This is a genomic window from Rhodanobacter sp. 7MK24 (genome assembly GCF_014842995.1).
In the GTDB taxonomy this organism is placed as follows: domain Bacteria; phylum Pseudomonadota; class Gammaproteobacteria; order Xanthomonadales; family Rhodanobacteraceae; genus Rhodanobacter_A.
Genome location: NZ_JACYXL010000003.1, coordinates 1 through 57,671, shown reverse-complemented (window position 1 = coordinate 57,671; position 57,671 = coordinate 1). Strand labels below are relative to the sequence as shown.

The following is a 57,671-nucleotide window of genomic DNA, read 5'->3' as shown; positions in this document are numbered from 1 at the left end:
CGAACTGCTGCGCCACCATGTAGGCGAAGCCGCGCGAGGACTGCAGCGCGGTGTACATGTCGGCCACCTTGGCCTGCATCATGCCGAAAGTGCCGATCGGCGCATTGAACTGCTTGCGTTCCCGCACGTAGGGCAGGGTGAGGTCCAGCGCCGCCTGCATCAGGCCGATCGGGCCGCCGGAGAGCACCAGGCGTTCGGTGTCTAGTCCGCTCATCAGCACGCGCACGCCTTCGTTCACCTCGCCCACGATGTTCTCTACGGGGATCGCGCAATCCTCGAACACGAGTTCGCAGGTGTTGGAGCCGCGCATGCCGAGCTTGTCCAGCTTTTGCGCGGTGCTGAAACCCTTCATGCCTTTCTCGACGATGAAGGCGGTCATGCAACGGCTGCCGGCCGCACGCGGCGCGGTGCGCATGTAGACCAGCAACACGTCGGCGTCGGGGCCGTTGGTGATCCACATCTTCGAACCGTTGGCGACCCACACGCCGTCCTTCAGCTCGGCCTTGCAGCTCATCGAGCCCACCACGTCGGAGCCGGCGCCCGGTTCGCTCATTGCCAGCGCGCCCACGTACTCGCCCGAGCACAGCTTGGGGATGTACTTCCTGCGCTGCGCCTCGTTGCCGTTGTGGAAGATGTTGTTGACGCACAGGTTCGAGTGCGCGCCGTAGGACAAACCCACCGAGCCCGATGCGCGCGAGATCTCCTCCATCGCCACCATGTGCGCGAGGTAGCCCATGCCGGTGCCGCCGTACTCGGTCGGGATGGTCACGCCGAGCAGCCCCAGCTCGCCGAATTTGCGCCACAGGTCGGCGGGGAACAGGTTGTCGTGGTCGATCTGCGTGGCGCGCGGCGCGATCTCCTTCTCCGCGAAGGCGTGCACGGTGTCGCGCAGCAGATCGATTTCTTCACCGAGCGGGAAGGGGCGCATGGACGGCATTCCAGGGGGATCGGGATGTGAATGATAACGTGGCGGCGACGCTGCAGGCTTGGTGGCGAAGACAGCCGGGGCGCGAAACGGAAACGCCGGCGCATGGCCGGCGTTTCCGTTCATCGGGTTTTGGGCAGCGCGACGCTCAGGGCAGCTTGACGAGCTTGGCTTTCAGCGCGACGCCGGACATCAGGAAGCCCCGGTGGCATTCGTAGTTCTGGCCGTCGCGGTATTCGGTGTCGTTGTAGTTGCTGACGATGTCCGTCACGGCATTGGCGCCCGCCTGCTTGGCCAGGTTGTGCAGGTAGATGAGGTCGGTGGCGAGCACGTGGTTGCAGGTTTCCTCGTCGCTCTTGCCGAAGGCATTGGTCTTGCGGTTGATCGTGACATTGTCGTTGACCACGGTGCCATGCGGGCCGGTGCCGGCCAGGTAGAACTTCACGCTGTCGTCGATCAGGCCGGCCTTCTGGGCTGCCGCGACGCCGCTTTCGAACGACAGGTGGACCACCTTGTCGCTGGCCATGGCGGCAGCCGGAGCGGCCAGGAGCAATGCGGCAAGACCGAGGGTGAGTGCTTTCATGCGTTTCTGTCTCCTTGGGATGGACGGGCTGGATGGACTTGCTGGATCAATCCGGGTGGACAACGGCCATGCCGGGGCTTTGAACAATGCACGGGCCCGGCATGCAGCCATGGGCCGCCGCGTCAGCACAGGCCGCCATTGACGGCGAGTACCTGACGGGTGATGTAGCCGGCTTCCGGACTCACCAGGAAGGCCACCGCGGCGGCGACCTCCTCCGGCGTGCCGGCGCGTTGCGCTGGGATGGCCTTGAGGATTTCCTCCACCGGCACGTCGGCGTCGAGCATGTCGGTGTCGATCAGGCCCGGCGCCACGCAATTCACGGTGATCTTCCGCTTGGCCAGTTCCACGGCCAGCGCCTTGGCTGCGCCGATCACGCCGGCCTTGGACGCGCTGTAGTTGACCTGGCCGCGGTTGCCGATCAGGCCAGACACCGAGGTGATACAGACGATGCGGCCCGGCGCGCGGCGACGGATCATCGGCATCACCAGCGGGTGCAATACGTTGTAGAAGCCGTCGAGGTTGGTGCGCAGCACGCGGTCCCAGTCTTCGTCGGTGAGCGCGGGAAACGCGCCGTCGCGGGTGAGTCCGGCGTTGCACACCACGCCGTAGGGCGCCCCGTGCCGTTCCGCGTCCGCTTCCAGGGCGGCACGGCAGCCCGCGCGATCAGCGATGTCGAACTGCAGCACGCGCGCGGAGCGCCCCATGCGTTCGATTTCCGCGCGCACCGCTTCTGCCTCGTCGCGCTTTGCGCGGCAATGCAGGACGAGGTCGTGGCCGGTCTGCGCCAGCCGCAGCGCGATCGCACGGCCGATGCCGCGGCTGGAGCCGGTGACCAGGATGCTGTCAGCCATGGCTTGGTTCCGATGCAGGGGGTGGGGACTTGCCGTCTTGAAATGTGCCGTCTTGGAACAGGGCGCTGGCGTCGGGCGGGCTGAACACGGTGAGCCGTGCCTCGGCCAGCACGCCGGGCGCTTCGATGCGGCAGGCGAACACGCCCATGCCGCCGTCGTCATGGAAGTCGCGGCGCGCCTCGATGCGCAGCTCGCTGTCCGGCTCGAACGCGACGACGTTGCAGGTGTAGTGACGGGTCCCGAGCAGGAAGCCCAGGCGCACCGGTTCGGCCGCCGCCTTGGCCTGGCAGCCGGCCCAGGCGGCGATGGCCTGCGCCATCAGCTCCACGCCCATCCACGCCGGCAGCTTGCCGTCGGCGTCGTGGAACAGGCCGCCCGTGGGCACCCGGCGGATGCACAGCGCGTGCTCGGGGCCATGCTCCAGCACCGCGTCGAGCAGGATCATCTCGCCCGCGTGCGGCAGCAGTTCGGCGATGGGCCACGCTGTCATGCGGCGTCTCCCAGGATCAGGCAGGCATTATTGCCGCCGAAGGCGAAGGAGCTGCTCATCAGGCGGCGAGGCTTGTCGTCCGGCAGTCGCGCCCCGGTCTCGACGAAGCGCAGCGCGGGCAGCGCGGGATCGGTCATGCCGTCCCACAACTGCGGCGGCAACCGGCCGTCGCGCAGGCTGAGCCAGCAGAACGCGGCTTCCAGCGCACCGGCGGCGGCCAGCGTGTGGCCGGTGAGCGGCTTGGTCGACGAGCAGGGCACGCCGTGCGGAAACAGTGCAGCTACCGCCTGCGCCTCCATCGCGTCGTTATGCATGGTGGCGGTGCCGTGCAGGTTGAGGTAATCGATGTGCGCCGGTTCCAGCCCGGCCTGCGCCAATGCAGCGCCCATCGCCTGTCGGGCGCCCAGGCCATCGGGGTCGGGTGAGGACATGTGGTACGCATCCGAGCTCGCCCCCGCACCGAGCAACTGCACGGGGCCATGTTCGCGCGTCATCAGGAACAGCGCCGCGCCCTCGCCGATATGGATGCCGCGACGCTCGCGCGAGAACGGATTGCAGCGCGCGGAATCCATCGCGCCCAGCGCATGGAAGCCGTTCAAGGGCAGCCGCGCCAGCGTGTCCACGCCGCCGCAGATCACCGCATCGCAGAGATCGGCCCGCAGCAGCCGCTGCGCACTGACGAGGGCACGCGCCCCGGCGGTGCAGGCGGTGGAGATCGCATAGCAGGGGCCGGCCAGATCCAGCCATTCGGCGAGGAACTCGGCGGGGCCGGCCAGCTCCTGGTGCGCGTAGCGGTAGTCCGCTGGCCACGTGCCGTCCTGCCGACACGCGGCCAGGCCGTGCGTGGCTTCCTCGATGCCGCCGGTGCTGGTGCCCAGCACCACGCCGACGCGCGCGCTGCCGTGGGCCGCGACAGCCGCGCGGATCTCCGTTTCGATTTCCCGGGCCGCGGCCAGCAGCAAGCGATTGCAGCGATTGTCGCGCGTGGCCGTCAGCGGTTCGGGGATGGTGGGCAACGGTGCGCGCACCGCACCCAGCGGCGGCACATGGCCGGGAATCCAGCCGTCCTCCCTGTGCAGGCCGTGCTCCGCGCCGGCGAACAGCGCCTCGGCCACCGCAGGCTTGCCCGTGCCCAGGGAGCAGACCACGCCCAGCGCGTTCAGGAAGCTCGCGTTCATGCCTGCGCCGGCTTGCGGGCAGCCACGTTCACCAGGGTTTCCTCGCGCTGGCCCGGCGGTGGCGGGGCGCGCAGGCCCCAGCGTTCGAGCAGGCCGAAGTCCTTGGCGCGGCTCCACCACAGGTAGGGCAGGGAGACGTTTGCGTCGTCGAACACGAAGCCCTGCGCGCGCAGCATCGCAAGGTAGCCGTCCGCGCTCTTCTGCACGTGCATCGGGTGGCGGAAGAACCAGCGGATCACCCAGCTATCGATGTAGGCCTTGGTGGACTCGGCGAATAACAACCAGCCACCGGGTTTCAGCACGCGCCAGAATTCGCCCAAGGCGCATTCCTGCTCGACCAGGTGGTGGAAGGTCTGGTGGCAGAACAGCACGTCCACACTGGCGTCCGGCAGGTCGATGCGCGCGCAGTCGGAAACGATCAGCTCCGCGGCTATGTCTTCGCGCTCCGCCTCGGCGCGCGACAGCGCCAGGCTGTGCGGATCGGCATCCAGTCCGATCATCCGGTCCGGCGCGAAGGCCGCCTGCAGCAGCCGGAACGACTTGCCCTGGCCGCAGCCGGCGTCGAGCAGCACGCCGCCGCGCGGCAGCGGCTCGCCGAGCAGGCGTTTCAGGTCGTTGATCGCCACGCGCAGCACGTGGTGCTGCCAGGTATGGGTGGCGAGAAAGCGGAAACCCAGGCGGGTCTCTTCGACGTAGGTAGGACTGGCGTAGGTCATAAGCTTCATTGATCTTCGCGATCACGGATGATCGATGGAATTGGAACAGTGCAGCCCACGATGGCCGTCCGTTTGATCCCTGCGATCATGGAACACCCGAAATACACTGCTCGACTGCGTCGACGAAGACGGACGGCGAGACCAACTGCATCGCGCCGTCGGCAAGCCGCACCGCCACCTGCACGGTGCTGGCGCGGGTGAGGCGCTCGCCGCTGGCGGCGTCGCTGAGTAGGTAATGGATCTTCAGGCGGTTCTGCCATTCGACCAGGTCGGCGCGCAGCACGAGGCGCTGACCGAAGCGCGCGGCGCGGGCGTAGCGCAGCTGCAGGTCGATCACCGGCCACGCATAGCCGGATGCCTTCATCTGCGCGTAGTTGTGGCCGATGCGGTCGAGCAGGGCGCAGCGGGCGACTTCCAGGTATTTCACGTAGTGGCCGTGCCACACCACGTCCATCGAGTCGATGTCGAAGAACGGCACGGTGATCTCGGTGTCCACATGCAGCGCGCCGCGGCTACGCATCGGTACTTTCCCAGTACGGATAAAAATTGAACCACTGCTGCGGCGCCAGCAGGCACCACTGTGCGAGGCGGTCGGCGTAGCGCTGTGCCCAGCCGGCGATGGTGGCGTCGCGCTGGCCGCGCTGCCAGGCCGGTGTGTCGAGGAAGCGCTCCAGCCGGATCTCGTAGCGGCTGTCGATCTTCAGGCAGCACATCAGGTTCACCGGGCAGCCGAGCAGGCCGGCCAGCAGCCACGGTCCCTGTGCGAACGCAGCGGGTCGGCCGAGGAAGTCCACCGTGACGCGGCGGCCGTCGTGCAGCGGCACGCGGTCGCCGGCCATCGCCAGCCACTCGCCGCGTTCGAGGCGCTGCGACAGGTCGAGCATCAGCGCGGCGTCCAGCTCGCTCACCTGGATCAGCCGCATGCGCTGCTCGCCCGCCTCGCCAAGCAGGCGATTGAGGTGCGCCACATGGTGCGTGTGCACCAGCACGTTCAGCGGCACCTGTTCGCCGAGTTCGGCCAGTGCGCGGCAAACGTCGAGGTTGCCCAGGTGCGTGCCGACCAGCAACTGGCCGCGGCCGCCGTGGCGGGTCGCCAGCAGCTGCGCGCGCAGTCCGTCGGAATCGAGCAGGCGCACCTGCTCCAGCCGCAGCGCGCCGCGCCACACGTCGAGGCGGTCCAGCAGGCAGTCGGCGAAGGCCATGAACTGTGCGAACACGCGGCGCGGGGTGGGTCGCAGATCGGAGCGGCCGCTCCACGCGGCGAGGCGCTCCAGGTACTCGCTGATGCTGTGCCGTGCGCGGCGTCCGGTGAGGAAGAAGTACAGCACGATCAGGTGCAGCAGCGGCGACAGCAGGCGCCGGCCGCAGTTGCGGGCCACGAAGGCGGTGAAGCGCATCAGCAGCAGGTTGCCGCGCTCGCGCTGGGCGGACCAGTGTCGCCGCGTGGCCAGTTGCGCCTCGCTCATACGCGCGGTTCCAGCACGAGGCGGCCGGAGGAGTACGTCACTTCGCCCTCGCGGTAGGCGAAGTGCAGCTTGCCGCGTACGCGGTCGTGGCGCAGCGTGAGCGTCGCCCGGTCGCCCGGCCGCAGCAGGCGCTGGAACTTCAGCGCTTCCATCTCGCGGCATTGCGGCGAGGTGCCCAGATGCGACGCGGCCAGCTGGAGCGCCCAAGCGACTTGCGCTGCACCGGGCAGCACCGGCGCCTGCGGGAAGTGGCCGGGGAAGTAATCGAGATCCATGGGTACCACGAGCTGGAGCGTGCATCCGTCGTCGTCGCGACGCTCGTCGAGGATCATCGGGGCGGTGCGTGTGTTCACGCGTTCACCCGCAGCCGTTTACGCAACAGCCATTCGCCCACGAACAATGGACCCATGATGAAGTACACCAGCAGACCGTTGTACAGCGTCCACCACTTCAGCGGTGCCCACAACGTGAGCGCGGCCGACACCGCGGCGTTGAACACGAAGAAACCCACCCACACCCAGGTGACCTTGCGCGTGTAGGGAATCGCCGCGTCAGGCAGCTCCGGTTCGCGCACGCGGGCGATGCGCTCCACCACCGGCGGCCCATAGACCAGGCTCAGGCCGAAGGTGAGCAGCAGGAACAGGCTGATGAGCGTGGGATACCAGCGCAGCAGCGAGGATTCGCCGCTGACGCCCAGCAGGGCGCAATAGGCCAGCGCCACGATCAGCATCCAGCGGCCGCCGGGCTCGCGCAGCAGGAACGGTGCGCGCAGCAGCCACGCCGCCGCCAGCACCAGCGCGAACACGTGCGGCGGTATCGTTTCCATGCCGAAGTAGACAAGAAACGGATACAGCACGCCGATCAGCGGCAGCAGGATCTTGATCAGTCTGCGCATACGGCCCGCTGGCTGGCGACGAAGGCGGCAAGGCTGGCCACGCTGGCGAAGTGGTGGCGGGCGTCCTTGTCGTCCGAGGCGATGCGGATGTCGTAGTGCTTCTGCAGCGCCAGCGCCAGTTCCAGTGCGTCCACCGAATCCAGCCCCAGCCCGTCGCCGAACAACGGCTGCGACGGCGGGATGTCCGCGGCGGCGAGGTCTTCCAGATTCAATGTGTCGATGACGAGCTGGGCGATCTCCAGCTCCAGTGCGCTGTGGGCAGGTGCATTCACGAGGCGGCGAGCTCCCTGAGGAAGAGGTGGTGCAGATGGTCGTTGAGCTGGCGTGAGGCGATGGGTGCGGGGGCGTCGGTGCCGAACAGGGCAGGGTCGATGTCGGCGCCCACGCGCAGGCGCGCGCGGAAGCGGCAAACCGGGATGTGGTACCAGGGCGTGCCCTTGGTCAGCGTGGGCGGGTCAACCGTGATGAATACCGGCGTCACCGTGCGCGCGCCGCGCAGTGCGATGGCCGCCGCGCCGCGGTGGAACCGTGGTGGCCGCCCCGGCACGGTGCGTGTGCCTTCGGGAAACACGATCAGGCACTGTCCCTCGCGCAGTACGTCGGCGGCGCGCTCGAGCATGTCCATGCTGCCGTCGTTGCCGATGTACTGCGCGGTACGCACCGGGCCGCGCGTGCAGGGGTTGTCGAACAGGCTCTGCTTCACCACGCAGTTCGCATCGCGGATCTGCGAGACCAGGAACACCACGTCGATCAGCGAGGGATGGTTCGCCACCACCAATTGGCCGGGGCGGCCCAGCCGTTCGGCGCCCTCGATCTCGAAATCCAGCACGCGGGTGCGGTACATGAATTGCACATGCAGGTGGAAGGCACGGCTGATCGCAGCCCGTGCACGCCGCCGCCGCGTGATGACGTCGCCGGGCAGACAGGCCAGCAGCGGCAGGATCAGCACACGCAGCAGCAGACCGCCGAGGCCGAACAGCACGAAGCTGGCGCCGGTGGCGACCAGGCGCCAGGCCCAGGCGTCGCGGCGTTGGTTCAGCGGATACGTTGCCAGTTCCATCGGCGTGCCTTCCAGGTGTGTTGAAACGTGTTTTCGCCAGCAAGCAGAGCGCGCACGAAATCCAGCGCATGCGGCCAGGCGCAGGGTGTCGCGCCGTCGCCGCGTGCCTGTTCCAGCCGCCAGTCGCTGCCTGCGGATGTTGTCGCGTCGGTTTTCCCCAGTCGCAGCGCCACAGCATAGGAGAACGGCACATCCGCAATCCACTGCGCGTAGGCAGGCGGCGGCAGCTCCTCGGCCACCACCACCAGTGCCGACGGCGCGCCGGCGGCCAGTTGCAGCACACCCTCCAGCAGCGCGTGCTCGAAGGTGTCGGCCTCGCCGGCGATCGCCGCGGACTCGCCGCGCTGGCCGCGCAGGATCGACCACTGGCCCGCGATCGCGTTGTGTACCGAGAGGCCGAACTGGGTGGGTGAGAGCGGCTGCCCGTCGACGATGTCGGAGAGCAGGGTCAGCGTCTGTGGTGTTTCGCCGTGGCGCGAGCCGAACACGAAGGGCAACTGTTCGCCCTCGCCACAGAGCGGCCACGCGGTCTCCAGCGTCATCCGCGCCAGCCGGCCCAGCCGGCGTCGCTGCAGGGCGGGCAGGAAGCCGCAGGCCGGCTGCGCCTGTGCATCGTCGGGCATGGCGTGCGGCGCACGCGCCCAGTCCTGCCAGTCCGCCGTGCTTTCCAGCCCCGGCGCCCAGGCACGCCAGTCTTCGACTCGAAAAGCGATCATGCGGCGACCTCCGCGTGGCGGCGGAACAATAGCGTCGCGCAACTGCCGCCGAAGCCGAAGTTGTTGCTGAGCGCAGCATCGATGCGCTGCACGCGGTTCGCGGCGAGCAGCGGCGCGTCGGCGAAGACAGGATCAGGATCGTCCAGTGGCGCGCCGGCGGCGAGGAAGTCGTGCTCCAGCATCAGCAAGCAGGCGATGGCATCCAGCGCACCGGCGGCGCTGGGCGCGTGGCCGAGCAGGCCCTTGATCGAGGAGAGCGGCGGCACCGCCGCACCGCGTTCGGCGAACACGCCGGCAATGGCCTGCCATTCGGCAAGGTCGCCCTGCGTGCCGCAGGCGTGCGCATTGATGTAGTCGGGCAGTGTGCCGGCCCGCTCCAGCGCCTGGCGCAGCGCGCGGGCGATGCCGTCGGCGCCGGTGACGACCATGTTGGCTGCATCGGTGCTGCTGCCGTAGCCGGCCAGTTCCGCGAGCACGCGTGCGCCGCGTGCGTGCGCATGCTCCAGCGATTCCAGCACCAGCACGCCGGCTCCTGCTGCGAGCGCGAAGCCGTCGCGCCCGCGATGGAACGGGCGCAGGGCGTCCATCGGCTCGGCCTGTGGCGACAGCGCGCCCATCGCATCGAACCACATCGCGGTGCTGGGGTGCAGTTCCTCGGCGCCGCCGGCGATCACCACGCTCTGGCGCCCGAGCTGGATCAACTCCATCGCATGGCCAATCGCATGGGCCGAACTGGTGCAGGCCGAGCTGATCGTGTAACTGCTGCCGCCGACGCCGAAGGCCTGGGCGAGGCCGGCCGACAACGCGCTGCTCATACCGCGGGGCACGAGGAAGGGCGACAGTTTCGCGATGCCATGGACGCGATGGTTCTGCAGCGCCTCCTCATGTTCGCTGAGCGCCGCACCGCCGCCCAGCACCAGGCCGCAATCGGCCTCGGCGAGGCGCGCGACTGGCAGGCGGGCCTGCGCCAGCGCTTCGTTCGCCGCGTGCCAGGCATACAGCGCCGGGGATGGAAGGAAGCGGCGCAGCTTGCGCGGCGGCTCCGGTGGTAGTGCAGCCTCGTCCACCGGGCCGCCCACGCTGCCGCGCATGCCGAGCGCGGTAAAGGCCTCCATGCGACGCAGGCCGTGGCGGCGCGTGCGCAGCGCATCGAGCAGGGCGGAAGTGCCGGCACCCACGCAGCTCACCGCACCCATGCCGGTGACCGCCACGCGTGGCAGGCCATTGGCGTCGCGCCACCGCATCAAGCAACCGCCTTGAAGATCAGCGAGGTGTTGATGCCGCCGAAGGCGAAGTTGTTGTTCATCACCACGTCGGTGGCGATGCTGCGGCCCGTGCCGGTGAGATAGTCCAGCTCGGCGCAGTCGGATGCGCGTTCATCGAGGTTGAGCGTGGGCGCGAACCAGCCATCGCGCATCATCGCGATCGCCCACCACGATTCCAGCGCCCCGCAGGCGCCCAGGGTATGGCCCACGTAGCTTTTCATCGCGCCGACCGGTACGCGCGTGCCCAGTACCTCGGCGGTGGCGTGGCTTTCGGCGACGTCGCCGCGATCGGTGGCGGTGCCGTGGGCGCTGACGTAGCCGATGGCGCCGGCCGGCAGCTGCGCGTCATCCAGCGCCAGGCGCATCGCCACCGCCATCGTTTCGGTGGTGGGCTGGGTGATGTGGGCACCGTCGGAGTTGCAGCCGAAGCCGACCACCTCCGCGTAGATCGTGGCACCGCGCGCCTTGGCGTGTTCGTATTCCTCCAGCACCAGGGTGGTGGCGCCTTCGCCGACGACGAGGCCGTCGCGCTTCGCGTCGAACGGGCGCGGCGTGAGCTGCGGCTCGTCGTTGCGCGTGCTGGTGGCGAACAGCGTGTCGAACACCGCGGCGCCGGGGCCGGAGAGTTCCTCGGCGCCGCCGCACAGCATCAGCTGCTGCTTGCCGTAGCGGATCGCCTCGTAGCCGTAGCCGATCGCCTGGCTGCCCGAGGTGCAGGCGCTGGATGTGGGAATGACGCGGCCCCGCAGGCCGAAGAACACGCCCACGTTCACCGCCGTGGTATGCGCCATGGTCTGGATGTAGCTGGTAGCGGTGATGCCCTGCATCGAGCCGGTCTCCAGCATGCGTCCCACCACGCGCACCGGTTCCACGCTGCCGCCGGAGGAGCCGTAGGCCACGCCCATGCGGCCGTCCCGGACCGACGCGTCGTCGAGCAGGCCGGCGTCACGCAGTGCGTGTTCGCTGGCGGCCACCGCGAGCTGCGAGACGCGGCCCATCGAACGGGTCTTCTGACGCGGCCACGGCGGCGGCACGAAATCGTCCACCGGGCAGCCGAGGCGGCCGTTCAGCGCATCGAAATAATCCCATTCGTGCATGCGCCGCACCGCGTTGCGGCGTTGGCGCAGGCGTTCTGAAATCGTGGTCCAGTCGTGGCCCAGCGGCGTGATGCCGCCCATGCCGGTGACGACGACGCGTTTCATGCGTGCGACATCCTTGTGGTGGAACGTGTGGTCGTGGCGGCTGCCCGGCTCGCCGGCACCAGCAGCGCGGTGAAGCCGATGCCCAGGAGCAGGGTGAGACCGAAGTCGCGCAGCGCGGGCAACGAGCTCAGCGACAGCAAGCCGAAGGAAAGCAGGGCGGTGAGCGCGGAAAGCAGCACGCTGGCGTATATCGCGCCGGGCCGGTCGGCGCTGTGTGGTTCGCCCTCGTGCAGGAACACTGCATAGTTCGCGCCCACGCCCAGCACCAGCATCAATGCCATCCAGTGGAACAAGGTCAGCGGCTGCCCGAGGTAGCCGAGCGCGGCCAGCGTGAGTGCGATGCCCAGCACCGGTGGCGCCAGCACGCGCGGCGCGCGCGCCCAGCCGTAGCGCCAGCCGAACACCGGCACGATCAGCAGCACTGCTGCGAGCAGCCACACGCTGGCATAGCCGCGATAGCGGCCGAACAGGGCGGATACGCTGGCCGGCTTGTCCACCAGTTGCACGCCGGGCAGGCCGTCGGCGACATGCGCGAGCAACGCATCGTTGTCGCTGCCCTGCGGCAGCACGAGCGCGGCGCAGCCCTGCGGGTTGCAGCCCATCCACAACTGGCGGAACGGGCTGGACAATGGGGTCTGCATCCACTTGTCCAATTGCAGCGGCGCACCGGGCCACGCGGCGAGATAGGCATCGATGGCGGCCGGGCGGAAGCCGGCATCGGCCAGGGCGTGACGCAGGCGTGCGGGATCGTCGAACAGGCGGCCAAGCAGCGCGTGATCCCGCGCCTGCCGTGCCTGCGAAGGCACCATGCCGGCCAGTCCCAGCCAGCCTTCCAGTTTGCCGTCGTCGACCAGTTTCTGCAGGCGCGTCTCCAGCGCTTCCTCGCGCTGCAGGGTCTGCTCGCCGTCCTTGCCCTGCACCAGATAGAACTGGCTGCCGTTGCCCAGCCCGGTGATCTCGCGGATCTGCGTTTCCTGTGCGATGAGCGCGGCCGGCTGGGCGATCAGGCGATGCACGTCGTCGTCGTGGCGCAGCCGCATCCAGCCGGGCAGCGCGACCAGCAGCAACAGCAGCGCCATCAATGCGCCCCGCCAGCCGTGCGCCGGTTTGGCCAGCATTTGTTGCAAGGCCCGTGCGCCACGCACCAGCACGCCCGTCATCGGCTTCGAGGGACGTTGCAGCAGGGCAGGCAGCAGCCAGAACACGCTCAGGCAGGCGGCGCTCATGCCGCTGATCGCGAATACCGCCATCTGCCGCAGCGCGGGGAACGGCACCAGCCCCAGCAGCGCATAGCCCAGCAGCGAGGTGGCCAGTGCCAGCAGCAGGGCAGGGCGTACCTGGCGCAGGCCGGTGCCGGCCTGCCAACGCGTGCCGGCGTTGGCCCGCGCACTCAGGTACTGGATCGAATAGTCCACCGCTTCGCCCAGCAGCGCTGCGCCGAACACCAGGGTGAGCAGGTAGATCTTGCCGAACACCAGCAACGCGACGGTGGTGGCAGCCGTCACGCCCACTGCGGTGGAAAGGAAGGCGAGCAGCAGCGGCCCGGGCGAGCGGAACACGCCGAGCAGGAGCAGGGCGATGCCTAGCGAGGAGATCCAGCCCACCATGTGCACGTCGTGTTCGGCGCCGCTGCGTGCGGCGGCGGCGTAGAACACCGCGCCGGTATGCAGCATCCGGGTGCCGGGATAGTCGCGTTCGATCTGCGTTTCCGCCTGATGCAAGGCGCCCAAGGCGCGGTGCTGCACGCCGTCGTCGTAGGACGAACCGTCCAGCGTGGCGGTGACCAGCACATACGTGGCCTTGTCGCGATGGGCCACCAGCAGGTCGTCTTCCGGAAGCAATGGCGAGCGGCTCCACGGCTGCTGCGCCAGCCAGTGCTGCAGCCAGCCGAAGGGATCGTCGGCGAGCGGCACGCCCACGCCGGTGAGGAAGGGCTCGTTGAGCCGTTGCGCCAGCGCCTGGTCGGGGGCGTATCCCGGCTGCGCGAGTGCGTCGCGGTCGGCGTCAGCGAGCAGCCACGCGCGATGCGCCAGGTAAGGCGCGAGCATCTGCTGCAGATCGAACGGCGGCAGTTCGGCGGTCACCGAGCCGAACACCTTGTGCGCGGCCAACGCCTTGCCCAGCGCACGGGCGGCATCCTTGGCACGTACGTCGTCGTCGTTTTCGAGCAGCAGCACCATGCGATCGCCGTTGGCGTGGGCCAGCCGCTCCACCGCGGCCTCGGCCAGCGGGTTCTGCTCGGTGGTCGGCAGCATTGCCAGCAGGTCGGTCTGGATCGGCAACGGACCACGACCGAACAGCAGGTAGGCCCCCAGTGCGGCGAACAGCAGGGTGGCGACGGCGAACAGGCCGGCGCGCAGCTTGAGCGTTTGCGGCGTCATGGCAGGCCGAGCGCGTGCTTTTCCAGCGCGTCGGTCGCGCCGGCATCGCGGGTATGGGCGAAACGGATCTCGGTGCGGGAGCCGTCCTGCATGGCGATGGTGATGCCTTGCAGATAGTCGTTGCCTTCCAGGCTGATGCTGTCCAGCACGTGCGCCACGCGCTCCTGTTTGGGCACGAAGCGCAATGTCCACTGCGCGGGCGTGCCGTTGGCCTCGACGCGGAACTGGCGCAGCGCTTCGTCCATCTTGCCGCCCAGCATGCCTTGCAGCATCTGCGAGACCTGGCTGACGCCGCGTTCGCTGCGCATGGGTTGTGCCGTGCCGTCCGCGTCGATGCGCGCCGTGCGGCTGCCGGTGAGCGCCAGGGTTTCCTGGTAGGGCGAAACGGTCTGCCACAGCATGCCGTGGCCCAGCACGAACAGCAGGCGCCCTTCGCTCACCTGCGGCTTGTCCAGCGCGGGATTGCTGCGGGTCTGGGTGAAATCGGCGCGTACCGCGGCGTGCCGGCCCAGCTCGGTCAGCACGTCCTGCAGCAGAGGGGCGTCCGCCTGGGCATGGGCGAACGGTGCGAGGCAGCAAAGCAGCAACAGGGCGATCAGTCGACGCATGCGTTTTCTCTGCGGAAACGGCGCCACAACAATTGCGGTGCCCGGGGTAGCATGCCAAGCAAGAGCCGGGTATGCATCGCCGAGATGCGCAGGTTGTCGCGAAACATCCGGAAGTGGGACAACCCGTTGGCCGGATAGATCACCCGGGTCGGCACGTTGACGACCGGCATGCCGCGCCAGACCAGACGCACCGCGGTCTCGGTGTCGAAATCCATGCGTGCGGGCAGCGGCTTGCGCGCTATCTCGGCGCAGGTGGCTGCGAGCGGGTACAGGCGGTAGCCGCACATCGAATCGCGGATCGCCAGCGACAGGGTTTCCAGCCACACGCAGACATGGGTGACATAACGTCCGTACAGCCGTGCCCGCGGCACGCTGGCGTCATAGACCGGCGCGCCGCAGACCAGGGCCCGCGGTCGGGCACGGCCGGCGTCGAGGAAGCGCGGCACGTCGGCGGTGTCGTGCTGGCCGTCGGCGTCGATCTGCAGTGCGTGGGTATGACCGGCCTCGCGCGCGGCGAGCAGCCCCGTGCTGAGCGCGCGACCCTTGCCCTGGTTGTGCGGCAGCCGCAGCAGGCGCACGCCGTCGGTGTCCTGCGCCAGCGCATCGAGCACCCTGCGCGTGGCATCGTCGCTGCCGTCGTCGACGATCAGCACGGGCAGGCCGTGCGCGCGCAACGCCCGCACGGTGCCCGCGATGGTGCCGCCGTGGTTGTAGATGGGGATCAGCGCACAGGGGGCGAAGCAGTCGTGGGCGTCGTCCGGCATGACCGGGCTCAGCGTTCGAGCAGGCCGCGCACGGTACCTACCACGTCGCCCACGGTACGCACGCTCTTGAAATCCTCCGGCTTGATGCGCATGCCGGTCATTTCCTGCACCTGGATCGCCAGATCCACCGCGTCGATGCTGTCCAGGCCGAGGTCGGTGAACAGGTGGGCGGACGGCGTGACGCGCGCCGGATCGATCTCGAAGGTGCCGTGCAGCACGTCGCGCAGACGCTCGAGGATGTCCGTATCGCTGATGTCGGCTGCCAGGATGGTGCTCATATCGCGTTCTGCTCTTGTTGTTCCGTATGTGTCGTGACGCCTTCCGGGGCGGTTGTTCCGCGTGAGATGGTCGTGCGTCGGTACAATGCTCGGCTGGCCGGCATCGTAGATGCCAGTCTTCCCTGCGAGGCGGTTCCCCTGTTGCGCATGCCGCAGGACCGGCACGCCACTGTCGCAAGATAGTGTAGCAAACCCCTGCGGTGGGCCGGATATGAAGGAAGGCAGGGCGGCAGCAAAGAGGCCGCCTTGCGGCGGCCTCTCGCGGGAACCGGAACCGGCCCGGAATCCGTGCAGGTTTACTGGCCGCGCATGCGACCCTGGAAGCGGGTGCCGCCGTTGCCCATGTGCGGCAGCTTGATCTTGCCGATCGAGTTGATGCGCTCCTCGGCGAGACGATCGGCAGCCTTGTAGGTGGGCACGCCCTGGGTCTTGCTGATCTCGAAGATGCGGCCCAGGTTGTAGTAGATCGTGCGCATCATGCGCATGGCGCGCTCGCGGTTGTAGCCGTCGATTTCCAGCGACACGTTCATCACGCCGCCGGCGTTGACCGCGTAATCCGGCGCATACAGCACGCCGCGGCGCTGCAGCTCGTCGCCGATGGCGTCGGTGGCCAGCTGGTTGTTGGCCGCGCCGCAGATGATCTTGGCCTTGATGCGGTCGATGGTCTGCTCGTTGACGGTGCCGCCCAGCGCGCAGGGCGAGTAGACGTCGGCGTCCACGTCGTAGATCTCGTCCAGGCCCACGGCCTCGCAGCCCAATTCGTCGACGCAGCGCTGTACGGCTTCCTTGTTGATGTCGGTGACGAACACCTTGGCGCCTTGCTCGCGCAGCAGCTTGATGAACTCGCTGCCGACGTGGCCGCAGCCCTGCACGGCGAAGCTGTACTTGCCCACGTCCTCGTTGCCGTGCTTGAAGTTCAGCGCGGCCATCAGGCCCTGCAGCGTGCCGAAGGCGGTGAACGGCGACGGGTCGCCCGAGCCGCCGTGCACCTGATGCACGCCGGTCACGTATTCGGTCTCGCGGAACACGTATTCCATGTCGTTGACGTCGATGCCCACGTCCTCGGCCGTGATGTAGCGGCCGTTGAGCGAGTTGACGAAGCGGCCGAACGCGCGGAACAGCGCCTCGGACTTGTCCTTGCTGGGATCGCCGATGATGACGGCCTTGCCGCCGCCCAGGTTCAGGCCGGCCACGGCGTTCTTGAAGGTCATGCCGCGCGACAGGCGCAGCACGTCGTTCACCGCTTCCTGCTCGGTCTTGTACGGCCACATGCGCAGGCCGCCGAGCGCGGGGCCCAGCACCGTGTTGTGGATCGCGATGATGGCCTTCAGGCCGGCGTCCTTGTTGTGGCAGAAGACGACTTCTTCGTGACCCGTGTTGGCGATGGTTTCGAAAATCATTGGTACGGCGACTCCATGGAGAGGTGCCCGGAGGCATCCAGGAATGGCGGCATCTGGCGATGGCCGCCGGGGGACTGCAACGACACGGCCTCATCGCCCCGAACGAATCGGCGCGACGAACCAAGTCGAACATTCTAATACGCCGATCCGCACGCGCCGTGCGGCGACGCAGCACGACAGGTTTGCGGCCGCGCACAAATTCTGAATGCCAAATGAATGATTCCGGTCGGGATGAATGTCTTTCAGGCGCGGTTGCGCATTGGACCAGTGAGGGGAATTCCCGGCGGCGCCATTCCGGCCGCGCAGGGGGCCAGGCTCGACCGGAATCCGGGTGCATGCGAGGCCATCGCGCGCGTCCGTCTTCCCGCGGCAATCGCGTGCAGGGAAAGCCGACACCTCAGCATCCAGGCAGTACCTACGGTCCCGGGAGACTACGCATGGCCAAGCAGAGCAGTCAGAAGTTCATTGCGCGCAACCGCGCGCCGCGTGTGCAGATCGAGTACGACGTCGAGGTTTACGGCGCGCAGAAGAAGGTGCAGGTGCCGTTCGTGATGGGCGTGATGTCCGACCTGTCCGGGACGAACAACGCGGAGTTGCCGCCGATCGAAGATCGCAAGGCGCTTGAGATCGATGTGGACAACTTCGACAACCGCCTGCAGTCGATGAAGCCGCGCGTTTCCTTCGCCGTGCCGAACACGCTCACCGGCGAAGGCAACCTCAACGTCGACATCAGCTTCGAAAGCATGGACGACTTTTCGCCCGCCGCGGTGGCCCGCAAGGTGGGCGCGGTAGCCAAGCTGCTGGAAGCGCGTACCCAGCTCGCCAACCTTGGCACCTACATGGACGGCAAGGCCGGCGCGGAGAAGCTGATCGCGCAGGCCATCAACGACCCGGCGCTGCTGCAGTCGCTGGTGTCCGCAGCCAAACCCGGCGACGCCGGCAAGGACGGGGAATAAACCATGGCAACCGAGAAACTGGCCGAACAGGGCGGCGAAGTCCAGACCCTGGTACCCGACGATTTTGCAGCGCTGCTCAGCAAGGAATTCAAGCCGAAAAGCGATCGCGCCAAGGAAGAGGTGGAGTCGGCCGTCCGCACGCTTGCGGAGCAGGTGCTGAACAAGGCCGACATCGTCTCCGACGACGTCACCCAGACCATCAACGCCTATGTGGCCGAGCTGGATCGCAAGATCAGCGAGCAGCTCAACCTCATCATGCACCATGCGGATTTCCAGAAGCTGGAAAGCGCCTGGCGTGGCCTGCACTATCTGGTCAACAACACCGAGACCGATACGCAGCTCAAAATCCGCGTGATGAACATCTCCAAGAAGGAGCTGGGCAAGACGCTGAAGCGCTACAAGGGCACGGCGTGGGACCAGAGCCCGATCTTCAAGAAGATGTACGAGGAAGAGTACGGCCAGCTCGGCGGCGAGCCCTATGGCTGCCTGATCGGCGACTACTACTTCGACCACAGCCCGCCGGACGTGGAGCTGCTGGGCGGTATCGCGCAGGTGGCAGCGGCCGCGCACGCGCCCTTCATCGCCTCGGCCAACCACACCCTGATGGGCATGGACAGCTGGAGCGAGCTGGCGAACCCGCGCGACCTGGCCAAGATCTTCTCCACGCCCGAGTACGCCGCGTGGCGCTCGCTGCGTGAATCGGACGACGCCAAGTACCTTGGGCTGGCCATGCCGCGCACGCTGGCGCGCCTGCCCTATGGCGCCGCCACCGACCCGGTGGAGGAATTCGATTTCGAGGAAGACACCTCGGGTGCCGACTCGTCCAAGTACACCTGGCAGAACGCCGCCTATGCGATGGCGGTGAACATCAACCGCTCGTTCAAGGAATACGGCTGGTGCTCGCGCATCCGCGGTATCGAATCGGGCGGCGCGGTGGAAGGCCTGCCGGTGCATACCTTCCCCAGCGACGACGGTGGCGTGGACATGAAGTGCCCCACCGAGATCGCTATCACCGACCGTCGTTCGGCCGAGCTGGACAAGATGGGCATGATGCCGCTGGTGCATCGCAAGAACTCGGACATGGCTGCCTTCATCAGTGCGCAGTCGCTGGCCAAGCCGGAGGAGTACGACGATCCGGATGCCACCGCCAATGCGGCGTTGAGCTGCCGTCTGCCGTACATGTTCGCCTGCTGCCGCTTCGCGCATTACCTGAAGTGCATCGTGCGCGACAAGATCGGTTCGTTCGCCAGCCGCGAGTCGATGCAGAGCTGGCTGACCAACTGGGTCATGCAGTACGTCGACGGCGATCCGACCAACTCCAGCGAAGAAACCAAGGCGCGCAAGCCCTTGTCGGCGGCTGAAGTGGTGGTGGAGGAAGTGGAGGGTGCTCCGGGTTACTACACCTCGAAGTTCTTCCTCAAGCCGCATTACCAGTTGGAAGGCCTCACCGTGTCGTTGCGGCTGGTGTCGCGCCTGCCGTCGGCGGCTAAGGCCTGACGGCCCTCCGCATGGCGCGACCGTTCATGCGGTCGCGCCCATCGGGTTCGAGAGGGGGAAGGCCGATGCCACCGGGTATCGGCAACGCACTGTGCATCGTCTGCGCGACATCGCGATGAAGACGGCGACGGGCGTGTGGTAACCGGCGGGACTGGCCCGGCCGGTCGGATCAATTCATCAACAGGCGATCGAGGAGAAGGTTCATGGCATTCGACATGCATATCAAGTTCGAAGGCGGCAGCGTCGCCGTCAAGGGCGCGTCCAACCACAAGAAGCACAAGGGCGAAGTGCCGATCCTGGCTTGGTCGTGGGGCGTGAGCAACAGCGGCGACCTGCATTCCGGCGCAGGTTCGGCCAGCGGCGGCAAGGCCCACGTGCAGGATATTTCCATCACCAAGTATGTGGACGGCTGCTCCAACGCGCTGTTGCAGTGCTGCGCCACCGGCGCGCGCGTTGAAAAGGCCACGCTGTACGTGACCAACGCCACCGGCGAGCAGACCGACTTCCTCACCATCGAGCTGAGCGAAGGTGTGCTGGTGACCTCCGTGTCCACCGGCGGCAGCGGCGGCGAAGACCGCCTCACCGAGAACGTCACGCTGCACTTCGGCAAGTTCAAGTACTCGTTCCAGCCGCAGGACGACAAGGGCGGCAAGGACGGCGGCACGAAGGACTTCACCTACGACATGCAGCAGGTCGCGAAGGGCTGAGCCTGAAGCGGTCCCTTGCAGTGCCTTCGTTCCTTCCATCCCCTACAGGCTTCGGTGTGCAGATGATTCCGGAAAACATGCTGAAAGAAGGTCGGTTGGACGAGGCGCTGCAAGGCTTGACCGCGCAGGTGCGTGGCAACCCCGCGGACGCGAAGGCGCGGGTGTTCCTGTTTCAACTGCTGGCCCTGCTGGGCCAGTGGGAGCGGGCGCAGAACCAGTTGAAGGTGAGTGGCGAGCTCGATCCGCTCAACACCATCATGGTGGAAGCCTACGGACGTGCGCTGGCTGGCGAGCTGGACCGTCAGCAGGTGATCGCCGGTACGCGTTCGCCCGTGGTGATCGGCGAACCCGCGCAATGGCTGGCGCTGTTGCTGCAGTCGCTGAAGCTGCAGGCCGAAGGTCGGCACATGCAGGCGCAACCCTTGCGCGAACAGGCCTTTGAACAGGCCGAGGCCGTAGGCGGTGAGATCGACGGTGCGCCGTTCGAGTGGATCGCGGACGCCGACTCGCGCTTCGGGCCATGCCTGGAAATGATCGTCAACGGCGGCTATGCCTGGGTGCCGTTCACGCGCCTCAAAAAGCTGGAATTCGAGGCCCCCACCGACTTGCGCGACAAGGTGTGGGCGCCGGTACAGATAACCTGGAGCAACGGCGGCCAGGCGATTGGCTTCGTGCCGAGCCGTTACCCAGGCACCGAGCGCGCGCAAGACAGCGAGCTGGTGCTGGCACGCCGCACCGACTGGGTCGACCTCGGCGACGAATGCTTCGCCGGCTCGGGTCAGCGCATGCTGGCCACCGATGCCGGCGATTATCCGCTGTTGGACATCCGTCGCATCACGTTCAACGCGGCCTGAAGCCATGGCCGAGCTCACCACGCAGGAACGTCTGCAGCCGTCGCTGCTCGACCGGCTCACCGACGACGAGCCGGGCAAGGCCGACGAGAGCCGCGAGAAGCGGGTGATTTCGGCCACGCGCCTGCGCGACTGTGTCACGCGCGACATGTCCTGGTTGCTCAACTGCGTGAACCTGCGTGCCGACGCCGAGCTGGCGGACTACCCGGAAGTGGCGAGTTCGGTGCTCAATTTCGGCATTCCGGACCTTACGGGTGCAGCGCTGTCCGGCATCAAGGCCGAAGTGCTGCAGCGCCAGGTGCGCGAAGCCATCCTCGCGTTCGAGCCGCGACTGACGCCCAGCACGCTGCACGTCACCGTGCAGTCGGACGACAAACATATGGATCGCCAATCGCTGGTGTTCAACATCGCCTCGGAGATGTGGGCGCAGCCGATTCCGCTGAATCTCTATCTCAAGACCGCGGTGGATCTGGAGACGGGCCGCTTCAACGTGTCGGAGAGCTTCGGCTAAGAGCCTGCCCATGGATCCGCGCCTGCTCCGCTATTACAACCGCGAGTTGCAGCACGTCCGCGAGATGGGCGGCGAGTTCGCGCGCGAATACCCGAAGATCGCCGGCCGCCTCGGCCTGGAGGGCTTCGAATGCGCGGATCCCTACGTCGAGCGGCTGCTGGAAGGTTTTGCCTTCCTCGCGGCCCGCATCCAGCTCAAGCTTGACGCACAGCACCCGGTGTTCACCCAGCACTTGCTGGAGATGATCTATCCGCATTACCTCGCGCCGGTGCCTTCGATGGCGGTGGTGCAGCTGAATCCGGACACCAAGGAGAGCGCGCTGGCGGCTGGTCCGGTGGTGGCGCGGCAGACCGCCTTGCGTGGACTCACCGGCCACGACGAGCGCACCGCTTGCGAATACCGCACCGCGCATGACGTCACGCTCTGGCCGCTGGAACTGGCGGAAGCCAAGTATTTCGAAACGCCTGCGGCGCTGGCCGCTGCCGGCATACCGCTGCCGTCGGATCGCGTCGTGCGCGCCGGCTTGCGCCTGAAGTTCACCGTCACCGCCGGCGCGCAAGCGAACATGCTGGCGTTGGACGAATTGCCGCTGTTCATCGCCGGTACCGACGAATTGCCCAAACGCCTGTACGAGCAACTGCTCGGCAACGGGGTGGGCTACCTGGTGCGCACGCCGGGTGCCAGCGGTCTGGTCAGCGAGTTTTTCGACGCCCGCGGCATCCGCGACAAGGGATTCGCCGACGACGAGGCCCTGCTGCCGTATACCGACCGCTCGTTCAGCGGCTATCGCCTGCTGCAGGAATACTTCGCCTGCCCGGAGCGCTTCCTGTTCGCAGTGTTCACCGGGTTGCGCTCGGTGCTGGCGCGTTCGCAAGCCTGCGAATTCGAGATCATCACACTGTTCGACCGCAGCGTGAGCCGGCTGCACAACGCGGTGGACGCGAGCAACTTCCGGCTGTTCTGCACGCCGGCGATCAACCTGTTCCCGCGCCGGGCCGATCGCATCCACCTGCAGCAGGGCAAGACCGAGTACCACATCGTCGCCGACCGCACCCGGCCGATGGATTTCGAGATCCACAGCGTCGCCGACGTCGAGGGCTTCGGTGACAGCCAGGAGCCGGAACAACGTTTCCAGCCGTTCTACGGCAGCGACGAGCGCACCTGGCACAACCGCACGGCGGCGTTCTACACCACCCGGCGCGAGCCGCGCCTGCTGTCCGCCCGCCAGCGCCTGCGCGGTGCGCGCTCGAGCTACGTGGGCAACGAGGTGTTCATCTCGCTGGTCGACGCCAACGACGCGCCGTATGCGTCGCAGCTGCGTCAGCTCGGCATGCGCCTGCTGTGCACCAACCGCGATCTGCCGCTGCAGATGCCGGTGGGCAAGTCGCACACCGATTTCACGCTGGATACCGGCGCACCGGTGGCGTCGGTTCGCTGCGTGGCGGGCCCCACCAAGCCTCGCGCGTCGACCGCCACCGGCGAAACCGCATGGCGGCTGATCAGCCACCTGCAGTTGAACTACGTTTCGCTGCTCGGCGACAGCGGCGAGGACGGTGCGGCGGCACTGCGCGAAATGCTCACGCTGTACTGCGACGAGTTCGACGCCGGAGCGCGCCGGCAGATCGAGGGCGTCAAGGCCGTGGCTGCGCAACCGGTGGTGCGGCGCATACCGGTACCGGGGCCGATCAGCTTCGGTCGCGGACTGGAAATCACGCTGACCTGCGACGACGGCGCCTTCGAAGGCACCGGCGCCTTCCTGCTTGGCGCCGTGATGCAGCATTTCTTCGCGCGGCACGTTTCGGTGAATTCCTTCACCGAGACCGTGCTGCGCACCCTGGAACGCAACGAGGTGGCCCGATGGCCGGCACGGCTCGGCAAGCGCCAGATCCTGTAGCGCTGGAGCGCGCGCTGCGGGAACAGCCGGAGGGCTTCGAATTCTTCGAGGCGCTGCGCCGGCTCGAATGCGCGCATCCCGACAGGCCGCGGCTGGGTGAATCGGCCAAGCCGTCGGAAGACGCCGTGCGCCTGTGCCACACGCCTTCGCTGGAGTTTTCGCCGCGTGCGGTGGATCGCTACGAACCCGCGGCCGGCGGCAGGCCGCCCCGCCTGCACGGCCTGTTCCTCGGCCTGTTCGGGCCGAACGGGCCGTTGCCGCTGCACCTCACCGAATATGCGATCGATCGCCGGCGCAATGCGAAGGATCCGACCCTCGTCGCGTTCGCCGACATCTTCCATCACCGCATGCTCAGCTTGTTCTACCGCGCCTGGGCCAGCGCGCAGCCCACCGTGCAGCTCGATCGCCCGGGCGAGGACCGCTTCAGCCTGTACATGGGCGCGCTGGTGGGGCTTTCCACGCGCGGGCTGGAAGGGCGCGACGCGATGCCCGACCAGTACAAGCGCTTCTTCGCGGGCCGCCTGCAGGCGCAGGCGCGCAATGCCGAGGGACTGGGCAGCCTGCTGGTGCATTTTTTCGGCATCCCGGTGCGCGTGGTCGAGTTTGTGGCGAGTTGGATGCGCCTGCCGCGCGAAGCCCACCTGCGGCTGGGGAGCTCACCCGAAGTGGCCGGCCTGGGCCGCACCGCGGTGATCGGCGAATACGTGTGGGGGTCGCAGCAACGCTTCCGCCTGCGCCTTGGACCGCTCACCCGCGCGCAGTTCAACAACTTCCTGCCTGGCGGCGAAGCGTTGCGTCAGTTGGTGGCAGCGGTGAAGACCTACGTGGGCGAGGAAAAGGCCTGGGACGTGCAGCTGGTGCTCAAACGTGCCGAGGTGCCGAGCACCAAGTTGGGGCTGGGTGGACGCATGGGGCTTACCACCTGGATCGGCGAGCCGCGCAGAGATGCGGATGCGGACCACGTGATTTTGCGGCCGGTCGGGTAGGGCGGCCATCGATGTCGTTTTCTTGAAATTCCATTACCCCGACGTCGCCGCAGCGCGTCCATCGGGACCACCATAGGGGCAGGTTCATGGCAGAAATCAGTCGCAGCGCGCTGTTCGGCAAGCTCAACAAGCTGGCGTACCGGGGTATCGAGAGCGCCACCGTGTTCTGCAAGTTGCGCGGCAACCCGTATGTGGAGCTGGTGCACTGGATCCACCAGATCCTGCAATTGCAGGACTCGGATCTGCACCGCATCGTCAAGCAGTTCAACCTCAACCCGTCGAACCTGGCGCGCGACGTCACCGACGCGCTGGATCGCCTGCCGCGCGGTTCCACCACCATCTCCGACCTCTCCGGCGACGTGGAGGAAGCGGTCGAGCGCGGCTGGGTGTTCGCCACCCTGATGTTCGGCGAGGCGCAGGTGCGCACCGGTTACCTGATGGTGGGCGTGCTGCGCATGCGCCACCTGCGCAATGCGCTGCTCAACGTCTCCAAGGAATTCGAGAAGATCAAGCCTGAAACCTTGATGGAGAAGTTTGCCGAGGTGGTGGCCGGCTCGCCCGAGGACGGCCAGAACGCCAGTGACGGCTTCAGGCTGGGCGGGGCCGGTGCTCCGGGCGAAGCCAGCGGTGCGATGAGCCCGGCGCAGATGGGCAAGCAGGAGGCGCTCAGGCAGTTCACGGTCGACCTCACCGAGCAGGCGCGCAGCGGCAAGCTCGATCCCATCGTCGGCCGCGACGACGAGATCCGCCAGGTGGTGGACATCCTGATGCGGCGCCGGCAGAACAACCCGATCCTGGTCGGCGAGGCCGGTGTGGGCAAGACCGCGGTGGTGGAAGGCTTCGCCCAGCGCATCGTGCGCGGCGACGTGCCGCCATCGCTCAAGGACGTCGAACTGCGCGTGCTGGACGTGGGTCTGCTGCAGGCCGGCGCCAGCATGAAGGGCGAGTTCGAGCAACGGCTGCGTTCGGTGATCGAGGAAGTGCAGGCCAGCCCGAAGCCGATCATCCTGTTCGTCGACGAAACCCACACCCTGGTCGGCGCCGGCGGCGCGGCCGGTACCGGCGACGCGGCCAACCTGCTCAAGCCCGCGCTGGCGCGCGGCACCCTGCGCACCATTGGCGCCACCACTTTCGCCGAATACAAGAAGCATATCGAGAAGGATCCGGCGCTCACCCGTCGCTTCCAGACCGTACAGGTCGACGAGCCCAGCGAGGAAAAGGGCATCCTGATGATGCGCGGCGTCGCAAGCACGATGGAAAAGCACCATCGCGTGCAGATCCTCGACGAGGCGCTGGAGGCGGCGGTGAAGCTGTCGCACCGCTACATCCCCGCGCGCCAGCTGCCCGACAAGGCGGTGAGCCTGCTCGACACCGCCTGCGCCCGCGTGGCGGTGAGCCAGCACGCGGTGCCGCCGGAAGTGGACGACACGCGCAAGCGCATCGAGGCGCTGGAAACCGAGTTGGCGATCATCCACCGCGAGAAGACCGTGGGCGTGAACGTGGCCGAGCGCGAGGCCTCCGCCAACGAGAAGCTGGCCACGCAGAAGGTTCGCCTGGAGAAGCTGGAAGCCGACTGGCAGGCCGAGAAGGTGCTGGTCGAGCAGATCCTTGCCCTGCGCGCCAAGCTGCGCGGCGACGTCGCGCCGGTGGAAGGCACCGGCAGCAAGTTGGAAGAAGCCGCCAATGCCAAGGCCGAAGCCGAGGTCGCTCCTGAAGTACCCGCAGGCCTCAGCGACGACGAGCGTGCCAGCGCGCTGGAGCAGCTCAAGGGACTGCAGACGCAACTGGCCGAACTGCAGGGCGAGAGCCCGCTGATCCTGCCCACCGTGGACTACGTGGCGGTGGGAGCAGTGGTATCCGACTGGACCGGTATCCCGGTCGGCCGCATGGTCAAGAGCGAGCTTGAGACCGTCATGAACCTGGCCAGGCTGATGGGGCAGCGCGTGATCGGCCAGGACCACGCGATGGAGATGATCGCCAAGCGCATCCAGACCAGCCGTGCTGGGCTGGACAACCCCAACAAGCCGATCGGCGTGTTCATGCTGGCCGGCACCTCCGGCGTGGGCAAGACCGAAACCGCGTTGGCGCTGGCCGAGGCGCTGTACGGCGGCGAGCAGAACGTCATCACCATCAACATGAGCGAGTTCCAGGAGGCGCACACCGTCTCCACGCTCAAGGGCGCGCCTCCCGGTTACGTGGGTTACGGCGAAGGCGGCGTGCTCACGGAGGCGGTGCGCCGCAAGCCGTATTCGGTGGTGCTGCTGGACGAGGTGGAAAAGGCCCACCCCGACGTGCACGAGATCTTCTTCCAGGTGTTCGACAAGGGCGTGATGGAAGACGGCGAGGGCCGCCGGATCGACTTCAAGAACACCCTGATCCTGCTCACCACCAACGCCGGCACCGACATGATCGCCGGGCTGTGCAAGGACCCGGAGCTGATGCCGGAACCCGAAGGCATCGCCAAGGCGTTGCGCGAGCCGCTGCTCAAGGTGTTCCCGCCGGCGCTGCTCGGCCGCCTGGTCACCATCCCGTACTACCCGCTCAGCGAAACGATGCTGGGCGAGATCGTGAAGCTGCAGCTCAACCGCATCAAGAAGCGCATCGAAGCCCGCTACAAGATCCCGTTCGAGTACGGCGAGGACGTGGTGAAGCTGGTGGTCAGCCGCTGCACGGAGAGCGAGTCGGGCGGTCGCATGATCGACGCCATTCTCACCAACTCCATGTTGCCGGACATCAGCCGCGAGTTCCTCAACCGGATGATCGAGGGCAGGGCCATCACGGGCGTGCGCGTTGGCATGGAGGAAGGAGACTTCCATTACGCCTTCGCCTGAGCCTGACGCAGGCCGCAACCAGAGAATCTCAGTCAGTTTTCCTTGAGGCACCAAACCATGGCAACCAGAAATTTCCTGCAGGATTATCAAAACGTTCTGCTGCGCCACGTCATCATGCCGGGCAGCCACGATGCCGGCCTGGCCAGGGAGTCCTATGGCTCTCTGGGCATGATAGGAAGCGGAGAGAGCATGACGGTGACGCAGACCGTCGGCGTTGGCGACCAGGCGATTCGCGGATCGCGCTTCTTCGATGTACGCATCATTTCGTCAGGCGGCCAGTTGAAGGCCTATCACAGCCCCAAGGACACGCGCCTCGTCGGTGGTGTCGGTCAGGCCTTCGAAACTATCCTGGATGAATTGCAGGGTTTCGTCCGCTCGAATCCCTCCGAATTCGTGATCATCCGACTCTCGCACATCAAGAACTCCACTGAAGTCTTCGCTGCCTTGATGGGCTGGATGGAGAAATCGGCGCTGTACGGGAAGAAGAACGGCGACTACGTCTACAAGGGAGCCGGCAACCTGGCGCAGAAGTTCGTGCATGAGCTGGCCGGGAAAATGATCTTCGTGGTCGACGGCGCCAAGCTGACTTCGGCCAAGTTCCCCGGTCGTGTGGCCCCTCCGGGGCAGGCCGACGGTTTTCACAAGCTGTACCAGAACAAGAAGTCGAAACCGCTGCCGACAGTGAACGACGGCCTGTGCATGTGCGGCGAATTCGCCAACTCCAACAAGCTGGAGAAAATCGTGGCTGGCCAGACGGCGAGCTACACCCAGCACGCCAAGCACCGGACGCACGGCGACGACAAGTCGCACCTGTACTGCCTGTACTGGACATCGACGGGTGGCAATATCGAGAAAAACACCCGCGAGCAATTGTCGAAGAATTTCCAGATAGTGCGGAACATGGTGGCCGAGAGCAACGCCAACACCGCCAAGTATTGCCTGGACAACAACGTACCTCTGGTCAACACCAAGGCCTGGTCGAACGCAATTGCCATCGAGGACCGGGCTCGTCAGCGGTACGCGGTGTATTCGTGCTCGCTGCCGAACATCATCCTCTACGATTTCGTCAATACGGAGACGAGCGAGGAAATCATCGGGTTGAATGGTCTGGTGCTTTGCCAAACCTGATCGCAGCTGCGGTTTAAGAGCATGCGGTCTTGAAAGTTGCCACACATGCGCCATCGTGAAAACAGGGGTCAGAATACGCTTTCATTGTTGTCTGCCATGACTTTGATCGAAAGTTTGCTCTGACCCTATTTCCGCCAACGCCGGTGCCGGCATGATCGCCGGCCTGTGCAAGGACCCGGAGCTGATGCCGGAACCCGAAGGCATCGCCAATGCGCTGCGCGATCCGCTGCTGAAGGTCTTCCCGCCGGCGTTGCTTGGCCGCCTGGTCACCATTCCGTACTACCCGCTGCGCCCGCAGATGCTCGGCGAAATCGTCAGGCTGCAATTGGGGCGCATCAAGAAGCGCATCGAGGCGCGATACAAGATTCCGTTCGAGTACGGTGAGCATGGAAAATGGGCGGAATGACCGGAGAGAAGTGAAGAGGTGGCCATTGTTCGATGACGGAAGTCCACTGTTCCGGGTGCGGGGCGAAATGAATTCGGGGGACTGATATGACGCACAACTTCTCGGGTGAATACAAAATTGCCAGGCAAGTGGTAACGACAGGCAAGTTCAGCAGCGACGCCGATACGATCGTGAAGGGGCTGAAGACGCTGATGTCCGAGGACGGATTCGACGATGCCCGAACCGACGCCCTGAAGGAGTTCCAGAAAGCCATCAACCTCGGGGTTTCGCTCAAGAAGCTGTTTGACAGCAAGCTGGGGGCCGCCGAGCGGATCCTCGCCATGGCGAACGGTTATTCGACTGGCAAGAGTGGGGCGCGATCGTTCGCCGGAAGCGCAGATGTGTCGGCGGCGTGCGCGGCCTTGAAGTTGCTGCTGCACACCGAATTTCTCGCGAAGAAGGGCGCCAGCGGATTCTGGATCGTCAATACGCCGAGGAAATACAAGGACTGGCCAAGCCTCGAATTGGCATCACTCGGCGGTGACGAGCGTGCGTTGCTGGCCCGACTCGCCTTCAAGGATGGCTATTTTTCTGCCTCGCAGAAGAAGAACATTGCGGACGGTGCGCAGCTTGCGCGGGCCCAGCTGCAGAAGGCACTGGCTCATCTCAGCGGAAAGGGAAAAGGCGCGGAACTGGTCAAGCGTTGGTTCGAGACGGAGGATACCTCGGCGACCGATCTCGCCAAGATCACCTCCGACCTGGCGGTAGGCTTGAAGAAAATCGAGAACACGTTGATGTCGAACCGGTTGATATTCACCGACTGCCCCTTCTATCGGGGCGATGACATGGAAGAGTCCGAGGCTTTCGTGTTTTCGGGTGCGTGGAAGGACAAGCAGAAAGTCGTCTACATAGAGAAAGGCTTTTTTATGAAGGGCGGCAATGTGCTGTCCGGGCGTGCGAACTGGGCAAGGGTCATCGTGCATGAATTGACACATTCGGAACTCGACACGCAGGACTACCCGAAGGACAACTCGTACGGCTGGCAGGGCATCAATCCGAAGGACAGTAAGTTCAAGGGCAACAAGGCAGTGCTCAATGCCGAAAACTGGGCCTATTTTGTGGTGGATGCTGCAAACGGGCTGAGTCAGTCCGAACGAGTCGAGGCTTTGAAGCTGCCATGATGAGCAAATTGGCGCAAAGGCTGTTGTATGCCCTGGCGTGGCTCATTGTTGGCGCGTTTCCAGTTGCGTCCTGTTACGCATGGAGCGGCCCGTCGCGTAATGCGCAGGTCAATCCAGAACCTTCTTCGACGTCAAAGGAGCCAAAAATGAATTCCCCATCCGACGGACGCCCAACTGTTTCCGCCAGCCGTGGGCGTGCCCCACTGGTACCTGCGGTGGTTCACAAGGGCGTGCGTTACGAACAGCTCAAGAGCGCGTCGGCCGAGGGTTTGCCGCTGGGTGGCTACGTGGTCGCAACGGATGTCGAATCCGGCAAGCGGCTATGGATCAGCCGGCTTTACGAATCGCCGGTCAACCCTAACATCGAGGCCGATGTGCAGAACACTTTCTTCAAGAGCATGCGCCTCGATGCCAAGGATGGTGTGTTGGTGATCGAGGACGAGAAAGGACGGACATATCGCGTTGGTGTTGTCGACGGCAAGGTGCACTGACGGGATCATGGAAACGGCGGTGGGACGAAGCCAGATCAGCAAGGCCTTGGCATTGGCTGCAATAAGGAGCGGGCGTATCTGTTGAAGCGACCACTCCCGAGAAAGAGGTCAGGTTTGCTTCCTGCTGATGCAAGGATCGAGGAGCGCTAAATCCATGCGGGGCGAGGCCGCCGCTGGTAGGGAACGCTTCCGCGTACATGAGTTCCGTGCAACCTGTCTGGTATCGCGGAGCTGACCACATGAATCCTTGTTGACGAATCGGAACCAAGACCATGCCATCCACTCCTCTCAGTCGCGCCGAATTCACTGCCCTCGGCGAGCTCGCCAAGGCCCGCCGCCAGCTGATGGTGAACATGTTCGGCGGCACCAAACTCAAGTTCGGCAGCACCAGCATGCTGTCGGCTGGCAAGTCGCTGCTGTCTTCCGGCAAGTCGTTGAAATCCGGGGTCAGCAAACTGGCCAAGGGGGCGGCGCGGCAAGCAAGACGGCCGTCAGCCTGCCGGGCATGAAGGAGGCGTTCCAGAACTTCATGGTCGAGTGCGCCGACGTGGACAACCTCCACGAGGTGATCGAGGCGATCGGCAGCGAGGCGATGCACGAGCTGGTGGCGGAAGTGACGCCAGTCCTCGGCGTGGTCACCAGCTCGGTGAAGCTGGCCAGGGCGGGCAAAGCGGTGGTGATCGACGCCCACAACCTCTACAAGAGCGATGACTACAAGCGCGGCTTCCGCAGGGCGATCCGTATGCGGCGGCCGAGGCGATCCAGGTCATCATCAAGCGTGACCTGGCCCAGCATTCGGTGAAGCTGGCGCAGCAGGCCACCGCCACCGGCGCCAAGATCGCCGGCCTGTTCGCGGACCTCGGCACCGCCACCACGGCCGGTATCGGCGTGGCCAACACGCTGGCCAGCATTGGCCTGCAGCTGTTCTCGCTGGGGCTGGACATCAAGGACATGCGCGCTGGCAACAAGCGCCTGGCCCAGCCCAACGCGCTGGACCTCACCGTATTCAATGACTGCCCGGTACTGGGTTGCTACCTGCTGACCTGCGCCGACACCTCGGCGGTGGCCAACATGTTCATCGCCGACATCGGCCTGCCTGGCTGGATGGACCGGGTGGAGGCGATGAAGAAGAAGCAGATGGACCCACTGCTCAAGATCGCCAGCAAGAACATCAACAGCTCGCGGTTGCAGTTGGAAGGGCTGGCGTCCGACAAGGGCACGCACGTCAAGAAGGGTTTCTTTGCCGGCGTCAAAAGCAAGGCGATCAAGCAGTTGGGCCTGTCCTGAGGGCCGTTTCCACCGGCTGGCCCACCGGCAACGCAGGGCCGTGACACGAATCGCCGCGCGATTGCGCATTGGCCTTGTGGAGAGGAGGAATCCCCGATGCCACCAGCCGCCCGTCTTACCGATATGCACGTGTGCCCCATGACCACCGGTCCCGTACCGCACGTCGGCGGCCCGATTTCCGGCCCTGGCGCGCCCACGGTGCTGATCGGCGGCCTGCCGGCGGCGCGGATGGGTGACATGGCCGTCTGCGTGGGGCCGCCGGACAGCATCATCGTGGGCTCGCCCACGGTGTTGATCGGTGGCCAGCCGGCTGCGCGGCTGGGCGACTCCTGTGCGCATGGCGGCACCATCGTGCTGGGGTGCTTCACGGTATTGATTTCGTGAACAGACGGGCGAGCAGGAAGCCGACCAATGGCTTCGTCCGTCCTTCCGTCGCGACGGCGGCGGTGCCGGCTTGGCGCACCGCATTGCAGCAGGCGATGAAGGCGCACCAGGCCGACGATCTCGCCACGGCCGAGCGGCTGTACCGCGAGGTGCTGGAGCTGCGCGTGGCGCAGCCCGATGCGCTGCATTACCTCGGCGTGCTGTGCCACCAAAACGGACGTAGCGACGAGGGCGTGGAGTTGATCCGCATGGCGCTGCAGGTGACACCCAGACATCCGGACGCGCACAACAACCTCGGCAACATCCACAAGGAATGCGGTCGCCTGCGCGAGGCGGAGGCCTGCTACCGCAAGTCGCTGGAGTGCAGCCCGCAGCACCACCATGCCCTGAGCAACCTGGCCGTGGTGCTGGAAGCGCAGCAGCGGCCGCTGGAGGCCTTCGACGCCTTCGAGAAATTGTTGAAGGCGGCGCCGCGCTTCGCGCAGGGCTACTACCTGCTGGGCCTGTTCCTGCGCAACAACGCGCAGGGCATCGAGCACATCGAACAGTCGGTGGGCTGTTTCCGCGAGGCCTATGCGCTGGAGCCCCGCTTCGTGCAGGCGCTGGAGGCGCTGAGCGTGTCGCTCTACACCCTGGATCGCCGTGATGAAGCCGCGCAGGTATACCGCGACTGGCTGGAACGCGATCCCGACAACCCGGTGCCTCGCCACATGCTGGCGGCCTGCGGCGGCACCGATGCCCCCGAGCGCGCGCCCGACGACTATGTGCGCGACACGTTCGACAATTTCGCCGAGAGTTTCGACGAGCAGCTGCTGAAGAACCTGGATTACCGCGCGCCGGAGGTGCTCGCTGCCGCGCTGGCCACGGTGTTGCCCGTGCCAGGGGCGTCGCTGGATATCCTCGATGCCGGTTGCGGCACCGGTCTGTGCGCACCCTTGTTGCGCCCGCACGCACGGCGGCTGGTCGGGGTGGATCTGTCGGGCGGCATGGTGAAGAAGGCGCGCCTGCGCGGCGGCTACGATGACCTGGAAGTGGCCGAACTCACCGCCTACCTGCAACAGCATCGGCAGGCATGGGATGTGGTGCTGTCGGCCGACACTCTGGTGTATTTCGGCGACCTGGGTCCGATGGCCGCGGCGGCGCATGATGCCCTGCGACCGGACGGCTGGCTGGCTTTCTCGCTGGAAGTGGAAGAGGGCGATGGCGACCAAGCCGTGCTCTCCTCCAGCGGACGCTATCGCCATACGCGAGGCCATGCGTTGCATGCGCTTCAGCGAGCCGGCTTCGGCGACATCCGCATCAGCGAAGACAGCTTGCGCAAGGAATTCGGCCAACCAGTACGCAGCTGGGTGGTGCTGGCGCGGCGCGGCGGTACGGAAGCGCCATGAAGCCTGCGCCCGAATCCGCCGTCGAAACGGCATCGAAGAAGGAGTGGCCCCGCTGGAAAAACGACTGCAGCGGATTTGCCCATGCGGTGGCCGACGATCTCGGCCTTGAACTGTCGGGCACCGCCAACGCGATGGTCGACACGATGGGAGTCAAGGCCAATGGCTGGGTCGATCTTGGGAGCGATCCCAAGCTGGCGATCAGCTACGCCAATCGAGGCTTCTTCGTGGTGGCAGGTCTCAAGGCAGCAGGGCACGGGCACGTCGCGGTGATCATCCCGACCGATCCGGGCAGCCCCTATCCCGTGGGCTATTGGGGGCGTTTCGGTGGTGTGGGGAAGGAGAAGACCGGCATAAACTGGTCATGGAACCACCGCGACCTGCCCAAGGTCCTCTACTACGCGAAACCCGTGCCCGAGAGCCACTGATGCGAGCTTCCCGCTGCCTGCTGGCCATTGTCCTGGCTTGGCTCCCGGTCGTTGCCTGGGCTTGCGACCTGGCGCCCCTGCCCATCGTCGGCGGCATCGGCAAGCTGCACGGCGTATCGGTGTCGTTCGGCGAGGCCGATGATGCCTTGCATCCAACGGCATGGCAGGGTCCCTTGCGGATTGCACAAGGGAGCGCGCCGGCCTGCGTGGTCGACGACGAGGTGGCCATCGTCGAGCAGCCCGTGATGCTCGGCGACGGCATCCTGTACGTGCCCACTTATTCGGGCAGCAACAACCGCCTGTATGCCGTGGATACGGGGAACTGCCGCGTGCTGTGGCACAGCGGCGACTTCAACGGACCGACCCGCTTCGTGCATGGCCGCTTCGTGATCGGCCGCGAGCAGGTGCAACTGGATCGGCGGTGCCGTCCAGTGGGCATGGCGAAAGGCATGGATTGAGAGCGGGGCTGCCTGGGGGCGCATGCGCCCCCACCACGCCGGAAGTCAAAGAAAATCAAATGCATGGATCGAGTCGCAAGGAATGGTCGCGACGCATGACCTGAAATGTCGCCTGATTGCGCATTACAGGGGAAGGAGAGCCCATGCCACCCGTAGCCCGTCCAGCCATCCACCTGCTTGCCTGCGACTCGCCGCACCGAGCCGGTAGCGCGATTTCGCCGCCTGGCGTTCGGGCGATGCCTGATCCGTGGGCGAAGCGTGCGCGATGCAGGCTGGGTCGACCATCACCATCCTGCGGGAGCGCAGTCGCATGACCGAGCCCATCACACTCACTTCCAGCAAGTGCCAGGACCTGCAGTTCGTCGGCATGAGCGCAAACGAGGAACTGGGTGAGCTGTTCCGGTTCGATGTGCAGTTCGAGAGCCAGGACACCGGCATCGACCTGACCGCGCTGCTGGGCTCGCCGATGACCGTGACGCTGGCGTTGGGCAACGGCTTCAAACGCTATTTCAACGGCATCGTCTGCGAGGCGTCGCAGATAGGCGTCGCCAAGGTGCAGTCGCTGGTGTACGCGCAGTACGCAGTGACCCTGGTGCCCACGCCCTGGCTGCTGGGGCAGATCGTGGATTGCCGCATCTTCACCGACATGGCCGTGCCGGACATCGTGAAGCAGCTGGCGCAGGAGTCCGGCTACTCCGACATCAAGCTCAGCCTCACCGGCAACTACGCCAAGCGCGACTATTGCGTGCAGTACCGCGAGGATTGCCTGAGCTTCATCCAGCGCCTGATGGAGCAAGAGGGCATCTACTATTACTTCACCCACGAGGAGGACAAGCACACCATGGTGCTTGCCGACGGCGTGGGCGCGCATTCCGCAGCGAGCACCTTCAAGAAGGTGCCGTTTGCCCCCGGTGCCGACGACGTATTGAGCAGCGAGGCGACCATCACCGAGTTCGGCGCCGTGCGCGGCGTGGACTCCGCCACCGTCAAGCTGACCGACTACAATCCGTTGACGCCCAAGGCTTCGCTGCTCTCCACGCAGACCAGCTCGGGCAACAACCCCTCGCCCACCCACAGTGCGTTCGACTTTCCCGGTACACACGGGGATGCAAGCCTGGGCCAGCATTACGCCAGCATGCGTGCCGAGGCGCTCACCGCCGCTCGCTCGCGCTATCACGGTTCGACCTCGTCCTGCGCCGCGTGCATCGGCAACCTGTTCACGCTGAGCGGCAATCCGCGCAACGACTTCGACCAGGAATACCTGCTGGTAAGCACGCACAGCTATTTGCGCGGCGGCGGGTATGCCTCGGGCAGCGGCAGCCATCTCGAATTCAGCTGCCAGTTCCAGGCGCTGCCGAGCAGCGTGCCGTTCCGCACGGAGCACCGCACGCCCAAGCCGAGGATCGACGGCCTGCAAACCGCGATTGTCGCCGGCAGCGACACGGACGAGGACATCGCCGTCGACAAATACGGGCGCGTGCAGGTGAATTTCCACTGGAACATGCCGGACAAGCCGAAAGCGCAGGTTTCGTGCCCGGTACGCGTGGCGTCGCCCTGGGCCGGCAAGGGCTGGGGCGCAGTGAGCCTGCCGCGCGTGGGCCAGGAAGTGGTGGTGAGCTTCCTGGAAGGCGATCCGGATCGCCCGCTGATCATCGGCAGCGTCTACAACGCTGCCAACACCGTGCCTTACGGCCTGCCTGACAACAAGACCCAGAGCGGCATCAAGAGCCGCAGCCTGCTCGGCGGCGCCGACGACGCCAACGAACTGCGCTTCGAGGACAAGAAGGGCAGCGAAGACTTCTTCATGCATGCGCAGAAGGACATGCACGAAGAGGTGGAGAACGACCACGTGGTCACCATCGATCACGACGAGACGATCACCATCAAGAACGACCAGACCACCGAGGTCAAGAACAACCAGACGCTCACGGTCGACAACGACCAGACCGAGACGGTCAAGCACAACCGCAGCGTCACGGTGCAGAACGACGACAGCCTTAGCGTCACCGGCAACGGTACCTCCAACATCGGCAAGAAGTTCTCGCTTACCGCGGGTACCGAGATCGACCTCGTCTGCGGCGCTTCCAGCATCACGTTGAAAAGCTCGGGCGACGTCGAGATCAAGGGCGTCAACATCACGATCACCGGCAATGCCACGGTGAAGATGGCGGGGCAGGCCTCGGTAGACATCGGCTCCGGCGCCAGCGTGAAGGTGCACTCGGACGCGATGATGGACGTGGAGGGAAGTGCGATGACCACGGTGAAGGGGGCGATGCTGCAGCTGACCGCCGATGCCATGGCGAAGCTGGGTGGTGCCATCACGATGATCGGCTAAGGGGGAGCCATGTCAGCGATCATGCAAGCGTCGATGCAGATGGGTCTGTCGCCTGAGGCCATGGTGCATTTGCGCCCGGAAATGACGCCGCAGGCGGCGGTGCAGTCCCTGTTGGACGTTGGTGCGATGCCGGATGCGCTGAAGCTGCTGGCGCGGCTGCTGCCCAAGCGCTATGCGGTGGCGTGGCTGTGTCAGTGCGCACGCGACCAGCCGCTGGAACTGGAGGACAAGGCGGGCGCCTCGCTGGCGGAAAAATGGGTGCGCGAGCCCACCGAAAGCAACCGCCGCGCCGCGTTCGAGTTCGCCAACTCCGGCGGCTACAAGTCGCTGGGCGCATGGCTGGCCGCGGCCGCCGGCTGGTCGGGCGGCAGCCTCGCGCCGGCGGCGCAGGAAACGCCGGTGCCGCCCCCGGAACACATCACCGCCTGCGCCACGGTGGCCGCGATCAATCTGATGGCAGCGTTGGTGGCCGAACATTTCGCGGCCCGTCGCACGGAATTCATCGCACGCGCCCTCGGTCTGCTCGGCACCGGCGAAGCGGCCGGTGCGAATACCAAGGGAGCTTGAGTTGTCGATGCAGACATTGACCTTGACGGTACTCGGCAAGCACGCCGCTCAGTTCGGCAGCCGCAGCCAGAAATCCTTCCAGGGCAGCGGCGGCAGCGTCGGCCGTTCCGAGGATTGCGACTGGGTGCTTGGCGCGCCCGGCGTGTCACGCATCCACGCGATGGTGCGTTGCTTGAACGGCGTCTACTTCATCGAGGACCGCAGCACCAACGGCATGTTGCTCAACGGTGCGCCGCTGCCCAAGGGCGAACCGGCCGCGCTGAAGGAAGGCGACCGCCTGCAGATCGACACCTTCGAGATTTCGGTGCAGATGCAGGCACCCGCTGCGCCTGCGCCGGAGCCGGCTGCCGCGCCGGTGGCTGCGCCCATGTCCGGCGATCCGCTGCTGGATTTCGGTTTGTCCGATCTGCTCGCGCCCGCCAGTGCGCCGGTGGCCGCTGCAGGCCCCAGCCTGATACCCAATGCTGCCGGCGCGATCAGCGGCGACCTCGACCCGTTGAGCTTCCTCGACGCGCCGTATGCGTCACCGGTCGCGGAACCTGCGCCGCCGCAGCCCGAACCCGTGCCCAGCTGGAATCACACCGCGGGCATGGCCGACCACTTCCGGCCGCCGATCACCGACGTGCAGCGCCAGGCGCAGATGCTGCCGGAAGACTGGGACGCGATCATGGGCGACTTCGAGCCCATGTCGGAGCCGGCGGCGCCTGTCGCACCGCCGATCCCGACGCCTGTCGCGCCAACGCCGGCAGCACCGCCGGCAGCGTCGTTCGCCGCACCTGCTGCCGTGCCCATGGCGGCCACCGGGCTGCCGCCCGAGCTGGAGCAGATCCTGCACATCGTCGCCGACGGCGTGATGGACGTGCTGCGCGCGCGCGCCGAGATCAAGAACACCTTCCGCTTGCCGGTGACCATCATCCAGCGTTCGGAAAACAACCCGCTGAAATTCGCGCCCACGCCGGACGAGGCGGTACAGCGCATCCTCGCACCCACCGGACCGGCCTTCCTTTCAGGCGGCGCCGCGTTCCAGGACGCGTTCGAAGACATCCGCTGCCACCAGATGGCGATGCTGGCCGGCGTACGCGCGGCGTTCGAATCGCTGCTGGTGCACTTCAACCCGGATCGCTTCGAGCACGAAGCCGACGGCGGCGCCAAGCGCGCGGCCTTCGGCGGCAAGGGCCGCTACTGGGACCGTTATCGGGAACATTTCGAGGAACTGATGGGCAACCCTGACGAATGCTTTCGCCGGTTGTTCGGCGACGAATTCGCACGCGCCTACGAGGAACAGCTGGCGCGGTTGAAATCGGCGCTGCGGACAGGGCAGGGGCGACGCCCGTAATCCGCGGGCCGGCGAGAACCACGAGAAGCGAGCGAACGCATGACGCAGAACAACAAGGTGGTATGGAGCGAAGGCCTTTTCCTGCGGCCGCAGCACCTGCAGCAGCAGGAGCGCTACCTGGAGCGCTTCGTGGAGTTGCGCGCCGGCAACTTGCGCCCGCATGCCTGGGGTTTCCACGAGCTGGAACTGGAATTCGACCTGCTGGCCATCGGCAAGCTCGGCATCAAGCAGGCGCGCGGCGTGTTCCCCGACGGCACGCCGTTCGCGATGCCCGGCGACGACCCGCTGCCGCCGCCGCTGGACGTGGACGCGAACTGGCGCGACCAGACCGTATACCTCACCCTGCCGTTGCGCTCGCCCACCCAGCCCGACAGCGGGCGGCCGGAAGCGCCGGCGGAGAAGCTCTTCCGCTTCCGCGTGCGCGAGGCCGAGGTACGCGACGCCTCCGGCAGCACCGATGGCACCACGCCGCTGGAAGTGGGCGGCATGAGCGGCCGCCTGCTGCCGCAGTCGCAACCTATGGAGGGACTCACCCGCATGCCGCTGGCGCGCATCGTGGAATGCCGCACCGACCGCCGCGTGATGCTGGACGACGCCTTCATGCCCACCGGCCTTTCCACACAGGCGGTGCCGCGGCTGGTGACCTTCCTCACCGAACTGCTCGGCCTGCTGCACCAGCGTGGCGAGGCGCTGGCCAGCCGCGTCGCGCTGACCGATCGCGGCGGCGCGGCGGAGATCGCCGACTTTCTGCTGCTGCAGGTGGTGAACCGCTGCCAGCCGTTGATTGCGCACCTGGCCGAAGCGCCGCTGCTGCATCCCGAAGAGCTTTACCGCACGCTGGTGACGATGGCCGGCGAACTGGCCACGTTCACCGCACCAGGGAAGCGCCCTGGCGCGTTGCCGCCGTATCGCCACGAAGCGTTGCGCGAGAGTTTCGAGCCGCTGATCGCCGCACTGCGCGCCAGCCTCAGCGCGGTGATGGAGCAGACCGCCATGCCGATCCCGCTGCAGGAGCGCAAGTTCGGCGTGTGGGTGGCGGTGGTGCCCGACCTCACCCTGCTGGACAACGCCGCCTTCGTGCTGGCGGCAAAGGCCGACGTGAAGTCGGAGGAACTGCGCCGGCAGCTACCCGCGCAATCGAAGATCGGCCCAGTGGAAAAGATCCGCGATCTGGTGAACCTGCAATTGCCGGGCATTCCGGTCTCGCCGATGCCGGTGGCGCCGCGCCAGATCCCGTACAACGCCGGCTACCTGTATTTCGAATTCGACCGCCACGCGGCGATGTGGCGCGAGCTGAAGACATCCGGCGGCATCGCGTTCCATTTCGGCAGCGGCTTCGCGGGGCTGGACCTGCAGCTCTGGGCGATCAGGGGAGGTTGAGCGTGCTCATGGTCTCGAAACACACCGCGTCCGCAGGTCCGGGTCTGCTTGCCTGCATTCCTGCGTCATCACTCAGTCGTGGACGGATGTCCACTCCTTCGTTCTTCCTAGGACTGCGCGCAAACGGTTCCCGGCGCGGGGTGCTTGAAGACCATAAGCAGGCCCAGAGATGAATACTCCGAAAGGCCCATTCGACGACGACGCGATGCGCGACGCCACCGTGGTGCGTCCGCGCGGCGCGGCGCCCGCGGCAACGCCTGCGCCGGTACCGTACGCTGCGCCACCGGCGGCACCCGCTTACGCGTCGGCTCCGGCACCTGCGCCTGCATCGCGCGCGGCGCAAGCCACACCCGCCGAGATCAGCGCTTTCCTCGGCGGCGGCATGAACCCGCTGGTGCAGGCGGCCAGTCCCCTGTTGCTGCTCTCGGTGCAGTTGCGCCACAGCGCCACGCCGCCTGACTCGGTGCATCTGCGCGAGCAGACGATGGCGCAGGTGCGCAAGTTCGAAGCGCATACGCAGCAGGCGAACATCCCGCAGCAGACCGCGCTGGCCGCGCGCTACGTGCTGTGCGCCATGCTGGACGAGGCGGTGCTCAACGCGCCCTGGGGCGAGCAGAGCGGCTGGTCGCAACAGACCCTGCTGGTGACCTTCCACGGCGAATCCTACGGCGGTGCGAAGTTCTTCCAGATCCTCGAGCGACTGTGCGGAGATTTCTCGCGCCACCTCGACCTGATCGAGCTGATGTACATCTGCCTTGCGCTGGGCTTCGGCGGGCGCTACCTGATCGAATCGGGCGGCCGCGCCAAGCTGGCCGACATCCAGGAAGACCTGTACCGGCGCATCCGCGAACAGCGCGCGCCGGCCGCGCAGGAGCTGGCGCCGCACTGGCGCGGCATCCAGGACAAGCGCAACCCGCTGATCCGCTATGTGCCGTTGTGGGTGATCGTGGCCGCAGCGGCTTGCGTGCTGCTTGGCGCCTTCCTGTATTTCCATTCGCGCTTGAATACCTTGTCCTCGCCGGTCAGCGCGCAACTGGCGCAGATCGGCCTGGAAAGCGCCACGCCGCCAGCCATGGTGCAATTGAACAAGACCAATCCGCCGCCGGTGCATCCCACGCTGAAGCAGTTGCTGGCGTCGGAGGAGCAGGCTGGTCAGCTCGCCATCATCGAGCAGGGCAACGGCCATGAGCTGGTGCGCCTTTCCGCCACCGGCATGTTCACCTCCGGCGGCGTGGACGTCGCCGATGCGGCGCTGCCGCTGCTGCACAAGATCACTGCCGCGCTGAACCAGGTGCCGGGGCGGGTGATCGTGGTGGGGCACACCGATGACCAGCCGATCCGCTCGCTGAAATTCAAGGACAACTTCGCGCTCTCCGCGGCGCGCGCAAACGCGGTGCTCAAGGTGCTGAGCGATGGCCTGGACAACTCCGGGCGGCTCGAAGCCAGCGGTGCGGGCGACTCCAAGCCGATCGCGCTGCCGCCAAACCTGCCGGCCAACCGCGCGCGCAACCGGCGCGTGGAACTGATGTACATCCCCGAGGGTTGAGTCCGTGGCCAAGTTCCTTAGCGTGTTGAAAAGCGGCTGGTTCATCACTCTCGTCGGCATCCTGTTGCTGGCCGTGCTGATCTGGGTGGGCGGTCCGTACCTGGGCATCGGTTCCTCGCAACCGCTGGCCGGCGTGGCCGCGCGCCTGCTGTTGATCGTGTTGATCGTGGTGGTGTGGCTGGCGATCCTGCAGATTCGCGCATGGCGCGCGCGCGGCAAGGCCCAGCAGATGTCAGGCGAGCTGGCCGGGCAGGGTGCGCAGGCCGACGACCGCAGCGCCGCCGAGCGCAACCAGTTGCAGGCGCGTTTCCAGGAAGCGGTGGACACCCTGCGCAAGACGCGGCGCGGCAGCAATCTCTATGCCTTGCCGTGGTACGTGGTGATCGGGCCGCCGGGTTCGGGCAAGAGCACCCTGCTGCAGAATTCCGGACTCAATTTCCCGTTGTCCGAACGTTTCGGCAAGGAAGCGCTGCGCGGCGTGGGTGGCACACGCAACTGCGACTGGTGGTTCACCGACGAAGCGGTGTTCCTCGACACGGCCGGCCGCTACACCATGCAGGATTCCGACCGCGACGCCGACGCCTCGGCCTGGGCGGAATTCCTCAAGCTGCTGCGCAAGTACCGCAAGCGCCGGCCGATCAACGGCGTGGTGATCGCGATGAGCATGTCCGACCTGCTCACGCTGGACGAGGCGGGGCTGGCCGGACACATCCAGGCGATCCGCCGCCGCCTGGAAGAACTGGGCACGCATCTGCGCATCGGCGTGCCGGTGTACCTGAGCTTCACCAAGTGCGACCTGGTCGCGGGCTTCGGCGAGTTCTTCGACGATCTCAACCCGGAACTGCGCAGCCAGGTCTGGGGCTTCTCCTTCCCCATCGAAGCCACCATGGACGGCAGCGCTGCCAAGCGCTTCAGCGACGAGTTCGACCTGCTGCTGCGCCAGCTAGACACGCGCATCCTCGACCGCCTGCATGCCGAACGCGATCGCAACCGGCGCGCAGCCATCCTCTCGTTCCCGCAACAGTTGTCCGCGCTGCGCGACATTGCGAAGCGCTTCGTGGAAGGCGTCTTCACCGGACATACCTATGCCGCGCCGCCGCTGCTGCGTGGCGTCTACCTTACTTCCGGCACGCAAGAGGGCACACCCATCGACCGCATGATGGGTGCGGTGGCACGTACCTTCGGGGTGGATGCTGCGCAACTCCACGTGCCGGGCGCACAGCGGCGCACCTTCTTCGTCGAGCGTCTGCTGAAGGATGTGCTGTTCGGCGAGTCCGGTTTTGCCGGCACCAACCCGGCGCTGGAACGGCAGAAGGTACTGTTGCAGGTGGCTTCCTATGTGGGTGTGCTGCTGCTGACGGCACTGCTGGTGGTGGGTTTCTTCACCAGCTTCGGCCACAACCGCGATTACCTCGCACAGGTGCAGACGGCGCTGCAGGCCTATCCGGCGCAAAGCGACGTGGATGCGGCGACCACGCAGAAAGAATATTTCGCACGCGTGCTCGCGCGGCTGGAAGGCCTGTCCGCCGTGCAGGATGCAGCAAACAAATACAAGGGCGACGTGCCGATGGGCATGCGCTTCGGCCTCTACCAGGGCAACGAGGTGGGCGACGAGGTGCATGACGCCTATCTGCGGGAACTCAACGGCCTGCTGCTGCCGGGCGTGGCCGCGCAGTTCCGCAGCGGGCTCACCGGGAATGCCGGCGACCCGCAGGCGTTGTACTACTACCTCAAGGGTTACCTGATGCTGGGTGAGCCCGCGCACCAGAACGCCGACGAGCTGGTGGCGCTCACCGACATCGAGTGGCGCAAGGTGTTCCCGGGCGATCCGGTGCTGCAGCAGGCGCTGGCGAAGCATTTCCATGCCCTTGTGGACGAACCGGGGCGGCTGCGTGCGCTGGAGCTGGATCCCACCCTGGTGGAGCAGGCGCAAAACACCCTGCGCACCGCCGACCTGCCCACTCTCATCTACGGCAACCTCAAGCTGAGCGCCGGCAACACGGACTATCCACCGCTGCAACTGGACAAGTCGCTGGGCTTGCTCGGCAGCGTGTTCCTGCGCAAGAGCGGTGCGGCGCTGTCCGAGCCGATCCCGGCGCTGTACACGCAGCCGATGTTCCAGTACGAGGCGAGCAAGGGCGTGGCACAGGCGGTGGACCAGTTCGCCAAGGACGACTGGGTGTTCGGCGCCACCAAGATCGACTCGCTGCAGAAGGCGCGCTTCACGCAGCAGGTGATCGCGCTGTACGAGCAGGACTACATCAAGGCCTGGGACGCATTGCTCGCCGACCTCGAGCTGCAACCGGTCGCCAGCATCCAGGACGCCAGCGCGATCGCCGCCAAGCTGTCCGGCCCCAGCTCGCCGCTGAAGGCACTGCTGAACGTGGTGCGCGACAACACCAGCGACATGTTGAAGGCGCCGCCGCAGGATGCGGAGGACAAGGCTCTGGCTGGCGCGCAGCAGGCAGCTGAGAAGAAGGCGGAGCAGAAGCTCACCCAGAACGCGCTGGCCCGTGCGCTGGCTTCTTCGGGCGGTGGCGCGGCGGCGGCGCCGGTGGCGCAGCCGGGCGCGGCGATCACCGCGCACTTCGCCACGCTCGACCAGCTCAGCGCGGGTGCGCCCGGTACTGCGCCGATCGACCAGACGCTGGCTGCGCTCGACCAGCTGGGCAAGACCCTGCTGACCATGACCGATTTCAGCAACGCCGCCGGCCAGCCCAATCCGCAACTGCTGTTGGCGCAGCAGCAGGCTGCGCAATTGCCGGCGCCGGTGTCCGGCTGGGTGGCCTCGCTCACCGGCAAGAGCGAATCGCTGGTGGCCAGCGGCACCAAGGGCGCACTGGGCGACCAGTTCCAGCAGGCGGTGGGCAAGGATTGCGCGAGTTTCGTGCGCGGCCGCTATCCGTTCTCGCTGGACAGCCGCACGGAGATCCCGCTGCAGAACTTCGGCGAGCTGTTCGGCAACGGCGGCAGCTTCGACACGTTCAACAAGCAGACCCTGGCCAAGCTGGTCGATGCCAGCGGCAGCAACTGGCAGTGGAAGACCGGCCCCGGCGCGGTGGCCGGCCCGCCCGGCTTGCTGGCGCAGGCGCAGATGGCCGACGACATCCGTCAGATGTATTTCCGCGCCGGCAACGTGCCGGAGGTGGATTTCACCGTGACCGCGCCGCAGCTCGACACCGGCATCGCCAAGCTGGAGTTCGACGTGGACGGCCAGAAGTTCACATACCAGCCCGGCGCCGCCAGCAGCATGGCGATGAAATGGCCGGGACCGCAGCCGGGCCACGTCACGGTGTCCGCATGGGATGCCTCGGGCACCCTGCTCAGCACCTTCGACTATCAGGGCGATTGGGCGTTCTTCCGCGCGTTGCAGGCGGCGAATCTGCAGAAGCAGTCGGACCTGCGCTTCCTCGCCAGCTTCAACTTCGGCGGCCATGTGGCGAAGCTGGTGATCCAGGCCGGCAACCTCAAGAACCCCTTCCTCAACACCGAAGTGCAGCGTTTCCGGTGCGGGGGGTAGGCGCATGCCGAATCCGTCAGAGCCTGTTCATGGTCCCCAGATGCCCCGCGCCGGGAGCTGTTTGCGCGCAGGCCAAGGAAGAACGAAGGAGTGGACGTCCGTCCACGACCGAGTGATGACGCCGGCATGCGCGCAAACAGCCTCGGCCCTTCGGGTTGCCACCGAGTGGCCGCCATGCGGCAGCGCGCGGCTTGGCCTGCCAGCCAGGCAGGCGCTGCGCCACGCCCTACCACCTGACAGCCACTCGATGGCAACGCGGGGTATCTGGGGATCATGAACAGGCTCTCGGGGGCAGGATTCTTCGGCAAGCTTCCCGGTACCGGGGATTTCGTGCAGCGGCGGCTGCCCGCGTCTTTCGTGGACGTGTGGGATCGCCATTTCGAACAGGCCGTAAGCGCCAGTCGCGCGCGGTTGGGGGATGACTGGGCGCAAGCCTGGCGCGATGCTGCGGCATGGCGCTTCGTCCTGACACCGGGCATCTGCGGCGAACAGGCCTGGGCCGGTGTGGTCGGCACCGCGACGGACAGGGTGGGGCGCTGCTTCCCAATGGCCATCGTCGCGCCACTGGCGGATGCCGCGGCCATCGCCACGGCATTGCGCAACGACGCCTGGTTCGCTGCCGTCGAGCGCACGCACCACGAATCACAGGCAAGTGGCGAATCTGTCGAGACATTCGATGCGCGTATCGCCGCGTTGCCGGATCCGCTTGTGCCGTCCGCCGTCGAACATGCCGCCGTGCCGGCGCTGGACTGGCACGGCGCGAGCCATTGGCGCCTGCCGCTGCCGCTGCTGGTCGACAGCGATTGGCTGTGCGCATTGTCGGCACAGCTGCCGTCTGGCTATGCACTCTGGTGGACATTGGGCGCACAGCGCATGCCGGCCAGCGTGCTGGTGACCCGCGGCCTGCCCGATCCCGCTTCCTATGCCGGCATGCTTGATGCGGCGCATGCCGATGCGCCCCGCCAGGCGGCGAGCGCCGCTGCGGATTCGCGCGCGTCGGCAACCCACGCGGTGGCGCCGGTGCGTCTGCCCGATGATCTTTCCGAACTGTTCGCCGACCTGGTGCCGCGTCTCGACGACATCGCGCAAAGCTCCAGCGAGCCCGACGGTGCGGAAATCACCCAGCGCGCCGCGTGCGTCGGCGGCGCGCGGGTACTGCAGCGCTACGACTGCGCCCTGACCCTGGTGGTTGCCGACGACGGCGCCCCCGATCCGCGGCGGCAGGCCGCCGCTGCGGTCAGCGAATTGATCGGCCGCTTCGTGCCCAGCGATTTCGTGGCCGGCATGCAGGCCTTGCGCACGCGCTTGCTGGTGCTGCACACGCGCCTGCGCCAGATGGCCGTGGAGCATGCCACGCCCGTGCAGGAGGATGGCGCGGTGATCGCCGTGCGGGTCACCGGACGCTGGGCGGACCTGCTGCGCATCGGCACCGCCAGCGCATGGCATTGGCGCGCAGGGCAGTTGCATCCGTTGTTCGCCGGCGGCGAGCGCCCGGCCGGCGATGCCGAGCTTGGCGGCGAGCTGGACGACTTGCTGTTCAGCCGTACCTCGCCGGTGGCGCCCGGACTGGGGGCGTCCTCGCAACCGATCTGCGACGAGGTCGTCTGTGAGATCGACACCGGCGACCGCCTGCTGCTGCTGGCCACCCGGCTGCTCGCGGAACTGCCTGCGCACGTGCTGTCCGAGGCATTGGCCCTGCCGTCGCCGGACGCCGCGTGCGCGCGCATCGCCGCCGCCGCGGGCCTGGATTCCCACGCGGCCAGGTGGCCGTTGGCCGTGATCGAGGTGCAGCCATGACCCTGCATTACCAGTCCGTCGGTCGCACCGAAACCGGCAAGGTGCGCAAGCACAACGAGGATTCGATCCTGGTGCGCGACGACGTCGGCCTGTGGGCGGTCGCCGATGGCCTGGGCGGCCATGCCGCCGGCGACTACGCCAGCCAGATGATTGTCGAGCGGCTCGGCGCCTTGCCGCGTACGGGCAGCGTGTTCGACTTCATCGAGTCCATCGAGGACAGCCTGCAGCAGGCCAACTCCGACCTGGTCGCCACCGCGCTGGAACGCGGCAGCGACATCATCGGCTCCACCGTGGTGGTGCTGGTGCACGACAAAGACTTCATGCTCTGCGGCTGGGTTGGCGACAGCCGCGCCTACTGCAACGAAGGCGGCGCGTTGCGCCAGATCACTCGCGACCATGTGCACGGCGCCAAGGACGACGTCACCCAGTTCGGTGGCGGCGCGTCGTCGCCGCAGGCCGGCGCCGGTGTGCTCAGCCGCGCGGTGGGGGCCGAGGATCGCCTGTACATGGATTGGGTGGTGGCGAGCAACCGCCCCGGCACGCAGTTCCTGCTCTGCTCCGACGGCATCAACAAAGAGCTTGGCGACGACGAGCTCGACATCGAATGCGTCCGCCACCCCGAGCCGGGGGCGTTGTTGGCGCGCCTGTTCGACCTGTCGCTGCAGCGAGCCGCGCGCGACAACATTTCCGCCGTGATCGTGCGTCTCCAGGACTGACCAGACATCCCATGACTTCCATTGCCGACCTGATTGCCGACTACGAGGCCAAGCGGATCACGCTGCCGGGGCTGTTCGAGGCCCTTGCCGCGCGCGGCGAACTTCCGGACGACGTCGTACGCGGCGAGCATGCGCTGCTGGAGGCGATGACGGCCGACGGTCGCCTCGAGCCTTCGCTGTCCCGCGCACTTGCCGCCAAGCTGCGCAGCCTGCATCCCTCCGCATCGGCGCCTGCGCCGGCACCCGCGCCGGCCGACGCGGACGCGACCCGGGTGAGCGTGTCGAACTCCCCGGCGGCGCCGTCGGGGGACGCAGACATGACCATGGTGCAGCCTGCCTCGCGACCGCCGGCTCCCACGGGCGATTCCGACGCCACCATGGTCGCGCCTGCCTCGCAGCATCCCGCGCCGGATGCGCCCCCCCTCACCGCCGTCACCGGCACGCAGGGCACGGCGTCCAGCAGCAGCTTCAACCGCTCCAGCTGGGAACAGGTGGCCGGCGCCGAAAGCGCCGAGTTCGCCAGCGTGGGCATGCTGCTCAAGGGCCGCTTCCTGCTCGAGCGCGAGATCGGCCGCGGCGGCATGGGCGTGGTCTTCCTCGCCCGCGACGAACGCAAGGTGGAGGCGCGCGACCGCGATCCCTACGTCGCGGTGAAAGTGCTGAACGACGAGTTCCGCCGCCACCCCGACTCGCTGATCGCGCTGCAGCGCGAATCGCGCCGCGCGCAATTGCTGGCGCACGACAACATCGTGCGCGTCTACGACTTCGACAAGGACCGCACCATCGTCTACATGACGATGGAGTACATCGACGGCACCGACCTGCGCACGCTGATCCGCGAACGCGCCTTCAACGGCATGCCGCTGGCACAGGCGCGACCGCTGATCGAAGGCATGGGCTGGGCGCTGAAGCGTGCGCACGCGGCCGGCATCGTGCACTCCGATTTCAAGCCTGGCAACGTGATGGTCACGCGCAACGGCGTGCCCAAGGTGTTCGACTTCGGCATCGCGCGCGCCGGCAAGCACCTCAACGAAGCCACCGGCGAGGAAACGGTGTTCGACGCCGGCACGCTGGGTGCGCTCACGCCTGCCTATGCCAGCCTGGAGATGATCCAGGGCAAGGAGCCCACGCCCTCCGACGACATCTATGCGCTGGGCTGCGTCACGTTCGAGCTGCTCACCGGCAAGCATCCGTTCGACAAGCAGAGCGCCGAGGTGGCGCTGAAGGAAGGCCGGAAGCCGCCGCCTGTGCCAGGCCTGACCAGGCGCCAATACAAGACGCTGTGCGACGCCGTGGCCTTCCATACCGAGGACCGCCTGCAGACTGCGGGTGCGATGATCGAAGGCATGCGCGACATCGGTATGCGCGAGCGGGTGGTGCCGTGGCTGGGTTACGGGGCGGCAGCCGTCGTCGCGATCGCGGGCGGCACATGGGGCACCATCAGCTACCTGCACCAGCACCACATCACGCGCGTGATCGCGCGTTTCGCGCCCACCGATTCGCAGCGCTACGCGAACGAGAACGAAGCAATGGCGGCGCTGGGCAGCCTCGGCGACGACGACCGCAAGCGGCTGGTGCTGGACCAGGGCGACACGATCCAGAACTACCTGCTCGCGCGCATCGATACCTATTGGAATCCGGCGCAAGGGCGTTACAACTTCCCGGGTGCGCAGCACGTGTTCGACCTGCGCGATCAACTCAAGCTGTATTCGCCCAAGCTCGACGCGCGGCGCACCGAAGTCGCCCAGCAGAAGAACGACCTGCTCAACACGCTGGACACCGAGCTGTCGCAGCGCATCGCCGCCGGCGCGATCTTCGAAAGCCAGCCCGACAATGCGGTGGCCACGCTGGATCGTATCCGTGCCATCGATCCGCGCAGCGCCCTGCTGCACAACGCCGAGCTCGAGCTCAAGTACGACATCGCCATCGGTCAGTCGCTCAGCGCCAGCCATGCGGACGTGGCGCGCCAGCAGCTGGCGTTGGCGACCCGGCTGTTCCCGGACTCGGCACGCCTGAAGCAGCGCGAGGCGCAACTGGCCGCGCTGGCCGCCGCCACCGCTCCAGTCGTGGCGGCACCGGGTGCGGCCGTGCAGAGTATTCCGCAAGCACGCAGCGCGCTGGCCGCGCTGGTGGCTGCGCCGTCGACCAGCGTGCAATGGCAACAATCGGTGGCCGCCGCCATGGTCCCGTTGCGCAACGACTCTTCGCCGGAAACGCGCAAGCTGGTGGATGCACTGGGCAGCGCCATCGCGGGGATCGCCGGCCAGCAAGCCGATACCACGCACCTGCCGCAGGACCTGGCGCTGGTGAACTTCGGCCTGCAATACGCGCCGCAGTCGGCACCGCTGCTCGCCCAGCGCGACAAGCTGGCAACCCTGCAGGCGCAGGCGCAGGCCCAGCTCGACCAGGAGGCCGCCACCGCCGAAGTGGCTTCGCGCATCGAGTCCGTGCGACGTGCGGCGGCTGCCGACGACACCGCCAAGGCGCTGGAGTCCCTGACCCGCATCCGCAGCCTCCAGCCGGACAATCCCTTCCTCGCCAAGGAAGGCCCGCAACTGGTGGCGCAGGCTTACCTGGGCCAGGCCGACGATCAGTTCCAGCACGGCAAGTACACGGCCGCGGCCAACCTGCTGACACAGGGCCAGCAGGCGCTGGGCAACCGCAGCGACCTGCGCGACGCACAGGCACGCTACGAAATGGCCGCGACCTTGCTCAAGGCCAACGGCCAACCCTTGGCCGATGCCGACTACCAGCGCCTGCGCAACCAGCTGGCTGCCGCCCGCAAGGCCGATGCACAGGGCCTGGCCGCGCTGGAGTCGTCACTCAAGCAACAAGGGCATCTGCCGCAAGGCAGTTTCGCGGCGTTGTTGGACAGCCTCAAACCCAGCGCGACACCTGCATCTCCTGCAGCCGCGGCTCCGGTGCCGACCACGCCTGCGCCAGCAACGCCGGGACAGGCACCAGCCGCCACGGCCAAGCCCACACCGGGTAATCCGAGCAAGCCCGCGACGGAAACCGCCGGCGCAACAGCCCCCACTGCGAACCCAGCCGCCAACGCCGTGGCAGGCAACGATCCTTGCGCGCGTCCGGAACTGGTCGGAAAGGGCCGTGCCTGCATGGACGCATTGGGCAGCAATGGACGCGGTCCGGCCCTGGTGGTGGTGCCGGGCATTGGCGGCGGCAAGCCTTACGCGATGTCGCGCACCGAGGTCACCGTCGGCGAGTTCAACCGCTATTGCCGCGCCACCCATGCGTGCAGCGAAACCTCGCCGGGCGACCACGATGCCGCCAGCTTGCCGATCAGCAACATCAGCCTCGCGCAGGCCAAGGGCTACCTGCAGTGGTTGAGCAGCGCCAGCGGCTATACCTACCGCCTGCCCAGCGATGACGAATGGACGAACGCGGCGCATGCGGGCAGCGGCTGGAAGCAGGCGCAGGACAGCAACTGCATTCCGCCGGGTGGTGGGGACGACAGCGGCAGCGGCCCGATCTCCGCACTGGGCCGCGAAGCCAATCCGTGGGGTCTGGTGAACATGTCCGGCAACGTCTGGGAGTGGACGACCAGCGGCGGCGGGGTGGTGGCGCGCGGCGGCAGCTTCAACAGCTATTGGTCCGACTGCACGGTGGACAACCACCGCAGCGACAGCGGCAGTGCGCAGAAAGACGTCGGGTTCCGGGTGTTGCGGGAGCTGAAATGAGCGATCGGGAGCAACGCGTCAATCAAGGGCTGCGTATCCTCGACGAAGCCCACTACACCGGGCGCATCACCCGCGAGGAATACCGCAAGCGACGGCGCCAGTTGCTCGGCTCGCTGTGCGACAGCCATGGCATCACCGCCCGCAACACCTTGCGTACCCGCATCACTCAGCAGGGAGTGCGCAATACCGCGGTTGCCACCGCCGCCGGGTCTGCGCCGGCCAACCACATCGAACGCCGCGTGGTGGCATGGAAACCACTGCTGGCCTTCGCTTGTGGGCTGCTGGTGTGCGCGTTGCTGCTCTACTGGTTGATGCGGGCGGATTGAGCTGCGTCATGTTCGCCCGCCCTTATGCAGGCAAATCCGGAAACGAGCGCTGATTTACCCCGCCAGGCCGCAGCCCTTGAAACGCATCACATCAGCTGCAGGCAGCGGATTGGCGCATCCTCTTGTGGCGTTGCAGCGCAGTGCGAGGAATATGCCGAGGCGCGGATCAGGCAAGGCGCACGCCGCGTAGGTCGAACCTGGGCTTGCGCCGGAACGCGTCCGAATGGTTGAGAGGGGCGTTGCGGCACGCAGGGGAGGTGCGTTGCACGCGATGGCTTTGCACAGCTCTTCCGGGGCGCGGCCCCCGGTCCGCATGTTTCATGCCATTTCCGCAATGACCGGAAAGCCCGCCACTTTGCGCATTGGGTACCAGGGAAGGTCTGGTTTGACGTATCGCAAGCGGGGCGCCGACCGGCTGTCCGGTGGGCGCCGTCGGCCGTCGTGACCGAGCCGGGGGATGGCAGGGGCACATGGGGCCCATGCCTGTGGGTCATCGATCATCAAGGGGATTGCCGTGCGCAGGGTCTGTCTGGCAACAGCGTTGGCGCTGGTCTTGGGAACCGGAGAGGCATGGGCGCAGGCGACCGGCGGGAGTCCACCGCAGATCCTGGTCAGCGGCGTGCCTGCGGGAAGTGATGCGCAGCCTGCCGTGCAGGCGATCATCGATCGCGAATACCAGCAGGCGGCAGGGCATGGCGCTTCGCTGGGCGCGACGCAACTGCAGGAACTGGCCGCGCATATCACCGAGGCGCTGCACAAGGCCGGCTACCCGGACGCGCACGCCTACCTGCCTGGGCAGGTAGTTGCCTACACCGCGCATGTGCCGGGGGCCGCCATCGCGTCGGCAGCTCCGGCAACCCCTGCCATACCGCAAGCGGCGACGAGCTCCGCCGCGCAGACGGCAGCGCCCGACAACGTGGTGCCGCCGCTGAAGGAGCGCGACGTGGGCAACGCGCAAACCCAGCAGATCGCCGTCAGCGGCTTCCGCGTCGAAGGCGTGGATGACCACAAGGATGCCGGCATCACCCTGGCAAGCATCCAGGCGCTGGCCGATGCGCAGTTCCACAAGCTGGGCGGCGGCGGGGCGCAGCCGGTTCAGCTCGGTTTCGACCAGTTGCAGGGCGTGGCCGATGCGATCACCAACCGCTACCGCAATGCCGGGTTCATCCTGGCTACCGCTTTCCTGCCGGCGCAGACGGTGGGCGGCGACCATGTGGTGTACATCCAGGTGCTGGAAGGCAAGATCGGCCGCATCATCGTCAAGGGCAACAAGCGTTACCGCGCCGGGGTGATCGCGGCGCCGGCGGAGAAGCTGCGCGGGCAGGCCCTGCAGAACCAGGCGGTGGTTACCGCGTTGCTGTACGACCGCGATTTGCCGGGCGTATCGGTGACTTCCACCTTCCAGCCCGGCGAGCAGACCGGCGACACCGACCTGATCATGGTGGCGCGCGAGGCGCCGCGGCCGTACACCATCACGTTGGGCATGAACAATTACGGCACGGCGGAAACGGGGCGCTACCGTGCGGAAGCGGGCATCACCTGGAACAGTCCGCTGGGCATCGGCGACAGCCTGGATGCCAAGGTCGACTACGCGATGGACCCCAGCCAGAACGTCTATGGTTCGCTGACCTACACCATCCCGACGGTGGTGGAACCGGGCCTGGGCGCAGTATTCGGCGCCACCCGCAGCGAGTTGCAGATCAACTCCGGCGCGTTTGCCAAGCTCAACGTGAAGGGCCCGAGTTCCTCGTATTTCGGTGGCGCGGACTGGAAGTTCGTCAACACCGACGACCTGAAGATGATCGGCTCGCTGCACCTGATCCGCGAGGAATCGAAGCTGGAGATGGGCGGCTTCAACTTCGCACTGTCCGACGAGCGCTTCGAGCTGGCCGAACTGGGCTTTGGCCTGCAGCACATCGACAAGCGCTTCAACGGCGTGGATGTGCTGCAGGTATCGGTGCGCAAGTCGATCAACGACGACTCGGCCGTGCCGGACCTGGTCAGCCCGGATCACTCGCGCAATTTCCATTCCGAACGCATCGCATACACCCGCATGCAGTTCCTCACCAAGACGCAGCGGCTGTACTTCAAGTTCAACGGCCAGTACACCAACGACGTGCTGGTGCCGTTGGAGCAGTTTGCCATCGGCGGTCCGGACAGCGTGCGCGCCTATCCGATCGCCGACGCACTCAGCGCGCGCGGCTACTACGCATCGCTGGAATACCACGTGGACGCGCCGGGCTTCAGTTCCGCGGTGTCGCCGTTCCACGGCCGGCCATGGCGCGAGCTGCTGGAGATGGAAACCTTCCTGGACTACGCGCGCGGCTACCCGGTCGCCGCGGAGCGCGCCACCGGACTCACCCCGGTGACCTACAGCGGCGCCGGCGCGGGCTTCATCTTCCGCCTGCCGTTCTGGCACCACCTCGAGTTCCATCTCGACGGCGCGGTGCCGCTGGGCAGCCAGGATGCCTCGGACAAGCACGGTTACCACGTCTATGCGCGGTTCGGCCTCACGTTCTGACGGACAACGACCATGAACACGACTCCCCTCGCGACCCAGCGCACGTCCAACCATCGCACGGCGACGGCCCTGTCACGGCTGCGCCAGCAACGCCTGGCGCTGAGCATGGCGCTTGCCCTCGGTTCGATGTCGCTGTGCGGCGGTGCGCTGGCGGCCTCCGGCGGCGTGGCGGCTACCACCACGCCGGTGGGCGGGGTGGTGGTGGGAGGCGTGGGTTCGATCACGCAGAGCGGCGTCAACACCGTGGTCAACCAGCAATCCGCGTTGCTGGCCCTGAACTGGCAGAGCTTCAACCTGGGGCAGGACGCCTCGGTGCTGTTCAACCAGCCATCGCACAGCGCGATAGCGCTCAACCGCATCTTCGACCAGAACCCCAGCCAGATCTTCGGCCACATCAATTCCAACGGCCAGGTGTTCCTGATCAACACCCACGGCATCATCTTCGGCAGCAGCGCGCAGCTGAACGTGGGCGGCCTGATGGCGAGCACGCTGGACCTCACGCCCACCGATTTCCTTGCCAGCCATTTCAACCTCGACGCCCATGGCGGCAGCGCCGGCGTCGTCAACCACGGCACGATCCAGGCCGCCAGCGGCGGTTCGGTGAGCCTGATCGGCGGCCAGGTGGAGAACGACGGGCTGATCGTCGCCAATTACGGCCACATCAACCTGGACGGTGCCGACAAGGCCGTGCTGGACTTCGACGGCGACGGCCTGGTCAGCGTGCAGATCACCGGCGCATTGCAACAGCGCTTGAACGCCGACGAAGCCGCGGTGACGAACAATGGCACCGTGCAGGCCGACGGCGGCACCGTGGTGCTGCAGGCCTCGGCTGCGAAGAACCTGTTCACCAACCTGGTCAACAACACCGGTGTGATCGATGCGCACGGCATCAGCACCGCAGGCGGCGTGGTGCGGCTGGTCGGCACGGGCGGCAACGTCATCAGCAGCGGCAACATCGACGCCAGTGGCGTGCATGGTGGCAGTGTGCAGTTGCTTTCCGACCAGGACGTGGGCGTCATGGGCGGCAAGATCGACGCATCCGGCACCCAGGGTGGCGGCAGCATCCGTGTGGGCGGCGGCTGGCAGGGCGGCGAAGGCCTGCAGACCGCGTCGGCCGCCTATATCGCGCCGGGTGCCACACTCGATGCCGATGCCACGCAATCCGGCAACGGCGGCTCGGTGGTGGTATGGGGCAACAACGTCAACAATTTCTACGGCAGCATCAGCGCGCGCGGCGGCGCGGATGGCGGCAACGGCGGCCAGATCGAAACCTCCTCGCACTACGGCCTGAATGTGCAAGGCCAGGCCAATGCCTCGGCGGCGCATGGTCAGGCGGGCCTGTGGCTGATGGATCCTTACGATGTCGACATCGTCACCGGCGGTACCGGGACGCTCACCGGCGGCGTTTTTTCCAGCAGCTCAAGCGTTTCGAGCATCGATCCCAGCGTCATCGACGCAGCGCTGACCGGCGGCAGCAATGTCTCGATCTTCACCGGCGCCGGCGGTAGCGCGAGCAAGGGCGACATAACCGTCGACAACGCCATCGTCGCCACCGGCGGGGGAACTCTCTCCCTGCAAGCCGCTGGCAGCATCTTCCTGAACGCCAACATTTCGAGCGACGGCACGGACAAGCTCAATGTGAACCTGTGGGCGAACTACGGCGGCTCGGCCGGCGGAACGTCCTACGTCAGCAACGCGTCGTGTGCGTCGAGCACCAATTGCGTAGTGAATATCGGCAACACGCAGAGTGCTGCCATCACCACCAGTGGTGGAGCACTCGACATCGAAACCGGCACGGGCGGTGGCGCGCTCAACATCGGAAGCGGCACCAGCACCGGTAGCATCAATACGGGCAGTGGCGCGCTGACGGTGAATGCCACCGGGATCGCCGAGCTCACCGCAGCCGGCAACACGATCACGTCGGGGGCGGCGTCGCTCAATGCAGGAGCGGCGGCCATCAGTCTTGGCAACACTGGCAACGACTTTGGCGGCGCGGTGGGGCTGAGCAACAGCGGTGCACATGCGGTGACGCTGAACAACGGAGGCAACGCGCTGACGTTGGGGACGGTGACTATCGGAAGTGGCGCCCTGACGTTGAGCAACTACGGCAGCAACCCGTTGGTTTTGACCGGAAACATCACGACCAGCGGAAGCGCGGTCGATTTTGGCGGAGCAATCACGCTGGACGCGCCGTCGATCAGTATCGACACCACGGCAGGCGGATCGGTGGCGGCGGGGGCCAATGTCACGTTTGGTGGCACGGTGGACAACGCCAGCGCGACAGCCGAGGCGCTGGGGGTGAATGCCGGTACGCATGCGGTGACGTTTGGCGGCGCGGTGGGTGGTGGCACCAACGGTGCGCTGGCTAGCCTGTCCGCAACCGGAGGCAGCCTCACGCTCGACGGCAACATCACCACCACAGGCAACCAGACCTACACCGGCGCGGTGCTGCTGGGTGGCAACGTGACGCTGGACAGCAGCGCAAGCAACGGTGCGGTGGATTTCAGCAGCACGGTGGATAACGCCAGTGCGACGGCCAAAGCGCTGACAGTGAATGCCGGTACGGGTGCGGTGACGTTTGGCGGTGCGTTGGGCGGTGGCGCCCATGGTGCGTTGACGAGTTTGTCTGCGACAGGAGGCAGCCTCACGCTCGACGGCAACGTCACCACCACAGGTACGCAGACTTACAACGACGCAGTGACCCTGGGCGGCAACGTGACGTTGACGACCACCAACAATGCGGTGGACTTTGCCAGCACGGTGGACAACGCGAGCACGACGGCCGAAAACCTGACGGTGAGCGCGGGCAGCGGCGCCGTGACGTTCGGCGGAGCGGTGGGCGGCAGCGCGACCAACGGTGCGTTAGGTGCGCTGATCGTGAACGGCACGGGAGCGACGAGTTTTGACGCGGTGAACGCGGCGAGCCTGGCGACCAACAACGGCACTGCCACGCTCAATGGCGACATCACCACCAGCGGGGCACAGACCTACAACGGTGCCGTGGAACTGGCTGGCGGCGTGACGCTGACCACCACCAACCACGCGGTGGATTTCACCAGCACGGTGGATAATGCGAGCACGACGGCCGAAAACCTGACGGTGAGCGCGGGCAACGGCGCCGTGACGTTCGGCGGAACGGTGGGCGGCAATGCGACCAACGGTGCGCTGGGCGCGCTGACCGTGAATGGGACGGGCGCGACGAGCTTCGGCACGGTGAACGCGGCGAGCCTGGCGACCAACACCGGCATCGCCACGCTCAACGGCAACATCACCACCAGCGGGGCACAGACCTACAACGGTGCCGTCGAACTGGCTGGCGGGCTGACGCTGACCACTACCAACAGTGCAGTGGATTTCGGCAGCACGGTGAACAATGCGAGCACGACGGCCGAAAACCTGACGGTGAGCGCGGGCAGCGGCGCCGTGACGTTCGGCGGAACGGTGGGTGGGAGTGCCACCAACGGTGCGCTGGGCGCGCTGACCGTGAACGGATCGGGTGCGACGAGCTTCGGCACGGTGAAGGCGGCGAGCCTGGCGACCAACACCGGCATCGCCACGCTCAACGGCAACATCACCACCAGCGGGGCACAGACCTACAACGGGGCCGTCGAACTGGCTGGCGGGCTGACGCTGACGACCACCAACAGTGCGGTGGATTTCGGCAGCACGGTGGACAACGCGAGCACGACGGCCGAAAACCTGACGGTGAGCGCGGGCAGCGGCGCGGTGACGTTTGGCGGAACGGTGGGCGGCAATGCGACCAACGGTGCGCTGGGCGCGCTGACCGTGAA

51 protein-coding genes (1 of these 51 running past the window's edge) are annotated in these 57,671 nt (G+C 66.6%); 31 read left to right on the top strand and 20 right to left on the bottom strand.

The genetic code is table 11. The annotated features are described in order from the left end of the window. From IHE49_RS06810 to IHE49_RS06715, 20 genes are all read right to left on the bottom strand, one after another. Positions 1–928, bottom strand: the 5' portion of a protein-coding gene (locus IHE49_RS06810) for an isovaleryl-CoA dehydrogenase (protein WP_192156212.1). Its footprint begins 230 nt before the window's first position; 928 of the gene's 1,158 nt are visible here — the first part of the coding sequence; it begins with the start codon at positions 926–928; its stop codon lies off the left edge, out of view. A 145-nt stretch (positions 929–1,073) separates the two neighbouring features. Then, positions 1,074–1,508, bottom strand: coding sequence for an excinuclease (locus tag IHE49_RS06805; protein WP_192156210.1), 435 nt, complete (start codon positions 1,506–1,508; stop codon positions 1,074–1,076). A 122-nt stretch (positions 1,509–1,630) separates the two neighbouring features. Next, positions 1,631–2,359 (bottom strand): 3-oxoacyl-ACP reductase FabG, encoded by a 729-nt coding sequence (fabG, locus tag IHE49_RS06800; RefSeq protein ID WP_192156208.1) that lies wholly within the window; start codon positions 2,357–2,359, stop codon positions 1,631–1,633. Beyond that, positions 2,352–2,849: a hotdog family protein gene (locus IHE49_RS06795; RefSeq protein WP_192156206.1), complete on the bottom strand. Its 498-nt coding sequence runs from the start codon at positions 2,847–2,849 to the stop codon at positions 2,352–2,354. The genes fabG and IHE49_RS06795 overlap by 8 nt, the downstream gene beginning before the upstream one ends. After that, positions 2,846–4,027 carry a beta-ketoacyl-ACP synthase gene (locus IHE49_RS06790; RefSeq protein ID WP_192156204.1) on the bottom strand — a complete coding sequence of 394 codons (1,182 nt, stop codon included), beginning with the start codon at positions 4,025–4,027 and terminating at the stop codon, positions 2,846–2,848. Before IHE49_RS06790 ends, IHE49_RS06795 begins: the two co-directional genes overlap by 4 nt. Continuing rightward, on the bottom strand, positions 4,024–4,752 hold the full coding sequence (locus tag IHE49_RS06785) for a class I SAM-dependent methyltransferase (protein ID WP_225578252.1): 729 nt from the start codon (positions 4,750–4,752) through the stop codon (positions 4,024–4,026). Before IHE49_RS06785 ends, IHE49_RS06790 begins: the two co-directional genes overlap by 4 nt. Positions 4,753–4,828: 76 nt before the next feature. Then, a complete protein-coding gene (locus IHE49_RS06780; protein ID WP_192156202.1) occupies positions 4,829–5,263 on the bottom strand; it encodes an acyl-CoA thioesterase in 435 nt (144 codons plus the stop codon). Next, positions 5,256–6,209 (bottom strand): glycosyl transferase, encoded by a 954-nt coding sequence (locus IHE49_RS06775; RefSeq protein ID WP_192156200.1) that lies wholly within the window; start codon positions 6,207–6,209, stop codon positions 5,256–5,258. Before IHE49_RS06775 ends, IHE49_RS06780 begins: the two co-directional genes overlap by 8 nt. Next, entirely contained in the window at positions 6,206–6,562 is a 357-nt protein-coding gene (locus IHE49_RS06770; RefSeq protein WP_343227551.1) for an acyl-CoA synthetase, read from the bottom strand. Before IHE49_RS06770 ends, IHE49_RS06775 begins: the two co-directional genes overlap by 4 nt. Continuing rightward, the gene (locus tag IHE49_RS06765) at positions 6,559–7,104 is read right to left on the bottom strand and encodes a hypothetical protein (protein ID WP_192156198.1); all 546 of its coding nucleotides are present in this window, start codon (positions 7,102–7,104) and stop codon (positions 6,559–6,561) included. Before IHE49_RS06765 ends, IHE49_RS06770 begins: the two co-directional genes overlap by 4 nt. Then, the gene (locus IHE49_RS06760) at positions 7,092–7,376 is read right to left on the bottom strand and encodes a phosphopantetheine-binding protein (RefSeq protein ID WP_192156196.1); all 285 of its coding nucleotides are present in this window, start codon (positions 7,374–7,376) and stop codon (positions 7,092–7,094) included. The genes IHE49_RS06765 and IHE49_RS06760 overlap by 13 nt, the downstream gene beginning before the upstream one ends. After that, positions 7,373–8,164 (bottom strand): lysophospholipid acyltransferase family protein, encoded by a 792-nt coding sequence (locus tag IHE49_RS06755; protein WP_192156194.1) that lies wholly within the window; start codon positions 8,162–8,164, stop codon positions 7,373–7,375. The genes IHE49_RS06760 and IHE49_RS06755 overlap by 4 nt, the downstream gene beginning before the upstream one ends. Then, entirely contained in the window at positions 8,140–8,880 is a 741-nt protein-coding gene (locus IHE49_RS06750; protein WP_192156192.1) for a beta-ketoacyl synthase chain length factor, read from the bottom strand. Before IHE49_RS06750 ends, IHE49_RS06755 begins: the two co-directional genes overlap by 25 nt. Then, complete coding sequence (locus tag IHE49_RS06745) at positions 8,877–10,124, bottom strand: beta-ketoacyl-[acyl-carrier-protein] synthase family protein (protein WP_192156190.1); 1,248 nt, start codon at positions 10,122–10,124, stop codon at positions 8,877–8,879. Before IHE49_RS06745 ends, IHE49_RS06750 begins: the two co-directional genes overlap by 4 nt. Next, positions 10,124–11,347, bottom strand: a complete 1,224-nt coding sequence (locus IHE49_RS06740; protein ID WP_192156188.1) for a beta-ketoacyl-ACP synthase — start codon at positions 11,345–11,347, stop codon at positions 10,124–10,126. Before IHE49_RS06740 ends, IHE49_RS06745 begins: the two co-directional genes overlap by 1 nt. Beyond that, on the bottom strand, positions 11,344–13,728 hold the full coding sequence (locus tag IHE49_RS06735; protein ID WP_192156186.1) for an MMPL family transporter: 2,385 nt from the start codon (positions 13,726–13,728) through the stop codon (positions 11,344–11,346). The genes IHE49_RS06740 and IHE49_RS06735 overlap by 4 nt, the downstream gene beginning before the upstream one ends. After that, positions 13,725–14,336: an outer membrane lipoprotein carrier protein LolA gene (locus IHE49_RS06730; RefSeq protein ID WP_192156184.1), complete on the bottom strand. Its 612-nt coding sequence runs from the start codon at positions 14,334–14,336 to the stop codon at positions 13,725–13,727. Before IHE49_RS06730 ends, IHE49_RS06735 begins: the two co-directional genes overlap by 4 nt. Next, positions 14,324–15,100: a glycosyltransferase family 2 protein gene (locus IHE49_RS06725; RefSeq protein ID WP_192156182.1), complete on the bottom strand. Its 777-nt coding sequence runs from the start codon at positions 15,098–15,100 to the stop codon at positions 14,324–14,326. The genes IHE49_RS06730 and IHE49_RS06725 overlap by 13 nt, the downstream gene beginning before the upstream one ends. A gap of 8 nt (positions 15,101–15,108) precedes the next feature. Next, complete coding sequence (locus IHE49_RS06720; protein WP_225578251.1) at positions 15,109–15,378, bottom strand: acyl carrier protein; 270 nt, start codon at positions 15,376–15,378, stop codon at positions 15,109–15,111. Between the two features lie 296 nt (positions 15,379–15,674). Next, positions 15,675–16,778 (bottom strand): Glu/Leu/Phe/Val dehydrogenase, encoded by a 1,104-nt coding sequence (locus IHE49_RS06715; protein WP_192156180.1) that lies wholly within the window; start codon positions 16,776–16,778, stop codon positions 15,675–15,677. Between the two features lie 437 nt (positions 16,779–17,215). On the opposite strand from IHE49_RS06715, the gene tssB reads away from it, so the two are divergent. From tssB to IHE49_RS06560, 31 genes are all read left to right on the top strand, one after another. Continuing rightward, on the top strand, positions 17,216–17,734 hold the full coding sequence (gene tssB, locus IHE49_RS06710; protein ID WP_192156178.1) for a type VI secretion system contractile sheath small subunit: 519 nt from the start codon (positions 17,216–17,218) through the stop codon (positions 17,732–17,734). A 3-nt stretch (positions 17,735–17,737) separates the two neighbouring features. Continuing rightward, on the top strand, positions 17,738–19,231 hold the full coding sequence (tssC, locus tag IHE49_RS06705) for a type VI secretion system contractile sheath large subunit (RefSeq protein WP_192156175.1): 1,494 nt from the start codon (positions 17,738–17,740) through the stop codon (positions 19,229–19,231). A 203-nt stretch (positions 19,232–19,434) separates the two neighbouring features. Then, a complete protein-coding gene (locus tag IHE49_RS06700; RefSeq protein ID WP_192156174.1) occupies positions 19,435–19,938 on the top strand; it encodes a type VI secretion system tube protein Hcp in 504 nt (167 codons plus the stop codon). Between the two features lie 62 nt (positions 19,939–20,000). Beyond that, positions 20,001–20,792, top strand: coding sequence for a type VI secretion system accessory protein TagJ (locus tag IHE49_RS06695; protein ID WP_192156172.1), 792 nt, complete (start codon positions 20,001–20,003; stop codon positions 20,790–20,792). Between the two features lie 4 nt (positions 20,793–20,796). Then, on the top strand, positions 20,797–21,300 hold the full coding sequence (gene tssE / locus IHE49_RS06690; RefSeq protein WP_192156170.1) for a type VI secretion system baseplate subunit TssE: 504 nt from the start codon (positions 20,797–20,799) through the stop codon (positions 21,298–21,300). 10 nt (positions 21,301–21,310) lie between these two features. Then, positions 21,311–23,194, top strand: a complete 1,884-nt coding sequence (gene tssF, locus IHE49_RS06685; protein WP_192156168.1) for a type VI secretion system baseplate subunit TssF — start codon at positions 21,311–21,313, stop codon at positions 23,192–23,194. After that, a complete protein-coding gene (tssG, locus tag IHE49_RS06680; RefSeq protein ID WP_192156162.1) occupies positions 23,158–24,180 on the top strand; it encodes a type VI secretion system baseplate subunit TssG in 1,023 nt (340 codons plus the stop codon). The genes tssF and tssG overlap by 37 nt, the downstream gene beginning before the upstream one ends. Positions 24,181–24,266: 86 nt before the next feature. Beyond that, positions 24,267–27,011 carry a type VI secretion system ATPase TssH gene (gene tssH / locus IHE49_RS06675; RefSeq protein WP_192156160.1) on the top strand — a complete coding sequence of 915 codons (2,745 nt, stop codon included), beginning with the start codon at positions 24,267–24,269 and terminating at the stop codon, positions 27,009–27,011. Positions 27,012–27,068: 57 nt separating this feature from the next. Then, entirely contained in the window at positions 27,069–28,139 is a 1,071-nt protein-coding gene (locus IHE49_RS06670) for a hypothetical protein (RefSeq protein ID WP_192156158.1), read from the top strand. Positions 28,140–28,290: 151 nt separating this feature from the next. Beyond that, positions 28,291–28,545, top strand: a complete 255-nt coding sequence (locus IHE49_RS06665) for a hypothetical protein (RefSeq protein WP_225578250.1) — start codon at positions 28,291–28,293, stop codon at positions 28,543–28,545. A gap of 86 nt (positions 28,546–28,631) precedes the next feature. Continuing rightward, positions 28,632–29,705 (top strand): M35 family metallo-endopeptidase, encoded by a 1,074-nt coding sequence (locus tag IHE49_RS06660; protein ID WP_192156156.1) that lies wholly within the window; start codon positions 28,632–28,634, stop codon positions 29,703–29,705. 146 nt (positions 29,706–29,851) lie between these two features. After that, complete coding sequence (locus IHE49_RS06655; RefSeq protein ID WP_192156154.1) at positions 29,852–30,196, top strand: hypothetical protein; 345 nt, start codon at positions 29,852–29,854, stop codon at positions 30,194–30,196. Positions 30,197–30,468: 272 nt separating this feature from the next. Then, the gene (locus tag IHE49_RS06650; RefSeq protein WP_192156152.1) at positions 30,469–30,705 is read left to right on the top strand and encodes a hypothetical protein; all 237 of its coding nucleotides are present in this window, start codon (positions 30,469–30,471) and stop codon (positions 30,703–30,705) included. Further along, entirely contained in the window at positions 30,702–30,998 is a 297-nt protein-coding gene (locus tag IHE49_RS06645) for a hypothetical protein (RefSeq protein WP_192156150.1), read from the top strand. The genes IHE49_RS06650 and IHE49_RS06645 overlap by 4 nt, the downstream gene beginning before the upstream one ends. Continuing rightward, positions 30,995–31,483 carry a hypothetical protein gene (locus IHE49_RS06640; protein ID WP_192156148.1) on the top strand — a complete coding sequence of 163 codons (489 nt, stop codon included), beginning with the start codon at positions 30,995–30,997 and terminating at the stop codon, positions 31,481–31,483. Before IHE49_RS06645 ends, IHE49_RS06640 begins: the two co-directional genes overlap by 4 nt. Before the next feature lie 96 nt (positions 31,484–31,579). Continuing rightward, the gene (locus tag IHE49_RS06635; RefSeq protein WP_192156146.1) at positions 31,580–31,867 is read left to right on the top strand and encodes a PAAR domain-containing protein; all 288 of its coding nucleotides are present in this window, start codon (positions 31,580–31,582) and stop codon (positions 31,865–31,867) included. A gap of 95 nt (positions 31,868–31,962) precedes the next feature. Beyond that, positions 31,963–33,255 carry a tetratricopeptide repeat protein gene (locus IHE49_RS06630; RefSeq protein ID WP_192157060.1) on the top strand — a complete coding sequence of 431 codons (1,293 nt, stop codon included), beginning with the start codon at positions 31,963–31,965 and terminating at the stop codon, positions 33,253–33,255. Further along, positions 33,252–33,680, top strand: coding sequence for a hypothetical protein (locus IHE49_RS06625; RefSeq protein ID WP_192156144.1), 429 nt, complete (start codon positions 33,252–33,254; stop codon positions 33,678–33,680). Before IHE49_RS06630 ends, IHE49_RS06625 begins: the two co-directional genes overlap by 4 nt. After that, on the top strand, positions 33,680–34,138 hold the full coding sequence (locus IHE49_RS06620; RefSeq protein ID WP_192156142.1) for a hypothetical protein: 459 nt from the start codon (positions 33,680–33,682) through the stop codon (positions 34,136–34,138). Before IHE49_RS06625 ends, IHE49_RS06620 begins: the two co-directional genes overlap by 1 nt. A gap of 310 nt (positions 34,139–34,448) precedes the next feature. Then, positions 34,449–36,473 (top strand): type VI secretion system tip protein TssI/VgrG, encoded by a 2,025-nt coding sequence (tssI, locus tag IHE49_RS06615; RefSeq protein ID WP_192156140.1) that lies wholly within the window; start codon positions 34,449–34,451, stop codon positions 36,471–36,473. A 21-nt stretch (positions 36,474–36,494) separates the two neighbouring features. Further along, positions 36,495–37,040, top strand: coding sequence for a hypothetical protein (locus IHE49_RS06610; protein ID WP_225578293.1), 546 nt, complete (start codon positions 36,495–36,497; stop codon positions 37,038–37,040). Position 37,041: 1 nt separating this feature from the next. Then, positions 37,042–38,376 carry a type VI secretion system-associated FHA domain protein TagH gene (tagH, locus tag IHE49_RS06605; RefSeq protein WP_192156133.1) on the top strand — a complete coding sequence of 445 codons (1,335 nt, stop codon included), beginning with the start codon at positions 37,042–37,044 and terminating at the stop codon, positions 38,374–38,376. A gap of 39 nt (positions 38,377–38,415) precedes the next feature. Beyond that, the gene (tssK, locus tag IHE49_RS06600) at positions 38,416–39,756 is read left to right on the top strand and encodes a type VI secretion system baseplate subunit TssK (RefSeq protein WP_192156131.1); all 1,341 of its coding nucleotides are present in this window, start codon (positions 38,416–38,418) and stop codon (positions 39,754–39,756) included. A 169-nt stretch (positions 39,757–39,925) separates the two neighbouring features. Then, positions 39,926–41,302 carry a type IVB secretion system protein IcmH/DotU gene (gene icmH, locus IHE49_RS06595; RefSeq protein WP_192156127.1) on the top strand — a complete coding sequence of 459 codons (1,377 nt, stop codon included), beginning with the start codon at positions 39,926–39,928 and terminating at the stop codon, positions 41,300–41,302. Between the two features lie 4 nt (positions 41,303–41,306). Beyond that, positions 41,307–44,822 carry a type VI secretion system membrane subunit TssM gene (gene tssM / locus IHE49_RS06590; RefSeq protein WP_192156125.1) on the top strand — a complete coding sequence of 1,172 codons (3,516 nt, stop codon included), beginning with the start codon at positions 41,307–41,309 and terminating at the stop codon, positions 44,820–44,822. A gap of 273 nt (positions 44,823–45,095) precedes the next feature. Then, on the top strand, positions 45,096–46,619 hold the full coding sequence (gene tagF, locus IHE49_RS06585) for a type VI secretion system-associated protein TagF (protein ID WP_192156120.1): 1,524 nt from the start codon (positions 45,096–45,098) through the stop codon (positions 46,617–46,619). Further along, positions 46,616–47,335, top strand: coding sequence for a PP2C family serine/threonine-protein phosphatase (locus tag IHE49_RS06580; RefSeq protein WP_192156117.1), 720 nt, complete (start codon positions 46,616–46,618; stop codon positions 47,333–47,335). Before tagF ends, IHE49_RS06580 begins: the two co-directional genes overlap by 4 nt. An 11-nt stretch (positions 47,336–47,346) precedes the next feature. Next, on the top strand, positions 47,347–51,033 hold the full coding sequence (locus tag IHE49_RS06575; RefSeq protein WP_192156116.1) for a bifunctional serine/threonine-protein kinase/formylglycine-generating enzyme family protein: 3,687 nt from the start codon (positions 47,347–47,349) through the stop codon (positions 51,031–51,033). After that, entirely contained in the window at positions 51,030–51,359 is a 330-nt protein-coding gene (locus IHE49_RS06570) for a hypothetical protein (RefSeq protein ID WP_192156114.1), read from the top strand. Before IHE49_RS06575 ends, IHE49_RS06570 begins: the two co-directional genes overlap by 4 nt. Before the next feature lie 514 nt (positions 51,360–51,873). Continuing rightward, the gene (locus IHE49_RS06565) at positions 51,874–53,880 is read left to right on the top strand and encodes a ShlB/FhaC/HecB family hemolysin secretion/activation protein (protein WP_343227550.1); all 2,007 of its coding nucleotides are present in this window, start codon (positions 51,874–51,876) and stop codon (positions 53,878–53,880) included. A gap of 12 nt (positions 53,881–53,892) precedes the next feature. Continuing rightward, on the top strand, positions 53,893–57,671 hold a 3,779-nt coding region (locus IHE49_RS06560; protein ID WP_192156110.1), incomplete at its 3' end, for a filamentous hemagglutinin N-terminal domain-containing protein.

Coding starts and splice junctions, on each gene's coding strand:
- IHE49_RS06750 (WP_192156192.1), bottom strand. CDS start 8,880: ATGATCGCTTTTCGAGTCGAAGACTGGCGTGCCTGGGCGCCGGGGCTG.
- tssK (WP_192156131.1), top strand. CDS start 38,416: ATGACGCAGAACAACAAGGTGGTATGGAGCGAAGGCCTTTTCCTGCGG.
- IHE49_RS06765 (WP_192156198.1), bottom strand. CDS start 7,104: ATGCGCAGACTGATCAAGATCCTGCTGCCGCTGATCGGCGTGCTGTAT.
- IHE49_RS06805 (WP_192156210.1), bottom strand. CDS start 1,508: ATGAAAGCACTCACCCTCGGTCTTGCCGCATTGCTCCTGGCCGCTCCG.
- tssC (WP_192156175.1), top strand. CDS start 17,738: ATGGCAACCGAGAAACTGGCCGAACAGGGCGGCGAAGTCCAGACCCTG.
- IHE49_RS06725 (WP_192156182.1), bottom strand. CDS start 15,100: ATGCCGGACGACGCCCACGACTGCTTCGCCCCCTGTGCGCTGATCCCC.
- IHE49_RS06745 (WP_192156190.1), bottom strand. CDS start 10,124: ATGCGGTGGCGCGACGCCAATGGCCTGCCACGCGTGGCGGTCACCGGC.
- IHE49_RS06580 (WP_192156117.1), top strand. CDS start 46,616: ATGACCCTGCATTACCAGTCCGTCGGTCGCACCGAAACCGGCAAGGTG.
- tssH (WP_192156160.1), top strand. CDS start 24,267: ATGGCAGAAATCAGTCGCAGCGCGCTGTTCGGCAAGCTCAACAAGCTG.
- IHE49_RS06790 (WP_192156204.1), bottom strand. CDS start 4,027: ATGAACGCGAGCTTCCTGAACGCGCTGGGCGTGGTCTGCTCCCTGGGC.
- IHE49_RS06780 (WP_192156202.1), bottom strand. CDS start 5,263: ATGCGTAGCCGCGGCGCGCTGCATGTGGACACCGAGATCACCGTGCCG.
- IHE49_RS06645 (WP_192156150.1), top strand. CDS start 30,702: ATGAAGGAGGCGTTCCAGAACTTCATGGTCGAGTGCGCCGACGTGGAC.
- IHE49_RS06610 (WP_225578293.1), top strand. CDS start 36,495: ATGCAAGCGTCGATGCAGATGGGTCTGTCGCCTGAGGCCATGGTGCAT.
- IHE49_RS06650 (WP_192156152.1), top strand. CDS start 30,469: ATGCCATCCACTCCTCTCAGTCGCGCCGAATTCACTGCCCTCGGCGAG.
- IHE49_RS06695 (WP_192156172.1), top strand. CDS start 20,001: ATGATTCCGGAAAACATGCTGAAAGAAGGTCGGTTGGACGAGGCGCTG.
- tssB (WP_192156178.1), top strand. CDS start 17,216: ATGGCCAAGCAGAGCAGTCAGAAGTTCATTGCGCGCAACCGCGCGCCG.
- icmH (WP_192156127.1), top strand. CDS start 39,926: ATGAATACTCCGAAAGGCCCATTCGACGACGACGCGATGCGCGACGCC.
- IHE49_RS06620 (WP_192156142.1), top strand. CDS start 33,680: ATGCGAGCTTCCCGCTGCCTGCTGGCCATTGTCCTGGCTTGGCTCCCG.
- tssI (WP_192156140.1), top strand. CDS start 34,449: ATGACCGAGCCCATCACACTCACTTCCAGCAAGTGCCAGGACCTGCAG.
- IHE49_RS06775 (WP_192156200.1), bottom strand. CDS start 6,209: ATGAGCGAGGCGCAACTGGCCACGCGGCGACACTGGTCCGCCCAGCGC.
- IHE49_RS06740 (WP_192156188.1), bottom strand. CDS start 11,347: ATGAAACGCGTCGTCGTCACCGGCATGGGCGGCATCACGCCGCTGGGC.
- tssE (WP_192156170.1), top strand. CDS start 20,797: ATGGCCGAGCTCACCACGCAGGAACGTCTGCAGCCGTCGCTGCTCGAC.
- IHE49_RS06575 (WP_192156116.1), top strand. CDS start 47,347: ATGACTTCCATTGCCGACCTGATTGCCGACTACGAGGCCAAGCGGATC.
- IHE49_RS06735 (WP_192156186.1), bottom strand. CDS start 13,728: ATGACGCCGCAAACGCTCAAGCTGCGCGCCGGCCTGTTCGCCGTCGCC.
- IHE49_RS06795 (WP_192156206.1), bottom strand. CDS start 2,849: ATGACAGCGTGGCCCATCGCCGAACTGCTGCCGCACGCGGGCGAGATG.
- tssF (WP_192156168.1), top strand. CDS start 21,311: ATGGATCCGCGCCTGCTCCGCTATTACAACCGCGAGTTGCAGCACGTC.
- IHE49_RS06665 (WP_225578250.1), top strand. CDS start 28,291: ATGATCGCCGGCCTGTGCAAGGACCCGGAGCTGATGCCGGAACCCGAA.
- IHE49_RS06625 (WP_192156144.1), top strand. CDS start 33,252: ATGAAGCCTGCGCCCGAATCCGCCGTCGAAACGGCATCGAAGAAGGAG.
- IHE49_RS06755 (WP_192156194.1), bottom strand. CDS start 8,164: ATGGAACTGGCAACGTATCCGCTGAACCAACGCCGCGACGCCTGGGCC.
- IHE49_RS06630 (WP_192157060.1), top strand. CDS start 31,963: ATGAAGGCGCACCAGGCCGACGATCTCGCCACGGCCGAGCGGCTGTAC.
- IHE49_RS06720 (WP_225578251.1), bottom strand. CDS start 15,378: ATGAGCACCATCCTGGCAGCCGACATCAGCGATACGGACATCCTCGAG.
- IHE49_RS06660 (WP_192156156.1), top strand. CDS start 28,632: ATGACGCACAACTTCTCGGGTGAATACAAAATTGCCAGGCAAGTGGTA.
- IHE49_RS06655 (WP_192156154.1), top strand. CDS start 29,852: ATGAATTCCCCATCCGACGGACGCCCAACTGTTTCCGCCAGCCGTGGG.
- IHE49_RS06785 (WP_225578252.1), bottom strand. CDS start 4,752: ATGAAGCTTATGACCTACGCCAGTCCTACCTACGTCGAAGAGACCCGC.
- IHE49_RS06670 (WP_192156158.1), top strand. CDS start 27,069: ATGGCAACCAGAAATTTCCTGCAGGATTATCAAAACGTTCTGCTGCGC.
- IHE49_RS06700 (WP_192156174.1), top strand. CDS start 19,435: ATGGCATTCGACATGCATATCAAGTTCGAAGGCGGCAGCGTCGCCGTC.
- IHE49_RS06715 (WP_192156180.1), bottom strand. CDS start 16,778: ATGATTTTCGAAACCATCGCCAACACGGGTCACGAAGAAGTCGTCTTC.
- IHE49_RS06570 (WP_192156114.1), top strand. CDS start 51,030: ATGAGCGATCGGGAGCAACGCGTCAATCAAGGGCTGCGTATCCTCGAC.
- IHE49_RS06730 (WP_192156184.1), bottom strand. CDS start 14,336: ATGCGTCGACTGATCGCCCTGTTGCTGCTTTGCTGCCTCGCACCGTTC.
- fabG (WP_192156208.1), bottom strand. CDS start 2,359: ATGGCTGACAGCATCCTGGTCACCGGCTCCAGCCGCGGCATCGGCCGT.
- tssG (WP_192156162.1), top strand. CDS start 23,158: ATGGCCGGCACGGCTCGGCAAGCGCCAGATCCTGTAGCGCTGGAGCGC.
- IHE49_RS06635 (WP_192156146.1), top strand. CDS start 31,580: ATGCCACCAGCCGCCCGTCTTACCGATATGCACGTGTGCCCCATGACC.
- tagF (WP_192156120.1), top strand. CDS start 45,096: ATGAACAGGCTCTCGGGGGCAGGATTCTTCGGCAAGCTTCCCGGTACC.